The sequence below is a fragment of the Flavisericum labens genome, assembly GCF_045446075.1.
Lineage (GTDB): Bacteria > Bacteroidota > Bacteroidia > Flavobacteriales > Flavobacteriaceae > Flavisericum > Flavisericum labens.
Map to the genome: position 1 here is coordinate 230,685 of NZ_JBJJBQ010000004.1, position 57,671 is coordinate 288,355.

Below are 57,671 nucleotides of genomic sequence, written 5' to 3' on the forward strand. Positions count from 1 at the left end.
TTAAAGTTTATAAATTGACCCGCAAAATACTATTATGTTACGGCCTCCTTTCTTAAGGTTTTGTTAAATTCGCACCATGAGGGAGCCTTTAGTCAGCATTTTAGTACCGTTCAAGAATACCGAACGGTTTTTGATGGAATGTGTTCAATCTGTAATTGAACAAACCTACCAAAATTGGGAACTTTTAATGGTTGATGACCACTCCTCTGACGGGAGTTACAATTTGGTCAATAAGTTTGCTAAAACCGATTCAAGGATTAAACTTTTTAAAAACACAGGTAGCGGCATTATTGATGCCCTTCAATTGGCTTTTTCAAAAAGTACTGGAGATTTTATTACCCGTATGGATAGCGACGACATTATGATGCCGAACAAAATTGAGGTGCTATCAAATAATCTTTTAGAAAACGGTAAAAACCATGTGGCTGTGGGTTTGGTTAAATATTTTGCCGAAGGTGGCGTAAAACCAGGTTACAAAAGTTATGAAACTTGGCTGAACAAACTCACAATAGTGGGTAGTAACTATAATGATATCTATAAAGAATGTGTTGTGCCGTCGCCATGCTGGATGGTTTATCGCGAAGATTTATTGGTTTGCGATGCTTTCAATCCGAATATATATCCAGAAGATTACGACCTTACTTTCAGGTTTTACAAAAAGGGCTACAGGATTATTCCTTGTAGTGAAGTGTTGCACCAATGGCGCGATTACAGCACGCGTACCTCTAGAACGCACGTACATTATGCTGAAAACCATTTTGCCCAATTAAAAATCAATCATTTTTTAGACATTGATTTCAACCCAAATAAAACCTTGACCATTTGGGGCGCAGGAACTAAGGGTAAAATCATTGCCAAAATTTTAATTGACAAAAACATAAATTTTGAATGGATTTGCGATAACCCAAAAAAAATAGGGAAAGACATTTATGGAATAACCATGCAACCATTTGAAAAGCTAGCAAAAATAAAAGCACCTCAAAGTATCATAACAGTAGCAAACAAAGATGCTCAAAAGGAAATAAGAGCCTTTTTAAAAGATTTAAACTTAAAGCCTGTTGATGATTATATTTTCTTTTGTTGAACCCTAAAACCCCTTAAATAGAAAGTGATTGGCACAAATGTCATAAACATGTCTCAAAAAAGCCGCTATCATAAAGGAGGTTTCACAAGTAAATTTGCCCTAAATTAATTGAGTTAATTATGAACAAAATTGGAAACAAAATTAAAACCTTAAGAAAAACAAAAGGATTGTCTCAAGAAGAATTGGCCGAAGTGGCAAAAGTAAACTTAAGAACCATTCAACGCATAGAAAACAATGAGAACGAACCTAGAGGAAAAACGCTTCATTTAATTTGTGAAGCTTTAGACCTGAAAATTGAAGATCTTGCGGATTATTGTAAACAAACAGACAACAATTTTTTAATATATTTTTACCTTTCAGTACTTGTGTTTTTAATTATTCCTTTGGGAAATATCATTTTACCATTAATTTTATGGTTAACAAAAAAAGATAAGGTAATTGATTTAAAACGTGTAGGAGCCAATCTGTTAAACTTCCAAATTGCTTGGACATTTCTAAGCTATTCTGTCCTAATAATCGGTGTGCTTTTAAAGATTATGCATCTTAATATTGGCTTTAGCATAACACCAATGAGTATTTTGATGATTTGGGGAATATTTTATGTTGTGAACATTATTCTTCCTATTTTATTTGCCATAAAAACCAAGAATGGAAAAACCAGAAACTTTTATCCCAATATTATAAAAATTATAAAGTAAGCAACACTTCTTCATATCAATAAAACAATAATCATTTTGAACATAAATAATAACTCAAAAAAATTATGTACGTTTGCTTAATCTAATAAAATATGCAGTTTAAACACCCCGAACTTCTTTACGCTTTATTTTTACTGCTCATTCCTATTATTGTTCATTTATTTCAGCTTCGAAAGTTTCAAAAAGTAGATTTTACCAATGTGGCCTTTTTAAAAGAAGCCACCATGCAAACGCGCAAAAGCTCGCAGATAAAAAAGTGGCTCGTCCTAATTACAAGGATGTTGCTTTTGGCTGCTTTGGTTTTTGCTTTTGCCCAACCATTTACTGCAAAAAACAATTCGTTTAAAAACGAAAAAGAAACCGTAATATATTTGGACAATTCGTTTAGTATGCAAGCCAAAGGCCAACAAGGCGAATTGCTAAAGCGTGCTGTTCAAGATTTGATTACCAATGCTCCTGAGACTGAAAACATTTCTCTAATAACCAATAATAACAGCTTTAAAAACACTTCGATAAAAGCGATAAAAAACGATTTGTTGCAATTGGATTATTCATCCAATAAACTGACTACCGAAGCAGCTTTATTAAAGAGCCAGAGTGTATTCAGCAAGAAAAGAGGGGTGCTGAAAAACTTGGTTTTCATATCAGATTTTCAAGAAAATAATGGCGACTTAAACACAAAAACCGATTCGTTGACCAATATTAATTTAGTTAAACTTGAGCCGGTAAACACTAACAACATTTCAATTGACAGTGCCTATATTTCAAAAACCACAGCAAATGCCATCGAATTAAATGTTATTCTAAAAAATAGTGGTACTGCTGTTGACAATTTGCCCGTTTCATTATTTGACAACGATAACTTAATTGCCAAAACATCTATGGCTATTAAAGGTACCGCAGAAACTTCGTTTTCAATCCCAGCAAACGAAGTTATCAACGGGAAAATCAGGATCAACGATGCCCATTTGCAATTCGATAATACATTGTTTTTTAACATCAATGAAGTTTCAACAATTAATGTTTTGGTAGTTAATGCCACAGACGATTCGTTTTTAGAACGCATTTACACCAACGATGAATTTAATTATTTGTCCACCACAACAAATCAGTTAAATTACAACCTCATCGATTCGCAACATCTCATTGTTTTAAATGAATTGAAAGACATTCCTGTATCGCTTTCCGCTGCCTTAAAACAATTTACCAATCAAGATGGCATTGTTCTTATCATCCCTTCAAATGAAGCTAATATTGAGTCTTATAATCAGTTTTTGGTAAATTACGAAAACGGATTTGCAAACTTTAATCCAACCGAAAAACGGGTAACCACCATCAACTACGACCATCCGTTGTTCAGCCATGGTGTGTTTGAAAAACAAGTGAAAAATTTTCAATACCCGAAAGCGAATAGTTTTTATAATTTGGTTTCAAACAATATGGCATCAGTTTTACAGTATGAAGATGGAAAGCCGTTCCTTGGTCAAAATCAGAATGTTTACGTGTTTACTTCGGCATTAAACCGAGAAAACTCTAGCTTTCAAAATTCACCGCTTATCGTTCCAACGCTTTATAATATTGGGAAACAAAGTTTAAAAATCCCAGCTTTGTATTACACCATTGGAAACGAAAACACCTTTGATGTTGAAACCCAAATGCAGCAAGATGCGGTTTTATCTTTGGAAAAAAACGGCACAAGCATTATCCCAAAACAACAATATTTCAATAACAAGGTGGTAGTTAACACCTCAGAAACTCCTATAATATCAGGGATTTACGCCATCAAAAACAAAAACGAAACCATCAAAAACGTAAGTTACAACTACAACAGAAACGAAAGTGATTTAAGCTATCGAGGCCTATCGGCTTTAGAAAATATAACTGTAAGCGATTCCATCACCCAAATTTTTGATACTTTAAAAAGTGACTCAAAAGTTAACGCGCTATGGAAATGGTTTGTTATTTTTGCACTAGCTTTACTGCTTATTGAAATGCTCATATTAAAATTCTTTAAATGAACATACTTATAAAATCGGCCACAATTATAGATTCCAAAAGCGAGTTTCATAACACTACTCAAGATATTTTAATTGAAAAAGGCACGATTACCCAAATAGCCAAAAGCATAAAAAACCCGAAAAACCAAAAGGAGATTCATTTTGAAAACCTCCATATTTCGTCAGGTTGGTTTGATAGCAGCGTGAGCTTTGGAGAACCTGGTTTTGAAGAACGCGAGACCATACAAAACGGACTTAAAACTGCAGCTTTTTCTGGGTTTACCTCTGTTGCCGTAAATGCTAATACTAATCCAGTAATTGATTCGAATTCTGATATTACCTTTTTAAAATCGAAAGCCCAAGGCCATGCGGTAAACCTGTTGCCTATTGGTGCTTTAACGGTTAAAAGCCAAGGTGAAGACCTTGCTGAACTTTTTGATATGAATACGGCTGGAGCCAAAGCCTTTTACGATTATAAAAAACCAATTTCTAACCCCAACCTCATGAAAATTGCCCTGCAATACGCCAGTAATTTTGATGGTTTGGTATGCTCTTTTCCGCAGGAAAACAAAATTGCAGGCAAAGGTGTGGTTAATGAAAATGTAAACAGCACAAAACTTGGCTTAAAAGGTATTCCAGCTTTAGCGGAAGAGCTTCAGGTGGCTCGCGACTTATTTTTATTGGAATATACAGGTGGAAAATTACATATCCCAACGATTTCAACTGCAACTTCAGTGGCACTTATTCGGGAAGCCAAAAAGAAAAAATTGGATGTTACGTGTAGCGTTGCTGTTCACAACCTGTATTTTACAGATGATGCTTTAAGCGATTTCAATACGCACTTTAAAGTATTGCCCCCATTGCGCATGCAACCCGACTTAGATGCTTTAATTGAAGGCGTTAAAGACGGTACTATTGATATGGTAACGAGCGACCACAACCCTATTGATATTGAACAAAAGAAAATTGAGTTTGACCATGCCGAATATGGCACGATTGGACTGGAAAGTGCTTTTGGAGCACTTCAAAATATATTTACTCTAAAAAAAACCATCGATATCTTAACAAAAGGAAAAACACGATTCGGATTGGAATCAACGTCCATTTCTATTGGAAGCAAAGCTGATATAACGCTTTTCAATCCTAATGAAAAATCAACTTTTATTAAAAACGATATCGTTTCAAAATCGAAAAATGCCATTTTTGAAAATGAACCTTTAAAAGGAAAAGTTTACGGCATTGTGTCGAATAATAAAGTGGTTTTAAATGCTTAAAGAATATGACGGAACAAGATATTGAGAGAGGACGTACAAACGCTATAATAACTTATATAACCATAATAGGTGTTATTATCGCCTATTTTTTGAATAACGAAGAAAAAAACAAAAGTGCATTTGCCAGTTTTCACATTAGGCAATCGCTAGGCTTATGGCTCACATTTTGGGCTTTGGGTTACCCCGTTGGCAGTTTTGATAGTTGGATGGTCACCTCGGCCTTTTACCTGTTTTTTGCCGTACTTTTTATTTATGGTTTTACTGGAGCTATTGCAAAGAAAACAAATGAAGTGCCGCTGCTTGGTCCCTTTTATCAAAAAATATTTGCAAACATTGGCGTTTAGATATGGCAGAGACTTCATTTTCATTAGAACATATTACCCGAAAATCTTCATTGGCCGAAAATGCGCCATTATTGATTATGTTTCATGGTTATGGCAGCGATGAAAATGATTTATTTTCCTTTGCCTCAGAATTACCCGAAGAGCTTTTTATCATTTCGGCCAAGGCTCCATACGCTATGCAACCTTTTGGAAATGCTTGGTACGCTATTAATTTTGATGCTGAAAAAGGTAAATGGAATGATAACGAACAAGCCAAAAAATCCAGGGATTTAATAGCCAAGTTTATTGACGAAGTGGTAGCTACCTACCCCGTTAACAAAAATAATGTTACCCTTTTAGGCTTTAGTCAAGGGAGTATTTTAAGTTATGCCGTGGCACTGAATTACCCAGAAAAAGTTAAAAACATTGTAGCTTTAAGTGGGTATATTAATAAAGATATTATTCCCGAAGATATAGAAACACAAAATTATTCGCATTTAGATTTTTATTGTTCCCACGGTAGTGCCGACCAAGTTATTCCAGTAAATTGGGCACGATTGACAGCTCCTTTTTTGGATAGCCTAAACATTAAGCATCAGTATTCGGAATTTCCCGTTGGCCACGGTGTGGCTCCGCAAAACTTTTATGAGTTTAGGGAATGGCTGGTCAGTAGGATTTAGATATTAAATATTGAACCATTAATCTTGATGCGGCGCGTCTTGCTTTTTATCAATATTATTATCAGATGATTTCGATTTTTCAACTTCATGTATCATATCATTTTTGCTGATTACCTCCAAAATTAATTTTGCGATTTGGTTTGCGCCAACAGGATTAGGATGCAAGTAATCTGGAAAAAGTTCAACTCTGTCAACAAAGGGTGTATGGAAATCAATTAAAATAGCATTTGTTTTTTCAGATACCGTTTCAATTTTTGGAATAATACTGTTAACCATAATACTATCATTGTGTTTCTTACCCCATGTATCACCTCCGTAGCGGTGCCCCTTCCAAATTGGCGGTGGAGAACCCATAATAAATTTCATGCTCGGGTTACGGGATTTCAAAGTATCAATCATCGATAGATAATCTGTTAGAAACTCATCTCCTAAATCGGCCCATAAATCAGGTGGGCTATCATTTGTTCCAAGTAAAATAAAGCATATGTCGGGAGCCCATTTTAAGGCTTGGTGAAATTTAGGTTCTTTCCATATCGGGTTGGGCCCATTTTTTAACATATTCCGTCCAGATAATCCATAGTTATTAACTACACAAGTATCACCATAAGTTTTAAAAAGCATTTCTCTTAATTGAGTCGGATAACAATCTTCAGCTGGATTTTCTAAGTGAGAACCTTGCGTGATGCTATTTCCTATGCAAGCAATTTTGACTCTGTCTTCTTGAGCATTAGCTGCAATATTTAAAGACAAAAATACTATGATGCAAAAAAACATTCGAAACTTGACTTCGGTTTTTATAAATTTCTTCATAAGTAATATTATAATTTCTGTAGAGAAATACGAAAATAAGGAATTACCATAACTTATTAATGAACTTGCGATGAACAACTGAGATTTCTGTCCTTAAATTAGGTAAAGTGAACAAATCTACATTTTGAATCCTGACATTTAATGGTATTTATTTCACCTATTCTTAGCAGTGTGTATTTAAAACAATCCATTTCTCCCCTCTTATAATTTTCTATCAAACAATTAATTACCAAAAAACACCTTCTTGGATGTTCATAGAAAAATTTTTAAGTGTACAAAACACACTTATTTAATTTAATTTACTATTTTTAAGGACAAACTAAACAAATTGAACCTTTTCTAATTAAACTAAAATGAAAAAAATCAAAGCTTTATTTACAGGTATTTTATGTTTCTCCGTAGTGATGTTCGCATCGGGACAAACTCAAAAAGGCCCCATAGAGGCAGGTGAAAATATTGCTGTCGTTACTACCAAATATGGCAAGGTTAGAGGATATATTGACGATGGCATATTCGCCTTTAAAGGAATTCCTTATGCACAGGCCGAACGCTTTATGCCTCCTAAAGCCCCCGATAACTGGGAAGGCACAAAACTTTGCCAAATTTTTGGCCCACAGGCCATGCAACCCACTGCACAAGATTGGGAGGGTCAAGGAGAATTCAATTTCGGGTTTCTTTTTAATAGAGAACCTATGGATGAGCAAGAGTCGTTCGTTTTAAATGTTTGGAGTAAAGGCATTAATGACGGTAAAAAACGACCTGTTTGGGTTTGGATTCACGGCGGGGGTTACTTTGCGGGATCCGCCAACCAACTTCCTTTTTTCGATGGCCGTCCCTTGGCAGAAAAAGGTGACATTGTAGTCGTCTCAATTAATCACAGACTCAACGCATTGGGCTATGTTGACCTGAGCTTTCTTGGTGACAAATATTCCGATTCAGTAAATCTTGGGATGCAGGATATTGTAGCTGCTCTTGAATGGGTGCGGGACAATATTTCAAATTTTGGAGGAGACCCCAATACAGTTACCATCAACGGACAGTCTGGTGGCGGCGGTAAAGTTTCCACGCTTATGGCCATGCCCTCTGCTGCAGGTCTCTTTAAAAGGGCGATTGTACAAAGTGGGTCTACAGTGAAGCTTCAACCTCAAGAGAACGCTACTGCCTTTGGTAAGGCATATGCGGCGGCACTAGCTGTAACACCAAACAATACAGAAAAACTAGATAATTTTTCATATGAAGAACTGCTTGAAGCAGGAAGCATCGCCACCAGAGTATTAAAATCAACTGAACAAAAATCATCTGGACAAAACTTCAGAATTGGTTACAGTCCAACTGTAGATGGTAAATTTATCGTGCAAAATCCTTTTGATCCAGAACCAGCACCGTTTTCAAAAGATGTTGCCATGCTCATGGGAAGCGACCTCAACGAATTTACCTATTTCAATAGAAACCTAATTACCAAAAAAACATTAAGTGAAGTACGTGATATTATTGCTGAACGCTTTGGAAAAGAAAACGTCGACAAATACATCGAACTTTACAGAAAGGCATACCCCAATTCTACCGAGCCACACGAAATGCTAGGATTTGACATCTTTTTCAGGTCTGGCGTATTAAAACAGGCTGCGGCTAAAAGTAAGCAAGGGGGCGCTCCGGCCTACATGTATTTATTTACTTGGAAATCGCCAGTAAATGATGGTAGCCTTGGCGCTTGCCATGGCATGGAGCTTCCTTTTATGTTCAATAATATCGAAATGGCTCGTACCATGACTGGAGGCACGAAAGAAGCTTATATTTTGGCCGATAAAATTAGTTCGGCTTGGATTAATTTTGTTAAAACCGGTAATCCGAACACTGAAAAATTACCAAAATGGGCACCTTATAACTCAGATGACGGTGACACTATGATTTTTGACAACAATTGCGAAATAATTTACAATCATGATAAAGAACTCATTGAATTTCTGAGCACTTTTCCGTCCACAAGACTATTTTAATAAAAAACTAAACCAACACCATCCTAAAAGCAATGAAGACTAATAAACGATTAAAAATCGCCCTATTATTGATGTTGTGCATACCAGCAACCGCAATAATAATCATGTCAATGACAACCGTGGAAACAAACGATATCCCACCAAGACCTCAGGGGCCTTGTGACATTTACGCGGAAGACGACTGCCCGTGCGTGGCAGCGCATAGTAGTACAAGAGCATTATACGCCGATTATAACGGCCCGCTTTATCAAGTGATGCGTAAGTCGGATGGCAAGACCTTGGATATTGGGGTAGTTCAACCAAGTGAAGGAGATCCTGGAGGATATGCCGATGCAGTAGCTCAAGATGAATTCTGTTCTGACACTTACTGTTGGATTACAAAACTTTATGACCAATCTGGCATGGAAAACCATCTTGAACAAGCACCTCGTGGAGCGTTTATCGGACCAGCTATGGGCGGTTTTAATAATGTACCCATGGCAGATATGGCCCCTGTTACCCTTATGGGGCACAAGGTATATGGTATTTTTATTGCTCCTGATATGGGGCTACGCTGGAATGACCCAAAAGGTACGGCTGTAGATGATCAAGCAGAAGGTCAATATTGGGTAATCAATGGCCACCATTTTAATGATGGTTGCTGTTTTAATTATGGTAATGTAGAAACAGATAGTCGTGATGATGGCGATGGCACCATGGAGTCTACCTATTACGGTAATGCACGTTTTTGGTATTATGGTCAAGGCGGAGGGCCATGGATTATGACCGATCAGGAAAACAATCTGGTAGGTTGTGTTAACCCTGACCCCAATGATAAATATTGTAAAGACCTTCCCAGTATTTCATGGCGCTTCGTAACCGCTACTGCTGATGGAAAACCAGGCCACTGGAGATCCATGGGAGGAGATGCACAAGGAGGTGATTTATATACGATGTACGATGGTGGGCGTATTATTAATGATAAATTTCCGGATGATAAAAGCAGTTACAACCCAATGCGCAAACAAGGAGCCATTGTACTCGGTAATGGTGGTGACAACAACAATTATTCCCAGGGAACATTCTATGAAGCTGCTATGACGGCTGCTGGAACGTATCCATCTGCGGATGCAAATCAAAAAATTCAGGCCAATATTGTTAAAGCTTCTTATGCTGTGGCACAAGTAAGTATTGCGCCTTCATCTGCCGTCAATACACCACCAGGGTTGCAAACTTTTGCACCAAATACTTCCCAAAATACAACGGTTACATTCACAAACACCACTCAAACAGCGGTCAATAATCTTCAAATTAGTATTGATGCTCCTTCTGATTGGAAAACAGTTGTTTTAGGTACTGACAAAGCTGTACAAACATTTACCTCCCAAATTCAACCAGGTCAGACCGTAAGTGCTGTTTTTAATGTAAAATCAGGTTCTAAAACGCTCAATGGTGATATTGTAGGTGTAGCAAAATGGACAAACGCAGCTAATGGTATAACTCAAACCGAGACAGCTATTGAAAAAGTGCGTAATGTAAGCCCTATTAAAATTAATGAATTTGCCATCGGAAGTGGTGAAAATTTGACGAATACATTTATTGAATTATATAATGCAAGCGAAAACGAAGTAGATATTTCAAATTGGTCGCTAACACAACATCAAGCTGAGTTACCCGTTTTTTCATCAATTGAAGTACCTAAAGGCACTAAACTTGGTGCAAACGATTATTATTTGTTGGGTTTATCGACTTCAGGGTTGGAAGTACCTGCAGCTATTGGTGAAACCGAAATATACGTGCGAAACACAATCGGAATGTCGGTAGGTGATGAAATTGTAATCGGTACTGGAGCAAACAAGGAAACCAGAAAGATTAAAGCTATTTCAAATCCCCCTGAAAAAGTAGAACCTGAAACTACAAGAAATTTTTGGGCGACATATGGCTATCGTCGACCACTCGACCCAGGCACACCTACTACCGTTTGGCAACCCTTACCTGAAGGACCGGTAATTACCATTCCCAAAGGCTCAACCAGTATACCAGTTGAAAGTGTTGACAATTTTGAAGTGGGACAAAAAATGGCTATTGGATATGGCGCCACGTATCCTGCAGTGGCTCGTGATATTGAAAAATACGAAGTAGTCACCGTAACTGAAGTAGGAAAACGTGGTACTCAAGCTTGGTTGTCTGTAGACGCCAAAACTGGAGATACTAATATCAAGGTGTCTTCTGTAAAAGACATCTCTGTGGGCGACAAAATAAGACTGGACATTGATAGCGAAGGACATGGAATTGAGTGGGTTACAGTAACAAAAGTTGGAACAGCATCGTCTCGTAACAGTTTTAATGGCCCATTAACTAGAGAAGATGATGATGTAGGAACAGGACTGGATTTGGCAGAGCCATTAAAATTTGACCACTCCTATAATATGCCTTTTAGTGTTTGGGGTACAGGTATCAGCTTTGAACCGGCTACCCGATTTGAACATTCGAGTAACGAACCTGTATTACCGCTTTGCTTTGCAGTTACACTCGACCAGCCTTTGTCTAAAGCTCATGCTATCAATGATGTAGTTATAAATGTAAAAGTTAAAACTTCTGGTTATCAGGGTTCTGTTAAACCAGACCAATATTTTGGTGGTCCAGCACTTTCCTTTGTGGCTGGAAATATGGTTTTGCGCAATGCTGATGGCCATGTTGTTGATGGACTTAACTATGGCGAAATAGTTGACCCATGGGCTTCTGAGGGTTATCATGCCATATCAGGTGCTGGTGAATTGGGTTGCTATACAGAGTCACCTGCCATGGAAGGAGGAACAAGCAGAAGAAACACGACGCCTTCCAGCTTACCGATGAGAAGTGTGGGGCGTTATCCTGATGGAACCGATAACGATAGCAACTGTAATGATTTTAAACTGCATAATACCATATCACTTACACTGCCTTCCAAAGTGGGCAGTAATAATATAAAGGTAAGCAGTGTAGACGGTTTTAGAATAGGACAAAAAGTTGTTGTTGGAATCGATGATTATGAAATAGCCAAAATAACGCTTCTTGGTTCAGCTGGAGGTACATTAATTAATGCGAATGTTAAAGCAGGTGATACTATTATCCCTGTTGAAAGTATCGAGGGCTTTAGTGCTGGTCAGACAATTACATTGGGTAATGGCTCAAATCAAGAAACTGTTGTTATTGAATCAACTACTGACTTACGTAGATTTTGGTGGCGACCTAGAACTGGCGATGGACCACAAACTTTTGTAACAGTCTCCAAACCTGTCTCCAACCAACACAATGTTGGGGAAGAAGCAGTCGGTTCAGGAATTACATTTTCTAGATCTTTATCACGAGTATATAAAAAAGGAGACCAAGTGTCTAGTGGTACACCAACACCCGGCTCACCCAATCAATATGTAATACAGTAATGAATTATTTAAAAACAATCTTATAATCTTAATAATTTAGTCATGAGAAAAATATATAAATCAATATGCCTGACGATGCTTTTGGTATTGTCAATTATGGCTTGCGCACAAAAAGTAGAAAAAGCAGCGGATACAGCCGATGACGAAAGCTTTACTTCCAACTATAAAACCATCACCGTAACAAAGGATATACCGTATCGTGAAGGTGAAAGCGATAGTTGGAAGCTAGATTTAGCCATGCCTGAAAATTTTGGGAGCGAGTTGCGCCCAGCATTAGTTATCGTTCATGGTGGTGGATGGCGTTTTGGTTCGAAATCGGTCGATGTTTATCAGAAAATGATGGTCGCCTACGCACAGAAAGGCTACGTGACCATCAACGTAGAATATAGACTTACTGGCGAAGCGGAGTTTCCAGCATGTATCGAAGATGTAAAATGTGCCGTGCGTTGGCTACGTGCCCACGCCGACGAATTAAATGTTGACCCTGACCGTATAGGCAGCTATGGCCATTCCGCTGGCGCACATCTCTCGCTCATGCTTGCAATGACCAATAAAACTAATGGATTGGAAGGCGATGGTGGCTGGGATGAATACTCTAGTAAAGTAACTGTAGCTGGTGCTGGTTCGCCTCCAACCGAATTGGGACGTGATGTTCCCATGGCAAAAAAAGAATGGTGGCCCATTGGCTATATAGCTGACAATCATCCGCCCATGTTACTTATTCAGGGTACTGAAGACCCTATTGTATTGCCTGAACGGACTCGTGATTTTGTAGAAAAAATGAAAGCCGCTGGTGACACCACTTTGGAGTACCTAGAGATGGAAGGCGATCATGGTATCGCCTACAATGGGCAATTGGAAGTAACCGATCCCGCGCTTGAAAAATTCTTTGATAAATATTTGAAACCATAAAAAACGTATTTAGAATGAAACTAAAGCATACTTTCAGCTTATTATTGACACTATGTAGCGCATTAGCTATCGCACAAACAAACTGGAAACCCGATGATTCAAAAGGATTTACAGCACATGACCCTGTTATGATAAAAGAAGACAATACATTCTATTTATTTACTACAGGTGGAGGCATGGCAAAAAGCACAGACCTTGAGAATTGGACAAGAATTGATCCCGTACCAAGTAAACTGGAATGGGTTACAGAGGATATCATTCCTAACTATCGCAGAGGTTATTGGGCTCCAGACATTCAGTATTTGGATGGTACTTATTATTTGTATTATTCACCCTCAGCATTTGCAAAAAACACTTCGGCCATTGGCGTGATGACCAATAAAACTTTAGACCAAAACAGCCCTGATTATAAATGGACAGACCACGGCATGATTGTTCAGTCCATTCCCGGGCGTGATTTTTGGAATGCCATTGATGCCAATGTTGTTTTCGAAAAAAAATGGGGAGGTAAAGTCACCGGTTGGTTATCATTTGGCTCATTTTGGGGCGGTTTAAAACTAGTAAAATTGGACTCTACCATGACAGCCTTGGCTGAACCTCAGGAATGGTACACTATTGCTAAACAAGAAAGAACTTTTGGTATGCCAGATACAGACCCGGGTGATGGCACAATAGAAGCACCTTTTATTTACAAAAGACATCAATATTATTACCTATTTGTATCAACAGACTACTGCTGTAGAGGATTGGATAGCACTTATAAAACGCTAGTGGGTCGTTCTCGTGACATACGAGGTCCTTATTTTGATAAGGAAGGAAAACCCATGTATGCGGGAGGAGGAACACTTGTGGCCGAAGAAAATGAAGAGTTTGCAGGCATAGGCCATTGTGCCGTTTATGATTTTGATGGTAAAACATATTTTGTCGCACATGGATACGACAAAGATGATAAGGGGCATTCAAAATTAGTGATTAAAGAAATTGAATGGGACAGAGCAGAATGGCCAACCGTTAAATTTTAACACAAAATATCAAATTATGGAGTAATGATAATTCCTTTAAAAACTAAATATTTCCTACAAATAACTATAAATAATTTAGATGAAAACATTTTTTTTAATTGCGCAGACCTTGTTATTCACACTTAATATAAGTTATGCCCAAGCCGTGAAAACCAAAATTATTGATAATGGAAGTAGCGGTAATTATAAAGCCATTGCCATAACCGAAAAATCACTTCCAGATTTTGTGGTGTACCGCCCCAAAAATATAAATGAAGCCGTAAAAAAGGAAGGCAAACTCCCCATATTAGTTTGGGCCAATGGAGGATGTATGAATTCATCCATTCACCACGAACGGCTACTTTCAGAAGTGGCCTCTCACGGCTACATCATAATTGCCATTGGTAAATTACAAATGACTGTTGAGGAACGCATCCATGAGCATACCCCGGATGATGAGTTACTAAAAGCCATTGATTGGGTTACAGAGCAGGCAAAATTCAAAAGCAGTGATTATTACAAGAACGTTGACTTGGATAAAATAGCGGCAGGTGGACAATCTTGTGGAGGAGCTCAAACACTAAGAGTTGCAAACGACATTCGGATTAAAACATACATGATATTTAATGCGGGCATGGGAGACATGACCATGGCTGGGGCAAGTACAAAATCATTAGAAAACCTTCATGGAAAAATCGTCTACATTATTGGGGGCGAATCAGATATTGCTTATGCAAATGCTATTCTTGATTATGATAGAATTGACAAGGTTCCGGTGGCTTTTGCCAATCACGAAACGGCTGGGCACGGCGGTACATTTGCCGAAGAGTTTGGAGGTTCGTTTGCTAATATGGCACTTGATTGGCTCGATTGGCAGTTTAAAGGAAAAGACCATTCCGATGTATTTATAGAAGGTAATCTCCAAAACTATAAGGGCTGGACCATGAAGTCAAAACATTTTAACAAATAAAGTCTTAAAAAATATGTATAGTGCAGTAATGAAATTTAGGTGTGCAATCAACCTATTAGGGTTAACCAAAAAAAAGCTGGTTATTCCTTTATTTACCTTTATGATTGTTGCTCAATGCATATCCCAAGAATTTACGGTACCCGAGCTGGAGTTTGCCTTCGAATTAAAAGTAACTATCGACCAGCCAATAGAATTGGGAGAAACCCCTCATGGAAAACGCATAATAATTCCCATTTCAGGCGGCACTTTTGAAGGTCCCGGTATAAAAGGAAGGGTTCTAAAAGGGGGTGCCGATTACCAATATGTAAGCATGAATGGGCAACGCACCGAACTAAATGCTATTTACACGATTAAAACAGATGACAATGTTTTAATTCAAGTACAGAATACCGGATTGATTTATACACCCAAAGAAGCATTATCTGAAGTATATTTTAGAGCTGCTCCCAAATTTGAAGCACCAATAGACTCAAAATACGCTTGGTTAAACAATGCCATTTTTATTTGCAAACCTGTTGGAATGAATGGTTACATATCCATTCAGGTATGGAAAGTACTTTAATGTTTAAATTTTAAAAGAAAATGAAAATACAAAGAATAGTTATCTCATTTTTATGTTTATGGTTCATAACATCGTGCTCGCAAAAATCCATTGATGTCGTTAACGTTGAAGGCGGTTCGGTTCAAGGAATAAAAGAAAACAATTTGACCGTTTTTAAAGGCATTCCGTTTGCTGCACCTCCGGTTAATGAATTACGATGGAAAGCCCCACAACCAGTCAATACATGGGAAGGCGTAAAAAACACCACCGAATTCGCGGCATCGCCATATCAACTTGGAAATCCACCAGCAGGGAAGAGTGAAGATTGTCTTTACTTGAATGTATGGACTCCAGCACAATCGCCTGACGAAAACTTACCTGTATTGGTTTGGATTTATGGTGGTGGTTTTAGCTTTGGTTCAGCTGCTGAACCCATATGTACCGGCGAGCATTTAGCCAAAAAAGGTGTTGTGGTGGTAAGCATTGCATACAGAGTTGGAAAACTGGGCTTTCTTGCTCATCCCGAATTAAGTGCAGAAAACCCAAACAACGTTTCTGGGAATTATGGGTTACTCGACCAAATTGCCGGCCTGGAATGGGTACAAAACAACATTGCCGCTTTTGGTGGCAATCCTGATAAAGTGACTATTTTTGGTGAATCTGCCGGAGGAATTTCGGTAAGTATGCTATGTGCATCGCCTTTAGCGAAAGGTTTGTTCCGAGGCGCTATTTCTCAAAGTGGCGGCTCATTTGGACCAACCCGACCAACAAATTATCCAGGAGAAAACATGAAAACATTACAACAGGAAGAGATAACCGGTAAGGATTTCTTACAAAAAGCAGGTTTGTCGTCTATCGCTGAATTGCGAAAACTTAAAGTAGAAGAACTACCTATTGAACCAGGAATGGGCGGTGCATGGCCAAATGTTGATGGTTATGTAATACCGGACAATCAATACAAGCTCTACCAAAAAGGTGAATATAACGATGTGGATGTGCTCGTTGGCTATAACTCCGATGAATGTGCATTTTTCTTAACTTCAAAAACACCAGAAGAACATATTACCAGAGTTCATCAACGCTATGGTAAATTCGCGGACACATTACTATCTGCCTATCCTGTGGGAGAAAAAACGGTACCAAAAACGGCACGGGATTTAACAAGTGCCGCTGCTTTTGGCTGGCACTCATGGACATGGGCACGTTTACAGGCTCAAACGGGAAATTCAAATGTTTTTCTCTATTATTTTGATCAACATCCCGATTACCCAAAAGATTCGCCCATGTACAGTTATGGCTCTCCGCACGGTAGTGAAATACCCTATGTGTTCATGACCTTGGATAAGAATAATCCTCAAACCACAGCATCTGATATCTCGCTTTCAGAAACTATGAGTAGTTATTGGACCAATTTCACGAAGTATGGCAACCCCAATGCTGACCATTTACCGCATTGGCCAAAATTCAGTACCGAAAATTCAAAACTCTTGTATCTGGATGCCGAACCGCGCGCCTCACCTGTTCCTAATGAAAAATCACTGCAAGTTTTGGATGCTTATTTTAACTGGAGAATTACACCAGAAGGTCAGGATTGGGCAAAATAACTTTTATGAGTTTATGAAGTTGTTAGAAAATATTTTAAGCCATAGAACTTAAAAAGTAATCGTATGAATTTAATAGTTTATTATGACTCTTATAAAAACAATACCATTGATGATACCTCATATAATCAAGCCTTTGCTATTGATGATTTTGATAAACACTAAAGTTGACTTTGTAAAAAATTTCATCTAACTTCGTTTAACAGCTTATATAAATAATTAAAAAAGTTCATATCATTGCGTTAAACAAAAATCAAAAATTTCTTTATAAAACAAAAAATCCAGCTAAAAAAACTGGATTTTTTTTATAACTGGTTTTGTTTATTCATTTACCACCAACCTAAAGCCTTCGCCATGAATATTAAGTATTTCAACTTTTGGGTCTGGTTTTAAATATTTACGCAATTTGGCGATATACACATCCATACTTCTTGAAGTGAAATAATTATCATCCCTCCAAATTTTAGTTAAAGCCAATTCACGAGGCATTAAATCGTTTTCGTGTAATGCCAGCAAACGCAATAATTCATTTTCTTTTGGCGATAATTTTTCAGGATCACCGTCATCAAAACGCAAGAAACGTAATTTAGAATTTAAATGGAAACGTCCAATTTTAAACTCAAATTGTTTACTATCTGAGATAGTTTCTGTAGCCTTTCTTTGAATAATAGCCTTTATTTTCATCAATAGCACTTCGCTATCAAATGGTTTATTTAGATAATCGTCTGCGCCAACTTTATAGCCTTTTAGCACATCTTCTTTCATGGTTTTGGCAGTCAAAAATATAATGGGCACATCGTTATTCTTTTCCCTAATCTCCTTTGCCAATGTAAACCCATCTTTATAGGGCATCATCACATCAAGAATGCATAAATCAAAGTCGTCTTTCTTAAATTTTTCAAAGCCTTCCATGCCATTTTTGGCGTGGGTAACTTCATAATCGTTCATCATTAAATAATCTTTAAGAACAGTACCAAAATTAGGGTCGTCCTCAACTAATAGTATTCTTTTTTTATGATCTTCCATATGTTAAGATATTAACGGAAGCGAAATAATAAACGTGCTTCCTTTGTCTTTTTCACTTTCTACTGATACGTGACCTTGGTGGTCTTCTACAATTCGTTTAACGTAGGCCAAACCTAAACCATGACCTTTTACGTTATGAATATTTCCAGTGTGCTCTCTATAAAATTTTTCGAACACCCTTTTTGCAGCAGCTTTACTCATACCGCTACCGTGGTCTTTTACTTTTAATATAATATTGTTACCTACATTTTCGGTAGATACCTCAATTTTTGGTGCTTCTGGAGAATACTTTATAGCATTATCCAGGATATTGACTATAACATTGGTAAAGTGTGTTTCGTTTGCCAAAACCGAAGCTTGTTCCGCGTTGAAAAACGTTTTTATATAACCTTGTCGGTCTTCAACAATCAACTCTACATGGGTTATGGCATCTACAATTAGGTCGTGCATCTCTACCCTATCCTTACTAATATTAAGTTCGTTTTTTTCCAGTTTAGATATTCTCAATACATTTTCAACTTGGGCGTGCATGCGTTTATTCTCTTCCTTTATCATTCTCAGGTAACGCATTACTTTTTCTTTATCATCTATTACCTTCGGGTTTCTAATGGCATCTAGAGCCAAATTAATGGTGGCAATGGGCGTTTTAAACTCATGCGTCATATTATTTATAAAATCGGTTTTAATTTCCGAAATCTTACGCTGTTTTACCAACTGGGTCAAAGTACTACCGTAGGCTAAAATAATAATTGAAGTAAATACCACTGAAAGTAAAATCATTCCAATAATTGATGAAAATATAAATTTTCTATCGTCCGGAAAATTAACTAACAGCCTGTAAAGACTCCTATTGTTTTCGTCGTAAAAAATAGGCACACCAAAGGTTGAATTAACATCGTTCTCAAAGTTATCACTTTGCACTTTTGTTGCCAAATCATTACCATATATGGCAAATTCAAAATCTATATTGATGCCGTACTTTTTTAGCCTTTCGGAAAGTAGAGTCCTTACTTCATCTTCAGAAATCCGCTTGTGTACCGGTTTGGTTTTAAAAACTTCTTTAAAACTCTTCTTAAAACTTAATTTTTGGGCTTCGTCAATAGTACCGGTTTCTATTATTTTGGAAATCGGACTTTTTAAATCTTTATCTGAAGCTCCAAGATCTTTGTAAATTTCTGTACTGGAACTACCAATAATATTTTTAATATCAAGGCTATCTAAACCAATGTCAAAGAGCGAAGAAGATAGTTTATAGTTCTCTTCTAAAACATTACTTTTATAAATAAGCGTTTCTTTTGTGCTATTATTTTTTCTATAAATAAGTAACTGAGAAACGGTTTCTTCATCTGCCCTTTTTTCTTTGGGCAAACTCTGGTATTCATTAAAATAATTTTCAAACTCGTTTTCTTCTATGGTGTTAGACACATTGTTTAAAACCGTTAACACATTAGATTTGAAACGTTCCTTTTCATTCTTTACCGAGTCGTTAATATAATAAGCTTGAATGGCAATAATACCAACCAGCGACAAACTCATTAATATTATTAACAGGACGAATAACTTCTTGCTCATTATTCAAAATTAACATTTTAACAATTAAAAACTTACCATTTAACCTTACATTAACAAAAATGTTAAATTTCAGATTTTTTTGAGTAATTGATGGTGTATCTGCAAAACTTGTGCCTGAGTATCTTCTAGTTTTACATTATTGATAACGTAATTGGAAAGTTTGGTCTTTTCGTCGTCAGTCCATTGATTTTTTATAATGGCCTCGATTTTTTTCTTGGTAGTATCATCACGGTGCAACAAACGTTTAATCCTAACCGCTTTCGGTGCCACAACGGTAATTACGTAATCACAAGCTTTATTCCCACCGTTTTCAAATAATATAGCTACTTCTTTGATGACGTATGGTGCATTTTGTTTAAAAATCCATTTATTGAAATGTTTTGCCACCCTTGGATGTACGATGGCATTCATTTTTTCCAAAAAAGATTTATCGTTAAAAATAATATTAGCTATGAATGGTCTGTTAAGTTCTCCATCTGTATAAGCATCTTTACCAAATAGATGAGTAAGCTCGCGCTTAATAACGGGTGAATCGTTCATGAGTCTTTTAGCCTCCTCGTCTGCAATGTAAACCGGAATACCCAATTTCTCGAATTCTTTAGCAACGGTAGTTTTTCCGCTGCCTATTCCACCTGTAAGTCCTACAATCATTATTTTGTTATTATAAACTCTACGTGTTGTTGGTTCACTTTTGCATTTTTGACCTTTTCAGGATATTTCACCAATTCTGGTATTAAAAAAGATTGATTTTCTGTGGCTTTCTCATAATTACAAACTACCTTAAAATCCTTCGCTATAACCGAATCGAAGTTGCTCAAGCTAACGTAATATGAAACACCAACCGTTTTCGGAAAATATTTTATATTTATGCCTACTGGCACATTAACCATAGTAACCGGAATTTTTAAGGTGCCTTCGGTAAATTTATCAACCTGCGCCTTAAGAATAACCTTTGTTTTTGAAAACTTTAAATCTCCTTTATTCTCAGGTAATTTAAGTGAAACTGTAGCATTTAAATCCGAACGCACATCGACCAAATTTAACTGCTCGGTTTCTAAAAAGTCAATTTTCGATACCAGAATATTGGGACCAACAACAGTAACCGAATCGGGTTCTGAAACCACTTGACCTGCTAAGTCATAACCCAAACTAAATTTAATATTGGTATTCGTTTTAACCGGGACTTTTTTTATCAAATTAACACCATACCTAAATCGAAGCGTATCTGGCGATAAATTTAACAACTCCACTTGTTTATCAAATTGTGTATTATTTAAAAATGCTGTGCTTTTGCTCCATTCGAAAACATCATTTTTTCTATAAACATCTTCACTGAAATCTATTTTTACTTTAGGACGATAAAAGGCATATTTAAGCCATTTAAAACCGTGGGTTTTTAACGTAATATCAAGTTTTATCGAATCGTTTAAAATGATATATTTCTGCGGAACGTTATTTTTTTCTATACCAAAGGATACTGTATGGGTATACTCTTTTGAAAGCTTGGTGAACATCAAAATAATGAAGGCCGACAATAAAAAAAGCACAAAAACATTAATGCGTTTACTTTTTATTGAAGATAATATGCCAGTCCTAATTTTTTTAATCATTGCTATTTGAAAAATAATTTAGGGAAGTATGCCTCTGGTTCTTTATTTAAAACCGACACAGCCCAAGTGGATTTTAAAAACCCGTAACCATACCCCCAAAATTGCACCAAAATGGCAGGTAATGACAACAGCGCTACCACTAAATTTCTTGTACCTAATATGGACAAAATAAATGCCAACACAAAATACAATACATAAACTTTAAACAGCCAATTTATTTGAAACAACAAAAGCACCAACGAAAACAACAAACCCAAGATAAAAAACGAGGGAAACCAATAGGTGATTTTTTTTGTTGAGGGGTGCCATGTATTCAAAATAGGCCGCACTAGTCCGAATTTATGCACCTGGTTGTAAAAGGTGTTCCAAGAAATTCGGCGCTTATGAAACACATAAGCCTCAGGAATAAGTTTGGTTTTAAACCCTAAGTTCCAAAGGCGGATGGACAAATCGGGGTCTTCGCCAGGGTGGATGCGGCCAAAACCTTTTGAAGCTTCGAAAGCTTTTTTTGAAAGCCCCATATTAAAACTCCTAGGTTGGAATTTACCTATACTGTTCTTACTTCCTCGAATACCACCAGTTGTGATAAACGACGTCATAGAAAAGTTAATGGCCTTTTGCAAATTAGAAAACGACTCGTGTGCTGCATCTGGACCACCAAAGCAATCAACATAATTTTCTTTTAAGCTTTTTTTTACTTTGTTTAAGTATTGTTTTGGTAAGATGCAATCAGAATCCAAAATGATAAAATAATTGCCCTTGGCTTGTTTCATTCCAAAATTTCTGGAATCACCCGGACCTGAATTTTCTTTAAAAAAATAGGAAATATTCAACTTTTTGGAATAATCCCCAACCACATCTTTTGAAGACTTATCCGAACCATCTTCAACAATAACAATTTCAAAATCTCTATCACCTTCCAACGTATCAAAACTTTGCAAAAGTTCTTTGATTTCATCAGGTCGATTATACACTGGGATTATGAAAGAAAATTGTAAATGCATGTCACAAATGTAATTAATACTCTAACAACTTAAACCTAAAATGCCTATAAAAATAATCTCTGTTATTCGATGTCTCCTTACGTCGACATGACTCAGGTTTACCTAAAATCCCCTGTTATTTCTAACATTGTGATAAATCGCATTAACCAAAAAAAAAGCCATCTTTAAAAGATGGCTTTCACTTTATATTTCAAATAGGTTTATTCGTCTTCTCCCACAAAAGTACTCATTACCGCATCGCTAACGCCCATATTGCTAAAACCACCGTCGTTATATAGGTTTTGCAAAGTTACGCGTTTGGTTAAATCACTAAATAGGCTAACTGTATAATTGGCACAATCCATGGCTGTGGCATTACCAAGTGGCGACATTTTATCGGCATAGGCAATAAAACCATCAAACCCTTTTACACCACTACCAGCTGTGGTTGGCGTTGGAGATTGTGAAATAGTATTTACACGTACTTTTTTATCTCTTCCAAAGAAATACCCAAAGCTACGCGCTATACTTTCTAAATAGGCTTTATTATCGGCCATATCGTTATAATCTGGAAACACACGTTGTGCTGCCATATAAGTTAAAGCAACGATACTTCCCCATTCGTTCATTGCATCTTTTTTATATAAAGTCTGCATCAACTTATGGAAAGACATCGCCGAAACATCGGTACCTTTTTGTGTCCAATCATAATTTTGGTCGGTGTAGTGCTTACCTTTTCTAACGTTAATAGACATCCCGATAGAGTGTAAAACAAAATCAATTTTGCCACCTAAAATCTCAGTCGACTTTTCAATTAAATTTTCTAAATCTTCTAAGGAAGTAGCATCGGCTGGAATAATCTCTGAACCTGTTTTCTCTGCCAATTCGTTAATTTGCCCCATTCGCATCGCAACAGGCGCATTAGTCAAAACAAATTTTCCGCCTTCTTCATGCACGCGCTCTGCCGTTTTCCACGCAATGGAATTAGAATCTAACGCCCCAAAAATAATTCCTCTTTTTCCTTTTAGTAAATTATACATATGTAATGTTTTATATGTTGATTAGTTATTCGAATTTATAAAGTAAATATACTATTAAATTTATGATTTTAACAATTAGGTTTGTCTGTGCATTCTTGCACTTCAATTAAGCAATTCTTTCGCATGTGCAATTGCGGAAGACGTCATATTCTTGCCTCCTAGCATTTGAGCAATTTCAACAATACGCTCGTCGTGATTCAATTTGATTAAATTGGTTTGTGTCACTTCGTTTACATCTTCTTTAAAGACTTTAAAATGTGAATGCCCTTTTGCTGCAATTTGAGGTAAGTGCGTAATGGAAAATACTTGCATGGTTTTACTCATTTCCAACATAATATCGCCCATTTTATTTGAAATCTCGCCAGAAACACCGGTATCAATCTCGTCGAACATAATGGTTGGCAATTGAATGTATTTGGCCAAAACCGATTTTATAGCCAACATAATTCGTGATAATTCCCCGCCCGATGCCGCTTTCTTTAACTCGTTAAAACTGCCGCCTTTGTTTGCCGAAAATAAAAATGACAATGTATCTTTTCCGTTGGCCAAAAATGAATCGGCCAAAACAGCCTCTATTTTAAATTGTGCATTGGGCATGCCTAAACTTGCCAAAATGGATTCCAATTGTGATTTTAACTTTGGAATAACCTCAGTACGTTTAGAATGGAGTTCTTCTGAAATAGCATTTAACTCGCTTGCTTTTGATGCTATCTGCTCTTCCTTTTTTTGAATATTACCATCTAAATTTTCGGTGACCGACACTTTTTCCTCTAACTCCTCCTTTATTTTTACTAACTCTGAAACATTCTCGGCCGAATGCTTTTGCATCAAGTTATGCAACGTTTTCAACTTATAATCAACTGCTTCCAATCGCTGTGGGTCGGCGTCAAGTTCTTCTTGCAAATTGTTAACTTCATCAAAAAGGTCATCTATTTCAATTAGACTACTATTGGCTCGATTGTGCAATTCTTCATACTTTGACGAAAACCCTGATAATTTCTGAAAGGCATTTTTTAAAGTTGTTAAGGACGATAAAATCCCAATTTCATCTTCACTAAGCAACTGATAAGCTTCGCCCAACTTTTCCTTTATACCCTCAATATTGTTTAATGTTTCGTACTCTTCTTCAAGCTGTCCCAATTCCCCCTCTACCAAATTAGCCTCAACCAATTCGTTCAACAAAAACGTATTGTAATCGTGTTCTTTAATGGCTTCTGACTTGAGCGTTAGAAGGTGGTCGAGTTCTTTTTGAAAAGATTTATAATTTTTAAACGCTTCTCTATACTTTGATAATTTAGTGTCATTTTTTGCCAAAGCATCAATAACCTGAAATTGAAATTCGTTGCTGGTAAGCTCTAAAGTTTGGTGTTGAGAATGGATATCGATGAGGCGTTCTCCCAAGAGTTGCAAACCGCTTAAATTTACAGGCGAATCGTTTACGAACGCTCTCGACTTTCCTGAAGGTAAAATTTCACGACGAATGATAGTCTGCTCTTCAAAATCAAAATCCTGATCTTTAAAAAATGCTTTTAAATTATAGTTTGAAATATTGAAAACCGCTTCGATAATGCATTTTTCTGAGCCATCTTTTAGACTGCTCAAATCGGCACGTTTCCCAAGAATTAAGGACAACCCACCCAATAAAATGGATTTTCCTGCACCTGTTTCACCCGTAATTATTGAAAAACCATCGTTAAAATCGATTTGTAAATTATCGATTAAGGCGTAGTTCTTTATAGAAAGTGTGGTTAGCATGTTTTAGTTTGCAGTATTCGGTATTCAGTTCTCAGAGTTCAGATTTTGGTGATTGACTTCCAGTTTTCAGCTTCATACTTAAAACTTCTCCATTCGAGCTTCAACCTAAATCAAAACTTAATATTTTGCCATTTACTATTGTGCATAGGCGCCACTTTTTGAAGTGTTTCCTTAACCTTAGCAATATTCACGTTAGGACCATCCGTAAAAATTTGTTCTATTTCATCAGCTTTAGCATCGAAAAACGTACGTAATAAAAAAGAATTTGGTCGGCGGCTGTTCATAGCTTTAAAACTTTCGATAGCCGAGGCTATTTGGTCTTTTCCGTCTTTCACATTATCGCTCATAGCGTCCAAACCATTTCTATGGTAGTTGTACATTACATCACGATATTCTTTAAAAGTAGGCGACAATACATTATCAATTAGTGCAAAACGGCTTTGCAAACCGTCTTCTAACTTCCATCCTTTAAAATTACCTTGCTGCGAATAATTAGTGATTATTTGCGCTTGTTTGTAATATTCATCACCGCCTTTTTGTTCAAACGTATCAGCATCTAAAGCCAGAATCATATAAACATGAAAGGCTAAAACCGACACTAAATTCGATTCGAACTGCGACGGATTGTAAATTAAGTTCTGATATTCTAAATATTGGAAGTTAAAATCTTTATCATTGAAATTATAAACTGGTGTACTAAAAGACGAGCCATATACCGGACGAGAGGATTGCACCTGAAGTGTCCCTTGAAAGGTTTCACCACTGTAATTGCTGATATTAATTACCATACTGCAATTAATTCGCTCTTGTGGCTTAAAGGTTTTATTGGTCCATTTTCTGTTATTTATAAATTCTGTGAGTTCCTTTTGCAAAGTCTTGAAAATGGGAAAGTTTTCGTTACCCGTTTGCTCGGCGTTAACCACCAAATTACAATTTAGCTCTTGTGAAAACCCGGTAAAGGAGAAGCAAATGATTATGACGAATAGTATGTTACGCATTAATTTCAGATATAATTTTATTCATTAAATCGGTAGCTACTTCGGCTTTCGATTTTAATTTAAACTCAGTGATTTGGTTTTTGTTATCTATAAACGTGACCTTGTTGGTGTCACTTTTAAAACCAGCACCTTTATCGTTAAGCGAATTTAACACAATTAAGTCTAAATTTTTCTTTTTTAGCTTTCCTTTTGCATTTTCAAGCTCATTGTTAGTTTCTAAAGCAAAACCTACTAAATATTGCTGCTTTTTAATTTCTCCTAAAGAAGCTAAAATATCTTTTGTTTTTGTTAGCACTAAAGTTAACGTATCAGTTTTCTTTTTTATTTTCTGACTGGCGACTTCTTTTGGTGAAAAATCGGCCACGGCTGCAGAAAGCACAGCTATGTCAACGGTTTCAAAACGCTCATGAACAACGCCATACATGTCTTGGGCGCTGATAACAGGCACTACTTCTATTAAACTGTGTGACACGTTTTGATGCGTTGGCCCTGAAATCAAAACTACTTTTGCTCCCAGATTGGCAGCCGCTTTGGCTATTTCAAATCCCATTTTACCGCTAGAATGGTTTCCAATGAATCGAACAGGGTCTATGGCTTCGTAAGTCGGCCCAGCAGTAATCAATACTTTTTTATTGCGAAGAGGCAATTTATCTAAAATATTCTGCTCAATAAAACTTACAATTTCCTCTGGTTCTGCCATTCGCCCCTCACCCACTAGCCCACTAGCCAATTCACCGCTAGCCGCAGGTATCATAACATTATTGTAGCTATTCAATATTTTGAAGGAACGTAAAGTACTTTCGTGCTTGTACATATCCAAATCCATGGCTGGAGCAAAATACACCGGGCATTTAGCCGATAAATAGGTTGCCAATAACAAATTGTCACAGACCCCATTGGCCATTTTTGAAAGTGTATTTGCCGTTGCCGGAGCAATGACAAACAAATCGGCCCACAGCCCTAAATCAACGTGGTTGTTCCAAACGGCATTGTCATCTTCTTCGTTTGTAAAAGAAGAATATACCGGATGTTTTGAAAGTGTAGATAAGGTTAAGGGCGTTATAAAATCTTTGGCAGCAGGCGTCATCACGACCTTTACATGGGCTCCAGATTTAACAAACAGCCTAACCAACGAAGCGGTTTTATAAGCGGCAATACCTCCTGTAATGCCCATCAATATGTTTTTTCCGCTTAAAATGCTCATAAAAAAGCTTAATATTATTAACCAAACAAACTCCAAAACCATCTATTAAAACGGTTTTGGAGTTTATTAAATGGTGTTTAAATTTAGAAATAATTATTCGGAATCTTCCTCTGTATTTCTAAAATAAATTTTATCAGTAAGCCATTCTTGAACAGCTAAAGCATGAGGTTTCGGTAATTTTTCGTAAAATTTAGATACCTCTATTTGCTCTTTGTTTTCAAATACTTCCTCTAGGCTATCGTTGTACGTAGCAAATTCTTCCAACTTATCAATCAGTTCTTTTTTGATTTCTGTATTGATTTGTTCTGCACGTCTTGAAATGATAGAAATAGACTCGTAGATGTTCTCTGTTGGCTCATCTATTTGATTTCTGTCATACGTAACCGTATTAACCGGAGCATTGATTTTTTTTAAATCCATTTGTTGTTATATTTAACTTTTTGCACTGTAATTTTTTAATTCTTCGGCAATATCTGCCTGCATTTCACTAACTTCCTCTATATATTCAGAATTGCCATATGACGCTTTGAAGGCTTCAGAAAAATCTTGAGCTTCTTCAAGTCTATTTCGTTTCAAAGGTACTAAACCTTCCTGTACTGTGTTTTTGAACTCTACACTGTTCATAGCCAATTTATAGGCAGAATCTAATCGGTAAAACAGAGCCTCTTCGCGCAATCTAGAACCAGGGAATTCAAAAATAAAATTATTGAAGGATCTCACTGAAGCTGGATAATCTGAAATTTGATTAAATTGCTTAGCAATTTCAAAAGCCTTTTTTTCCAATTTAAAATCTAATTCCTGTACCAGTTTATTAGCTTCTTCCAAATATTGGGATTCCGGAAATAAATTTATAAACTCCTGAAGCTTTTCAATGGCTTCCTTAGTTTCGGTTTGGTCTTTTGAGTAAACCGGAGAGAGCATGTAGTAACTTTTAGCACTAAAAAATGATGCTTCTTCTAATTTTTCACTTTCAGGATAACTAGACGCGAAACGCTCAAACTGATAGCCTGCCACATAGTAATCCTTCATTTGATAATATGAATTGGAATACAGATACATGAGCTTTTCAGCTTGTGGTTTCCCTCTATAATTAGGGACGATTTGAGCAAAAAGCCTATTGGCTTTTGAATAATCTCCATTATTATAGAGCTCCTGACCCATTTTAAACTTTGTCGCTATATCTTCTGCCTTCAAGGCCTTCTGATATTCGCTACAACTCGTTAATAAAGTGATAAATACTACTATGTAAAAAAACTTATTCATTTATTTTTATTACAGCTCGCAAAATTAAGCTATTATTATGGATTTTAAAAATATTATTTTGTCGCTAAAATAATGGCTTAAGGACAGTAATCATTAGGTTTAAGTAATATTTAACACACTAAAAGCCTTTTACAAAACTGGCTATTTTGGTTTTTAAACCAACAGATGCAGGCACCAAGGGCAACCTTACCGAATCTCTGCACAAACCTAAAGCTTCAAAAACACCTTTAATGCCGGCAGGATTATTTTCTTCAAAAATATAACCAATAACATCAATTAATTTAAAATGGAGTTTAAAAGCAGCTTTAGCATCGCCTTTTAACCCTAAACGAATCATTTCCGAAAATTCCTTTGGAAAGCCTTGACCAATTACAGAAATAACTCCCGCTCCACCTGCCAAAACTACTCCCAAGGCTAAATCATCATCACCAGAAATAATCAAGAAATCTTCAGGCTTATTTTTTATGAGTTCATAATATTGAGAGATGCTGTTCCCAGCCTCTTTCACTGCTACGATATTTTTAAAATCGTTGGCCAACCTTATTGTTGTTTCTGGCTCGATGTTCTTTGAAGTCCTACCGGGTACATTATACAGAATAATGTCAATTGGCGAAGCTTCGGAAATGGCCTTAAAATGCTGGTAAATACCTTCTTGTGTTGGCTTGCTATAATAAGGAGTAACCGATAAAATAGCATCAACATTGATAAAATCAGTCAATTTTATTTCATCAATAACGTTGGCCGTATTGTTACCGCCAATTCCCAAAACAATTGGCACACGACCATTATTTACTTTAGAAACCGTTGCCAAAACCTCTTTCTTTTCTTCTTTAGTAAGGGTTGCCGTTTCTCCTGTAGTACCACATACCACAAGATACTCAACGCCATTGTCAATATTATAATTTACAATATTGCCCAAGGCTTGATGGTCTACACTTAAATCTTCGTTAAAAGGTGTAACCAATGCAACTCCTGTTCCTAAAAACTTTCTACTCATTATTCTTTTATTTTTTTTAATATATTTAGGTACTTAAAAATTTCTTCTTTAAAAAGATTAAATTCTTTTAAATTCGTTTTTATAATTAAATCATTCAGCCGTTCATCCGATTGTAAAATGCCGATTTTAAATTTTGCTTTTGAAAGTGCCGTCATCATCTTCAGTTCCAATTCATCTTTTTCGTAATAACTAACAAGTGCATCAAACTCGGTATTTAAAAACTCCTGCAATTCTACATTTTTAATAACACCCTTCCAACCAAAATCTTTGGGATTATAACATTGGTCCCAAGAATTTAAATTTTCTTTTTTGTCTTGAGAATATGCAACAATCCTTAGTCGGTTTGGCCTTACCTTAATATAATCTGCCAATTTTCTGAACCGGTCAAAGTCAGTAATTTCATCAATATTTAAGATAACGCCTAAACTTACAACCTTGTTGTTGGTTACATTTGCTTTCCTTTCAGACAACAATTTGTTCAAGTACTTTTTATTAGATTTTTCCTTAAAACCCTTTAAAATCATTTATCTTTATCATTTCCGCAAAGGTAGCAAAAGTACATTCAAATTATTTATTTATTCATGAGGTTTACACATTTAGCCATTTTGTTAAATATTTTTGTTTTTTTTAGCTGCAGACAATAAAAAACAAACCATTGTAAAACTTAAAATATTAAGCTTTAGGAAATAGAAAAAAGTAAATATGGGTATACAAACAATCAAAACCAAGCTTAAATAAACAGGTTTACTAAAATGTTAAGCACAGAACACTGTGATTAACATTAATAGTGATAGTCCGAAAAGAACCAAACCAGAATTTATCAGGCACCATTTTTTCATAACATGTACACAAGCAAGTTGTGATAAATATACTATGTTACTTTTATTTTACCGATAAAAAGGTTTTTTCATCGAAAAAACTCTAAAATTAAGGTCTTTTATCGAAAAAACACTGGTCTCCCATAAGTTATCTCTCAAAAATGCGTCTAAAAATATAATTAACCAGGTATTATGAAAAAATATCTTTCACTGAGCTTAAGAATTATTGTAGCCTTAATACTCATACAAACCCTACGGTTTAAATTTCTTGCCCATCCGGACAGCGTTTACATTTTTGAAAAAGTAGGCCTTGAGCCTTTCGGCAGAATTGGTATAGGCGTTCTAGAACTCATCGCTGGCATTCTATTACTTTTCCCAAAAACTGTTTGGATGGGTGCTAGCCTAACAATTGGGGTTATTGGAGGTGCGATAATCTTACACTTAACAAAACTAGGGATAGAAATTAAAGGTGATGGTGGCCTGTTATTTGTTGTGGCGATAACTACTTTTTTACTGTCTGTGTTTATTCTATATCTACACAGAAAAGATATGCCTTAAAAGAATAAATAAACCTCATTAATCGACAAATTTAAATTGCTGTTGGGTAGCAATATTCGTCAATTTCGATTGCTGATAATAGAAGTAAAAGGCAAGTAAAGCAAATGTTGTTGACAAAAAATTCAATACACTCATCTCTGTGATATAAATATGTGCGACATCCATGACTTCGGAAAACACAATAAACAATGAGCCTATAAATAAATATAAAGCCTTTTTGTTGTCTTTATAGAAATAGTTCAATAATGATAATGGCAGCAGTAAAATGGTAACAATATTATAAATCAACTCAAAATAGTAGTCGCTTTCCACAATTAAATCACGACTGATGACCTCTTGTAAAACATAAATAAAGTAAACACTAAGTGCCGTTAACGCCAAAATATAAATCTTGAAATTTTTAATAACATGACCAAAGCTAAGTGATTTGCTAATTAATATAACTAAAAATAAATAGGAAAGTATATATAATAAGTTACCAAAATAATATTGAAAATCGTATAACTTTTGGGTACCTTCATATGGCATATTATCAATGGCTAGACCCATTAATTCGGACAACGTATAAGATATCAAGAATAATAAAAACAGTCTGCTCTTTCTTTTTGCGAATAGCACATATATTAATGTGATTAAGGGTACAATTAGCGAATGCAAAAAATATGCAACAGTCTCATAGCCACTAAATTCAAAAATGACGGATAAAACATAACATAATAAAACAAAACCAACTAAAATATTTGACTTGTTCATAAGAGATTATTTAGCTTACAAGTCAAATATAAATAAATAAATTGATTTTAAACGAATAAAAATGCTTTTAATCGATAAAAAATCAATTTTTATCTATTTTTTGTAAGAATTGATACTCATCAATAATAATTATGTCGAGAGATTCCGCCTTTTGTTTTTTACTGGGTCCCATTTTATCCCCGGCAACGATATAGCTCGTTTTTGAAGATATCGAACTACTTACCTTGCCACCGTTATCCTCAATCAGCTTTTTAAGTTCATTTCTGGAAATACTTTCAAAAACTCCTGAAACTACTATAGACTGCCCTTCCAAAATATTTGTTTTACCTTCAAGTTCTTCGGCAGACATTTCCAATTGAACTCCAAATTCCTTCAATCGATTTAGGATTCTTAAGTTTTCCTCTGAAGAAAAAAAGGCATGCACACTTTCGGCTATTTTTGTTCCAATTTCATCCACGTTAATCAAATCGTCATTTGATGCAGCCGATATGGCATCAATACTCTTGTAGTGTTTCGCTAATTTTTTAGCAACTGTTTCCCCAACATAACGGATTCCCAAAGCATATAATACCCGTTCGAATAGTATATTTTTAGATTGGTCTATACCATTTATCATGTTATCGGCACTCTTCTCTGCCATTCGCTCCAGAGGAATAATTTGCTCTCTGGTCAATTCATATAAATCAGAATAGTTACTTATCAGCCCTTCATTCACCAAAAGTCCAACGGTTTCTCCCCCTAATCCTTCAATATCCATGGCTTTTCTCGAAATATAATGTTGAATTCGACCAATTATTTGCGGCTTACAGCCATTATAATTTGGGCAATAATGTTGTGCCTCACCTTCTTGCCTAATAAGTTCTGTGCCGCACTCTGGACAGCTAGTAATGTATTCGGTAGGCTGGGAATCTGATAAGCGCTTTAGCAAATCAACCCCAAGAATTTTAGGGATAATTTCACCGCCTTTTTCAACAAAAACGGTATCACCTACTCTTACATCTAATTTTTCAATTTGATCGGCATTATGTAAAGACGCTCTTTTTACCGTTGTTCCAGCCAACTCAACAGGTTCTAGGTTGGCTACAGGTGTGATTGCTCCCGTACGCCCTACTTGATAACTTATACTGTTAAGCCGTGTTGAAACCTGCTCTGATTTAAACTTGTAAGCCATAGCCCAACGCGGTGCTTTGGCAGTATACCCCAATTCTTCCTGCTGCTGTAAATTGTTAACTTTAACAACAACACCATCGGTTTCATACGGTAAATTATGACGTTCGGTATCCCATTGTTCAATAAACTCTAAAACCTCATCAATGGAATTGCACAGTTTTGCAGCACTGGGCACTTTAAAACCCCATTGTCGAGCTATTTCCAATCCTTCAAACTGTGTATTTATTCCTAAATGATTGCCTGTTAAGTTATAAAGCAAACATTCCAACGGACGTTTAGCCACTTCAGCACTGTCTTGTAATTTCAAACTACCAGATGCCGTATTTCTTGGGTTTCGATAAGGCTCTTCTCCTATTTCAATGCGCTCTTCATTCATTTTATTGAACCCATCAAACGGCAGTACAATTTCCCCTCGAATATCAAATTTTTCAGGATAATCGCCCTTCAATTGTAGTGGTACCGATTTTATGGTTTTGACATTAGCGGTGACATTATCTCCCTGAAAACCATCTCCACGCGTTACCGCCTTATTCAAAATGCCGTTTATATAAGTTAGGCTGATGGAAGCGCCGTCGTATTTTAATTCGCAAGTATATTGAATATCGCCATCCACCAATTTTTTAATACGCTTTTCCCAATCTTGTAAATCTTCCTTTGAATACGAATTGTCCAAGGAATACATTCGGTTTTCGTGGGCTATAGTCTCAAAATTTTTGGTAACAGCACCTCCAACACGTTGTGTGGGTGAATTGGCATCGAAAAACTCGGGATGCTTTTCTTCTAAATCTTGAAGTTCATTTAACTTAAGGTCAAAATCATAATCTGAAATAGTGGCATTATCCAGTACGTAATAATTGTAATTGTGCTCACGTAACTCATTTCGCAAATTTTGTATGCGCTTTTCAATATTGTTCATGGGCTTTTTCAGCTTTAATCATCCTATCTTTTTTAAAGATATCTTGTTTTAATTCTATGTTTTTGAAACTTTTATGTGTTAACAAATCAATCATAGCTTTTCCTAAGTATTCGTTGATTTCAAAAAACAACAATCCGTTTTTCTTTAGGTTTATGTTGGCAAAATCGGTTATAGCCTTGTAAAACAGTAAGGGGTCTTCGTCTTTCACAAAAAGTGCTAAATGTGGTTCGTTATCTACAACATTAGGTTTCATGTGCTGCTTTTCCTTTTCGCGCACATAAGGCGGATTAGAGACTATAATATCGAAATTTTTGTTATTGATGGTATTGCCCAATGCCAAAATATTGGCTTCGTAAAACGATACATCCACCCTATTTGTTTTCGCATTTTCGCGGGCTACTTTTAAGGCTTTAGTACTAATATCCAATGCATGAATATTTGATTTTGGCAAATGCTTAGCCAAAGCTATTGCTATACAACCGCTTCCTGTCCCCATATCCAAAATATTCATCTCCGAATTAACATCCACTTTTTTTAACACCCACTCCACCAACTCTTCAGTTTCAGGTCTAGGAATGAGAACACCTTCATTTACTTGGAAAGGCATACCGTAAAATTCCGTTTCGCCAAGAATATATTGGATGGGCTTTTCTTGCTTTAACTCGTTTAGTGCGTTAAATATTTTACGATCATCTTCAAAAGCCAAATTGGGATTTGTAGCAAGCTGAATACGTTTTACCCCATAATATGTTTCTGCCAACATACCAAAGAAACTATCTACCTCTTCAATAGGATAAAGAGAATCTAGCTCTTCGTGAAACTTATTTTGAATGGCTTTTAACTTCATTGTCAATTATAAATCTTTTGTCATCCAAACACCGCAAGAATAGTGTCCGGTATTTCCCAATGCGCTTTCTAAATGTTTAAACCCATAATTTTCGTAAATATGTATGGCAGCTTTTAATTGAGAGGCAGATTCTAAATAACAGGTTTTGTAGTCCATTTTTTTAGCGGATTCCATACATTTTTCAAATACTTTTTTCCCATAACCCAAACCACGAATTTCGGGCGAAAAGTACATTTTTTGAATCTCGCACACTTCCTTTTCATGGTCTCGTAACGGTTTTACTCCCGCACCACCCATAACAATACCATCATTTTCAACAACATAATAAACGTCATTGTCATTTTGGTATGATTCGAACATCTTTTTCGTTTCAGGGTCTGCATAGGCCGTTCCTTCCAATGGAATTTTAAACTCATGAAAGCACAATTTTATAACGCGTTCAATCTGCTCATTATCCTGCGGTTCAATTTCTCGAATAACTATAGTATCTTTACCCACTGTTATCACCCTTTTAACGAAGTGAAGATACATTAAATCGAAAAAAATGATAGTTAAAAAACTGATAATCTTATCAACAATATGCATGGCAATTCTGTCTTGCACTGTGACTGAAAAACCTCAATTTATTGGTGTTGAGAACATTAAAATTATTGAATCGAACTCTAAATTTGTGACATTTACAGCCGATGCCCTGTTTATAAACCACAATGATATTGGGGGTGAACTGCAAACTGATGAAATAAAAGTGTTGGTTAACGGCAACGAAATGGCTTCGGTTTCAACCAAAAATTTTGAAGTTCCAGCAAAAAAAGAATTTAGCATTCCACTGCGAACCCATATTCCAACCGATAGCATTTTTAGCAATAAAAATATTGGTGGATTAATTGGTAGTTTGTTCAGTAAGAAAGTAAAAGTCCAGTATATAGGTGATATTAAATATAAGGTTTTAGGGTTTTCGCATGCCTATATGGTTGACGTTTCTGAAGACGTAAAAATTAAATTTTAATGGCGATTACTCATGAAACTTATATAAAACGCTGTATAGAAATTGCCGAAAACGGTTTGGGGACAACACGACCAAACCCTATGGTGGGCAGTGTTATTGTTCATGATAATAAAATTATTGGTGAAGGTTTTACAAGCAAATATGGTGGTAACCACGCTGAAGTGAATGCGATAAACTCCGTAAGCAATAAGGAACTACTTAAAGAATCTACTCTTTATGTAACCCTTGAACCTTGTTCACATTTTGGCAAAACCCCACCATGCAGCGACTTTATTATAAATCACAAGATACCTAATGTGGTAATTGGTTGTATTGATGACTACGAACAAGTTTCGGGCAAAGGCATTGCCAAATTAAAACAGGCTGGCTGTGAAGTTATCGTTGGTGTTTTGGAGAAAGAATGCAAAGAACACCACAAACGATTTTTCACATTTCACAATAAAAAGCGTCCTTACATTATTTTAAAATGGGCCGAAACCAATGATGGTTTTATCGCACCACAAACAAGAAACGAACAAAAACCGGTTTGGATAACCAATACTTTTTCAAGACAATTGGTGCATAAATGGCGTGCCGAAGAACAAGCTATTTTAGTTGGCCCCAACACTGTTTTACAAGATAATCCGAGTTTAACGGTACGGGATTGGACGGGCACAAACCCCATTCGGGTAGTTTTGGATAAAAATGAAAAACTCGCGAACCATTTTAATGTTTTTAATGATGAAGCAGAAACGATTATTCTAAAAGAAAATTCGGCTAAATCCATCTGCACAAAGCTTTTTAATAAAAACATAAGCTCCATAATTATTGAAGGTGGCGCCAAAACACTTCAAATGTTTATTGATGAAAATTTATGGGACGAAGCTCGCGTTTTTACTGGAAAAGCTGTTTTTGGCTCAGGAGTGAAATCACCTGAGTTATCCGGAAAACTAATTTCAGAACAAATCATACTGGACGATATTTTAAAGTTTTACACTAATGATTAAAGCACTTATTTTCGATTTTGGTAATGTATTCATCAATTTGGACATTGAAGGTGCTCAAAAATTTGCCTTGGAAAAATTTCAGATTGACAGCTTACCTGAAGATATTTTAGCTTTCAATAGTTTGTATGAACAGGGGTTGATATCAACTGAAGATTTTCTTAATTCTTATTCCGAAAATTTTCCGCAGCTTTCAAAAGAGGAACTCATAGAGATTTGGAATTTTATGCTAAAAGACTTTCCCGAACATCGATTGGATTTCATAAAAAATCTTAAAAAAGAATCGAAATACAAGCTTATTTTACTGAGCAATACCAACGATTTGCACATAAGCTGGATAAATCAAAACGTTCCATTTTACAACGATTTTAAAAATTGTTTTGATGCTTTTTACCTCTCACACGAAATTAACTTGGTTAAACCCAATAACAATATTTTTGAATTCCTTTTAAATGAAAATAACCTAAAACCAGACGAATGCTTTTTTATTGACGATAACCAAAGTAACATTGAGAGCGCCCATAAATTAAAATTCAGCACTTGGCATATTAACCCCAGAGATGAAGACGTTACTACACTTTTTGAAACCAAAAAGAGTTTATTTTAATTTGGAAGAAAAGGATACATACAAAACCATAAATAAACCACCAGAACCTGTTTTATTTAAAGACAAAAACAGTAAATTTTTCGGCTATGCATTTCCAGTTTTAAATGAAGACGCTATTAAAGCGCATTTAGAGAGCATAAAAAAAGAGCACCATTCGGCACGCCATTGGTGCTACGCTTACCAAATAGGGACCGAAACCATATCCTATCGCGCCAATGATGATGGTGAACCCAGCAATTCTGCGGGAATGCCCATTTACGGGCAAATACAATCTTTTGAAGTAACCAACATTTTGATTGTTGTAGTCCGGTATTTTGGTGGTGTAAAACTAGGCGTTGGCGGTCTAATCAATGCCTATAAAACGGCTGCACAAATGACTTTGGAAGCTTCAAAAATTGTTAAAAAAACGGTTAACGTTCACTGTAAAATTGCTTTCGGGTATAAAAATATGAATACCGTGATGCGCGTTATAAAAGAGCATCGGCTAAAAATCATTGACCAAAAAATGGAAATGGATTGTGAGATTACGATTTCAGTCAGAAAAAAAGATTCACAAAAAATATTCGACATTTTTGAAAATCTTTTTGAAATTGAAATAAAGCCTTTTGAAAAATAAAAAAGTCCCGAAAAAACTATAAAATCGGGACTTTTCAAAATAAAATTAACTAAAAATAACCTCTACAATTCTCCTAATTATAGATTTACTGTGTAACGTTTAGAATCTTCAAATAAATTGAAAACCTATCCGTTTATAAGCCTAAATTTAAACATTAGGCAAATTTTACTTTTTTATTTATTTTACTCTCTGTAGCCCGATAAGCGTTATTTACGGTGCGTTTCATAAATAGAGATAACACTAGGGCGACCACAAATAAACCTGCAAAAACTTTTAAGGTAGTATCCAACGAGCCCGTGGAATTCTTAACCACATCGTAAATAGTAGGACCTACAACTCCTGCCAGACCCCATGCTGCCAGCACCATACCATGGATGGCGCCCAACTGTTTGGTGCCAAATAAATCACCCAAGAACGCCGGAAGTGTTGCAAAACCACCACCATACATTGTTATTACTGTAAAGAGTACTACTAAAAACATGATTTCCATTGATATTTTAGGCAGTAATAAAAAGGCTAAAATCTGGAATGCAAAAAATATAATATAGGTATTTGCCCTACCCAGATAATCAGAAAGACTCGACCACATGATTCTTCCGAGACCATTAAACACACCTATTAAACCAACTATGGTAGCTGCCTCCATTGGGGTGTAGTTTAACTTTTCTTGCATCATTGGGCTTGCCGCAGATATTATAGCAATACCGCAGGCAATATTTATAAACATCATAACCCAGATATAATAAAACCGAGTTGTTTTTAATGAAGAGTTGGCATCTATATTAGCCATATCTTTTTTAATAGCTTTTCCTTCGCCTGGTTTAAAACCTTCTGGCATATAACCTTCAGGTGGACGTTCTATATATCTTGCAGACGATAGAATCAATATCATGTAAATTACTCCTAAAATATAAAAGGCATTGGATACGCCAACAGCATCAAAAAGTGATTGCATCACTGGACCGAAAATTAAAGCTGCAAAGCCAAAGCCCATGATGGCCATGCCTGTTGCCAATCCGCGTCTGTCTGGAAACCATTTTACCAAAGTACTTACCGGAGTTATATAACCTAAACCAAGGCCAATACCACCAATAACACCATAACACAAGTAAAATAAGGTTAAAGATTCTAATTGTACCGCCAGCCCTGAACCTAAAATGCCGACTCCATAAAATAATCCTGCTGTTGTTCCACTTACTTTTGGGCCAACTTTTTCTACCCATCGCCCTAAAAATGCAGCCGATAGGCCCAATAATAAAATAGCTATTTTAAACGCCCATTTTATTACACTGCCGTCAACATCAAAAATATCTTTTACTGGGTTGGTCATTACCGAATACGCATAAACTGATCCAATAGAAATATGGATACCAACTGCGGAAGCAGCAATGAGCCAACGGTTTTTTAGTTTTTGGTTTTTCATAATGTGTTTAATTTATGTACTTCTTTAAATAAGTACGCTTTAGTTTATTTTAACTTCTTTAAAGTAACTTTTTAAGATTTCGGCCGCAGCTTCAATCTCTTCCTTCTTATTTTCTCTGGCATCTTTAAGTTTGTAATCCCAACCCAATGCTTCCCATTTATGGATGCCTAATTTATGATAAGGCTGAAGTTCAATTTTTTCGATGGTTTTGTAATCTTTAAAGTAATTGCCTAATTGATGAAGCAACTCTGGTTTATTCGTTATTCCTGGAATGAGTACATAGCGCAACCACATTTTTTTACCTGATGCCTCTCTATGTTTGGCGAAAGTAAAAGTGGTTTCTTTGTTTTTCTGTCCTGTTAAAAACTCATAGCCTTCTTCAGTCATGTGTTTTATATCAAGCATTACCAAATCGGCATAGTTGTCTAATAAATCTTCAGTGAAATGATTCAATATTCTACCATTGGTATCAATGTTGGTATGAATACCTTCTTCCTTTAAACGCTTAAAAAAAGTCACCAATTCTTTAGATTGCAGCAACGGCTCTCCACCAGATACCGTAACGCCTCCTTTCTTTCCGAAATAAGATTTCATTTTAACCGCCTTATCCACCAATTCTTCAATATGAAATTCTTGTCCGCCTGAAGTATCTATAGTGTCTGGATTATGACAATACAAACATTTTAATTTGCAGCCTTGCAAAAAAACCACCATTCTTATCCCAGGACCATCGTGCGTTCCGAACGATTCGATGGAATGAACCCTTAATATGTTTTCTTTTGATTTGATACTATTTCGCTTTAAAAAATGTACCTGAAAAACAAATCATGACAATTCGTTTTTCAGATACATACAAAACATTAAATATAAATTAGATTGATTCGTGGAACGAGCGTGTGATAACTTCCATTTGCTGCTCCTTTGTTAGTCTTACAAAATTAACGGCATAACCTGATACCCTAATGGTTAGCTGTGGGTATTCCTCTGGGTGCTCCATGGCATCAAGTAAAGTTTCTTTATCCAACACATTAACATTAACGTGCTGTGCTTTTCTTAAAAAATAACCATCTAAAATAGTAGCTAAATTTTCTATTCGCTCCTGACTATTGGCTCCTAAAGATTTTGGGACTATAGAGAAGGTATTTGAAATACCATCTTGCGAATCCTCGTAGCTTATTTTTGCAACAGAGTTTAAAGAAGCAATTGCTCCATTCGAATCTCTACCGTGCATTGGATTTGCTCCTGGTGCAAACGGAATTCCTTTTGCTCTACCATCTGGAGTTGCCCCTGTTTTTTTACCGTACACCACATTTGATGTAATGGTTAGTACAGACATGCTAGGTTCCGCATTTTTGTAAACCGGCAGTTTTTTAAGTTCGCTATTAAAATCGGCCACTGCATTTGCCGCTAAAGTATCAACACGATCATCGTCGTTACCATAGCACGGGAATTCACCTTCTATTTTAAAATCAACAGTTAAACCATCTTCATTTCTTATAGGTTTTACTTGGGCATATTTTATTGCCGAAAGCGAATCTGCTACAATAGATAACCCAGCAATTCCATAAGCGATATTAATACTAGGATTAGTATCAATCAACGACATCTGAGCTTTTTCGTAATAGTACTTATCGTGCATGTAGTGGATAATATTCATAGAATCGTTGTACACGCGGGCCACTTCTTTCATGGCTATTTTAAAGTTAGCCATTACCTTATCAAAATCTAGATACTCACAGTCGCATGGCTCAATACCATCTACCATTTGAGTTCCGGAAATTTCGCAACGTCCGCCATTAATAGCCAACAATAAGGTTTTTGCCAAGTTGGTTCTTGCTCCAAAAAACTGAATAGACTTACCTAGTGCTTGGTAAGACACACAACAAGCAATACCATAATCATCATTACCCCTTATAGTTCTCATCAATTCATCATTCTCAAATTGGATTGAAGAAGAATCAATAGCTACTTTTGAACAATAATTTTTAAAGTTCTGTGGCAAGTCTGGAGACCAAAGTATGGTCATATTTGGCTCTGGTGAAGGCCCAAGGTTGTAAAGCGTATTCAAAAATCTAAAAGATGTTTTCGTCACCTTAGTTCGGCCGTCTTCAAACATACCACCAATAGCTTCTGTAACCCAAGTAGGATCTCCAGCAAAAATTTCATCATAAGCACTCATTCTTAAATGACGTACCATACGTAATTTCATAACAAACTGATCGATGTACTCTTGAGCTTCATCTTCAGATATCAAGCCTTCTTGTAAATCATTTTCGATATAAATATCAAGGAAGGTAGATACATTTCCTAATGACATTGCAGCACCGTCCTGTTCTTTTACTGCTGCCAAATATCCCATGTATGTCCATTGTACAGCTTCTCTAGCGTTTTCTGCAGGACGACTTAAATCTAAATCATATATAGCACCAAGCGCAATTATTTCTTTGAGAGCCTTAATTTGGTCTGAAACCTCTTCACGTAAACGGATAACCGCATCACTCATCGGCCCTGTAATTTTGGCTAAATCTGCTTTTTTTGATTCAATTAAAAAGTTGATACCATAAAGTGCTATACGACGGTAATCGCCAATAACCCTACCACGGGCATAATTATCTGGTAATCCTGTTAAAAATCCTAACGAACGGAATTTTTTAATTTCTGCGTTATAGGCCGAAAAAACACCGTCATTATGAGTTTTTACATATTTTGTAAACAGTTCTGTTAAATTGTCATTTGGCTTAACACCGTGCTCAGATAGAGCTTTTTGAACTACTTTAAAACCTCCAAACGGCTTCATGGTACGTTTTAGCAATTCATCAGTTTGTAGACCAACAATCACTTCATTTTCTTTATCAATGTAACCAGCGCTAAATGCACTTATTGTCGAAATTATATCTGTATCTAAAGCCAGGATACCATTATTTTTTCGTTCTTGCTTAGTTGCTTCCTTACATAAGTCCCAAAGTTTTTGGGTCTTTACGCTTGGGCCAACTAAGAAATCGTGCGTTCCATGATAAGGAGTGACGTTTTTACTGACAAAATCTCTAACATCAATCTTGTCAATCCAAGTTCCTGGTCTAAATTGTTTTACTTCCATCTTTTTATTTATTTAATATTTTGTAAAATTCATGTTAACTACGGTTCAAAATTAGTCACATGAAGACTTAAGAATTATGACAATTATCAGTAAACGATTATCGCATAACGATTTAAACACACCTCAATAAAAGAGCTCAAAAACCACCCAAAACACAAAAAAACACACAAAAAACTACCAAGTTGACAAGATTTTCAGTTAAACATCAAAGAAATACCGAAGTATGGTTATCAGGTTAGATGTACTTTTTTCTTAAAAAAGCAATTCTTTCAACTAAAAACAACTGTAAAAACTCAAAATAAATAACCTATATGGACTAGACCTAACATAAATATTGATTATTTGAAAATCACTTTTAATTTCCTATTTTGCACTACTAGACTATCTAAAATTGCATGAAAGATATAACCAGACTTTTTGATTTTCCACATTACCAATTAAACAATTACCCTTTAGAGGCCTGTTTGGTAACTAAATATAATGGTGAGTGGGTAAAAACTTCCACTCAAGAATATATTGATAAGGCGAACGCCATAAGCAGAGCTTTGTTAAAACTCGGAATAAATAAAAATGACAAGATTGCGGTTATTTCATCTACCAACCGAACCGAGTGGAATATTGTAGATATCGGTATTTTGCAAGTTGGGGCTCAAAACATCCCTATTTACCCTACCATAAGTGCTGAGGATTACGAATATATACTGAACCATAGTGAATCTATTTATTGTTTTGTTTCAGACGAAGAAGTTTTGGACAAAATCAATCAGGTAAAAACAAATACAAAACTCATTGAGGTTTATTCGTTCGACCACATTAAAGGTTGTAAACATTATTCTGAATTACTAGAACTTGGCAAGGACGATAGCAATCAAACCGAGGTTGAAAAAAGGAAAAACGATGTAAGGCCCGAAGAATTAGCCACTATTATTTACACATCTGGCACCACTGGAAAACCAAAGGGAGTGATGCTTTCTCACAATAACATTGTTTCCAATGTTTTGGCGGCGCAAAAAAGGTTTCCATTAAAACCTGAAGACAGAGCGTTAAGCTTCCTTCCTATTTGCCACATTTTTGAACGTGTCTTCACCTATCTGTACCAATATGTTAGCATAGAGACCTATTTTGCTGAAGCTCTTGATAAAATTGGCGATAACGCGAAAGAAATAAAACCGCATACCATGACGGTTGTACCAAGATTAATAGAAAAAGTCTACGATAAAATTATTGCCAAGGGGGCAGAACTATCTGGTTTAAAGAAAAAACTTTTCTTTTGGGCCGTTGAAGTTGGAGCACAATACAAACCATACAAACAAAACGGTTTATGGTATGCATTAAAGCTTGGTATTGCCCGCAAACTCATTTTTAGTAAATGGCAAGCAGCATTGGGCGGAAATATTATCTTCTTGGCCTCAGGTAGTGCCGCATTACAGCCTAGGTTGGGCAAAATATTTGGCGCTGCAAATATGCCGATTATGGAATGCTACGGACTTACTGAAACCTCTCCGGGAGTTTCAGCCAGTGATAAAAGAAACCGAAATTGGAAGATTAGCCATGTAGGCAAGGTAATTGACGGTGTAGAAGTAAAGATTGCCGAAGACGGTGAAATTTTAGTAAAGGGCCCTAACGTAATGATGGGTTATTATAAAGAAACTGAAAAAACCGAAAGCGTTATGAGTGGTGATTATTTCCATACAGGAGATAAAGGTGAGTTTGATGCAGACGGCTTTTTGAAAATTACTGGCCGTAAAAAGGAAATGTTTAAAACCTCTGGAGGGAAATACATTATTCCCACGTTACTTGAAAACGAACTGAAACGATCTAGATTTATCGAGCAAATTATGGTAATTGGTGAAGGCGAAAAAATGCCAGCTGCACTTATTCAACCTAATTTTGAATTTATTCAGGAATGGATTGAACATAAAGGACTCAAAATTGGAAAATCTGAAGCTGACATAGCCACCTCAGAAATTATACAAAAAAGAATTCAAGAAGAAATTGACAACTGTAATGCCAAATTCGGTAAATGGGAACAAATCAAAAAGTTTGAATTAACCCCAGAAAACTGGTCTATTGATGCGGGCCACCTCACACCCACCATGAAAATGAAAAGGGATGTTATCAAGAAGAAGTATACAGACTTGGTTGAAAAAATATACCGGTCATAAGAAGGCTTAATTCCATTATTTAAATTATCCTTAAATTTTGCCCCAATTACTATGCGTGCATAGTAATTTTTTTTATATTTGGGCTACAGCAACCAATAATTAAAGTCTAACCGTCAACTTTATATAATAGTTAAAAGTGATAACTAAAATTAATAAATGAAAGATAAAACCATCGACTACATATTACGAACGACTTGGTTAAGTGTTCAAAAAATGTATAATGAAGAAGCCGCAAAATTTGAAAGTACGATGGCAACTGGCTTTACCTTACTAAGTATAGACCCGGAAAAAGGAACACCTTCAACCGCCTTAGGACCAAAAATGGGCATGGAAGCCACAAGCCTATCAAGGATTTTAAAAACTATGGAAAAAAAAGGGCTTATTGAACGCCATCCAAACCCAGAAGATGGTCGTGGTGTAATCATAAGTTTAACAGAATTTGGCCGGGAAAAAAGAAATCAATCTAGAGAAAAAGTACTCACTTTTAACGAAGTCATCAGAGCCAATATTTCAGAGGAAAAAATCAATCATTTTTATGAAGTGGCCGAAGCCATTAACGAAATGGTTTGCAATAAAAAGATATATAATCAAAACGATTAGTCATTAAAAAATGAGCAAAAGAAAAATTAAAAATATAGCCATTATTGGCTCAGGAATTATGGGTAGTGGTATTGCATGTCATTTCGCCAATATTGGTGTGGATGTGTTGCTTCTTGATATTATTCCGCGAGAACTAAATGACAAGGAAAAAGCACTAGGTTTAACTTTAGATGATAAAGTAGTTAGAAACCGATTGGTTAATGATGCTTTGGCTACAGCCTTAAAATCAAAGCCCTCCCCTATTTATCATAAAAAATTCGCTAATAGAATTACAACCGGAAATCTGGAAGACGATATTGTCAAGGTAGCCCATGTAGATTGGATAATGGAAGTTGTGGTTGAAAGGTTGGACATAAAAAAACAAGTCTTTGAAAAACTTGAAAAACACAGAACTCCCGGCACACTTATAACCAGTAACACGTCTGGAATTCCCATAAAATTTATGAGTAAAGGTAGAACCGAAGATTTCCAAAAACATTTCTGCGGAACTCATTTTTTTAATCCGGCGCGTTATTTAAAACTATTTGAAATTATTCCGGGACCAAAAACAGACCAAAACGTTTTAGATTTTTTAAATGGTTACGGTGAACAGTTCTTAGGAAAAACCTCTGTAGTAGCCAAAGACACGCCTGCCTTTATAGGAAACCGAATTGGTATTTTTAGCATCATGAGTTTGTTCCACGCTGTTAAGGAAATGGATTTAACAGTTGAGGAAGTTGATAAACTTACAGGGCCGGTAATAGGCCGTCCAAAATCTGCCACTTTCAGGACAGTTGATGTTGTTGGTTTGGATACACTCGTGCATGTAGCCAACGGTATTGCAGAAAATTGTAAAGATGATGAACGTTTAGAGTTATTTAAACTACCCGATTTCATCAATACCATGATGGAAAACAAATGGTACGGTAGTAAATCAGGACAAGGGTTCTACAAAAAAATTAAAGGAGATGATGGAAAAAGCGAAATCCTGTCGTTAGACCTCAACACCCTTGAATACCGTTCGTCAAAAAAAGCGAAGTTCGCTACCTTAGAATTAACAAAATCGATAGATAACGTAATCGACAGATTTGAAGTTTTGATTTCGGGAAAAGATAAAGCTGGAGAATTTTATCGAAAAACATTCGCTGCTCTTTTCGCTTATGTGTCACACAGACTTCCTGAAATTTCAGATGAATTATATAAAATCGATGATGCTATGAAAGCCGGTTTTGGTTGGGGCCACGGTCCATTCCAAATCTGGGATGCCATTGGTGTTGAAAAAGGTATTGAAATGATAAAAGCTGAAAGCTTAGAACCTGCAAAATGGGTTAACGATATGCTTTTATCAGGAAGTCCTTCATTTTATACTATTAAAGACGGGGCAACCTGTTTTTATGATATTCCTTCAAAAAATCAAGAAAAAGTACCAGGACAAGACGCCTTCATTATATTAGATAACATTAGAAAATCTAACGAAGTTTTCAAAAATGCCGATGTGGTTATTGAAGATTTGGGTGATGGCATTTTAAATTGCGAATTCCAATCAAAAATGAACACCATTGGTGGTGATGTATTGGCGGGTTTAAATAAAGCAGTCGATATCGCAGAAAAAGATTTCGAGGGATTGGTTATCGGCAACCAAGGAGCCAATTTCTCAGTTGGTGCTAATATTGGGATGATTTTCATGATGGCGGTCGAGCAAGAGTACGATGAATTAAACGGCGCCATTAAATATTTTCAGGATACCATGATGCGTATGCGATATTCGGCCATCCCAACAGTTTCTGCCCCTCATGGCATGTCGTTGGGCGGCGCTTGTGAACTTTCCATGCACGCCGATAAAGTAGTAGCCGCTGCCGAAACCTACATGGGCTTGGTAGAATTTGGTGTTGGTGTTATTCCTGGCGGAGCCGGTTCAAAAGAAATGGCCTTGCGAGCATCCGACACGTTTAGAAAAGGTGATGTAGAACTCAACGTTTTACAAGAGTATTTCCTAACCATTGGTATGGCAAAAGTATCAACCTCAGCTTATGAAGCTTTTGATTTGGGTGTTCTTCAAAAAGGAAAAGATATCGTGGTTGTAAACAAAGACAGACAGATTGCTACGGCCAAAGCACACGCCAAACTGCTGGCTGAAGCTGGTTACACCCAACCGATAAAACGAACCGATGTTAAAGTATTAGGGAAACAAGCCCTCGGTATGTTTTTAGTAGGCACTGATTCTATGGAAGCAGCAAACTACATAAGCGAGCACGACCATAAAATTGCAAACAAATTAGCCTATGTTATGGCTGGCGGCGATTTATCTGAACCAACTTTAGTCAGCGAGCAATATTTATTGGACCTAGAACGCGAAGCTTTCTTGAGTTTATGTACAGAACGAAAAACTTTAGAACGCATCCAGCACATGCTAAAAACAGGAAAACCATTACGTAATTAAAATTACTAAGCTATTTGCCGTTAGCTATTGGCAATTGGCTCTTTAAAATTTATTAAGACAAGCTAATAGCAAACCGCTAATAGCTAAAAGCCAAAGAAGATGAAACAAGCATATATAGTCAAAGCATACAGAACCGCTGTAGGTAAAGCTCCAAAGGGCGTTTTTCGATTTAAGAGAACCGACGAATTGGCCGCGGAGACCATTCAGTACATGATGAAACAATTGCCCAATTTAGACAAAACTCGAATAGACGACGTTATTGTTGGAAATGCCATGCCAGAGGGTTCACAAGGTTTAAACATGGCCCGGTTAATCTCATTAATGGGATTAGATATTGTTGAAGTGCCAGGGGTAACGGTTAACCGATTTTGTTCTTCTGGTGTTGAAACTATTGCCATCGCTGCGGCCAAAATTCAAACAGGAATGGCCGATTGTATTATTGCTGGTGGAGCTGAAAGTATGAGTGCCGTGCCTATGACGGGCTTCAAACCAGAATTAAATTACGATATAGTCAAAGCAGGCCACGAAGAATACTATTGGGGAATGGGAAATACTGCTGAAGCCGTAGCCAACCAGTTTAAAGTATCTCGCCAAGACCAAGATGAATTTGCTTATAATTCACATATGAAAGCCTTGAAAGCACAAGCAGAAAATCGCTTTCAAAATCAAATTGTTCCCATCGAAGTCGAGCAAACCTATATCGATACCAACGGAAAAAAAGCAACAAAAACTTATACGGTAACTAAAGATGAAGGTCCACGAAAAGGCACAAGCTTGGAGGCTTTAGCAAAATTAAGACCTGTTTTCGCTCAAGGCGGAAGTGTTACGGCAGGCAATTCTTCGCAAATGAGTGATGGAGCAGCTTTCGTAATGATAATGGGCGAAGATATGGTGAAGGAGCTTAACTTAGAGCCTATTGCTAGATTAGTAAATTATGCAGCAGCCGGTGTAGAACCACGAATTATGGGCATAGGTCCTGTAAAAGCGATTCCAAAAGCACTAAAACTTGCAGGTTTAAAACAAGAGGATTTGGAACTTATAGAACTCAACGAAGCTTTTGCCTCACAGTCTTTAGCTGTAATTCGAGAGCTAGACTTAAACCCAGATATTGTAAATGTAAATGGTGGAGCCATTGCTCTAGGCCACCCATTAGGCTGTACGGGTGCTAAACTTTCCGTTCAATTATTTGACGAAATGCGCCAACGTAACATGAAGGGGAAATATGGCGCAGTTACCATGTGCGTGGGAACAGGCCAAGGAGCATGCGGCATTTTTGAATTTTTAAATTAAAACAACAGTAAACTAATGGAAAAAGATATTTTACGTGGCGGACAATTTTTGGTTAAGGAAATTGATTGCGAAGACATATTTACCCCTGAAGATTTCAACGAAGACCAGCAAATGATGAAAGAAGCTGTAACAGAATTTGTTGATCGGGAAATTTGGGCCAATAAAGCACAGTTTGAAAAGAAAGATTACGCGCTTACTGAATCGTGCATGGAAAAAGCAGGCGAACTTGGTTTTTTGAGTATTTCGGTTCCTGAGGAATATGGTGGTATGGGCATGGGCTTTGTCGATACCGTTTTAGTTTGCGATTTTATATCGGGTGCCACAGGATCTTTCAGTACAGCGTTTGGGGCTCATACAGGTATTGGCACGATGCCAATTACGTTGTATGGAAATGAAGAACAAAAGCAAAAATATGTTCCGAAATTAGCCACGGGCGAATGGTTTGGTTCTTATTGTTTAACCGAACCAAGTGCGGGGAGTGATGCCAATTCTGGAAAAACAAAAGCTGTTCTTTCTGAAGATGGTAAATCATACAAAATTACAGGGCAAAAAATGTGGATTTCAAATGCCGGATTCTGCAGTTTAATGATTGTTTTTGCGCGTATTGAAGACGACAAAAATATTACAGGATTTATTATAGAATACGACCCCGAAAACCCCAATGGTATAACCATGGGTGAAGAAGAACACAAATTAGGGATTCGCGCATCTTCAACCAGACAAGTATTCTTTAACGACACTGTAGTTCCTGCTGAAAATATGCTATCTACAAGAGGAAATGGTTTTAAAATTGCCATGAATGCCTTAAATGTCGGTAGAATAAAATTAGCTGCAGCGTGTTTGGATGCACAAAGGCGCACAATAACAGAATCTGTTAAATACGCCAATGAGCGTATTCAGTTTAAAACTCCCATCTCCAGTTTTGGTGCCATTCGACAAAAAATAGCTGAAATGGCAACCAATTGTTGGGTTGGTGAAGCCGCAACATACCGTGCTTCAAAAAACATTGAAGATCGAATAACCTTAAGAAAAAATAATGGTAAAGACACTGATCAAGAGGCAGAGCTAAAAGGTGTTGAAGAATATGCCATTGAATGTTCTATTCTTAAAGTGGCCGTTTCAGAATTCATCCAGAATTGTACAGACGAAGGTATACAAATTTTTGGTGGTATGGGATTTTCGGAAGAAACCCCAATAGAATCGGCCTGGCGTGATGCCAGAATTGCCAGAATTTATGAAGGCACCAATGAGATTAACAGAATGCTTTCCATTGGTATGCTCATAAAAAAAGCTATGAAAGGCCATGTTGATTTATTAACTCCAGCTCAAGAAGTAGCTGAGGAATTAGTGGGCATTCCCTCATTCGAACCAAAGGATTTCTCTGAATTGTTTTCAGAAGAAAAAAGTATTATCAAAAACCTCAAAAAACTATTCTTGATGGTTGCGGGTGCCGCTCTTAAAAAATATGGAGAAGAAATCGAAAAGCAGCAACAATTAATGCTAGCCGCTTCAGATATTTTAATTCAAATATACTTAGCAGAATCGGCTATACTTCGTGCTGAAAAAATTGCCAAAAAAGAGGGCAAAGACCAAGTAAAAGAACAAATAGCTATGGCCAAGCTCAACTTGTTCCATGCTATTGATGTAATTGAGACTGCCGGAAAACATTCGATAATATCCTTCTCAAAAGGCGACGAACAACGCATGATGCTTATGGGCTTAAAACGGTACATTAAGTATGTAAACATGCCCAATATTGTAGAATTAAGACACATTATTGCCGAAAAAGTGATAAAAGAAAATAAATACTGCTTTTAAACAGTATTAGTGACTAACTCAAATTTGAAAAGCGCTTCAAAACTAAATTTTGAGGCGTTTTTTTTATTTTATTAAATGAGTAAATCGATAAAAATCGGTATCCTCAATTATTAATAACATTAATTTTTAACATATACTTAAGAAGCTTTTTTCTTAATTTACATGAAATTATCAAAATGAATTATCGGTTATATTTAGCACTTTTTTTATCTACAACGTTTTACTTTCCAGGATTATCTCAAGTTTTACTTGCTGAAAAAAACAACTTCACGAGACAAGATACTTTAAGAGGTAGCATCACACCAGAACGAGCTTGGTGGGATTTAACCTATTACAATCTCGATATTAAAGTAGACCCCAATAAAAAATTCATTTCTGGTAAAAACACCGTTCAATACAAAGTTTTAAAAAATGAATCGGTCATGCAAATTGATTTGCAACCTCCTATGAAATTGTTGAAGGCTATTCAAAATGGGGTTAATTTAAATATAAAACATGACGGCAACGCACACTTCATAAAACTTATCGACAGCCAAAAAGTTGGAAACATAAAAAAACTAGAATTATTTTATGAAGGTCATCCAAAAGAGGCCATTCGTCCTCCATGGGATGGTGGTATTTCATGGAAAAAAGATGCTAACGGTAATCATTTCATAGCCTCATCCTGTCAAGGTTTAGGAGCTAGCGTTTGGTGGCCGTGTAAAGACCATATGTACGACGAAGTAGATAGCATGCAAATAAGCGTTAATGTACCTTCAGATTTAACAAACGTCTCAAATGGAAGACTTAGAAGTGTTGATCAATATGGCGATACCAAAAGCTACCGATGGTTTGTGAGCAACCCCATTAACAACTATGGGGTAAGCATAAATATTGGTGACTACACTAATTTTTCAGAAGTATATGATGGTATGGCCGGAAACCTTGATATGGATTATTATGTTTTAAAAGATAATTTAGGAAAAGCCAAAAATCAATTTAAAGATGCCCCTAAAATGATGGAAGCTTTTGAGCATTGGTTTGGGCAATATCCGTTTTATGCCGACAGCTATAAATTGGTTGAGGTCCCTTATCTGGGAATGGAACACCAAAGTTGCGTTACTTATGGCAACCAATATAAAAATGGTTATTTAGGTAACGACCTTTCGGGTACAGGCTGGGGTTTAAAATTCGATTTTATCATCATTCATGAATCTGGCCACGAATGGTTCGCCAATAGCATAACCAACAAAGATGTGGCTGACATGTGGATTCACGAAGGCTTTACCTCCTATTCCGAGAACCTCTTTTTAGATTATTATTACGGTAAACAAGCCGCTTCAGAATATGTAATTGGTACGCGCAAAAACATCAAAAACGATAGACCGTTAATTGGTCCTTACGGAGTAAACACCACGGGCTCTGCAGACATCTACTACAAAGGCTCCAATATGTTGCATACACTCAGGCAACTTATTGAAGACGACGAAAAATGGCGAGGTATTTTGAGAAAGATGAATACCACATTTTATCACCAAACCGTTACAACACGGCAAATAGAAAACTTTCTATCTACTGAAACAGGTATCGATTTAACCGAATTTTTTAATCAATATTTAAGAACTACAAAAATTCCAACTTTAGAATATTCAATTAAAAAGGCTAAATTAAATTACCGATGGACCAATATTATTGAAAATTTCGACATGCCCATTCAAATTAACATAAACAACAAATCGCAATGGTTATTTCCAAAATCAGATTGGCAAACCTTAACTTTTGAAAATAAAATTGATTCTTTTAAAATTGACCCTGATTTTTATGTGGAAAGTAAAAAAAATTAGATTTGACCAAACTACCTGAGCTGTATTTTAAAAACGATACCGAGTGGCGTGAGTGGTTACACGAAAACCATAGCACATCAAAAGGTGTTTACTTAATTTTTTACAAAGTTGACCATGTAAACGACAGCATGCGATGGGAAGAAGCCGTAAAAGTGGCTTTATGTTACGGATGGATAGATTCTACCGTAAAAAGCTTGGGCAATGGAAAACGTAGACAATATTTTTCACCAAGGAATGAAAAGAGTGTTTGGAGTGCATTAAACAAAAAATATATTGAAGAATTATTAGGAGAAAATTTAATGCACGAAAAGGGTTTGCGAAGCGTAGAAATTGCCAAACGGAATGGCTGTTGGAGCGTTTTAGATGATGTGGAGAACGGCATTATCCCTGAGGATTTGCAAATGGAATTTAACAAAAACCAATCAGCTTTTAGAAACTATCAAAATTTTGCGCCTTCCTACAGAAAAAGTTATTTATATTGGTTAAATCATGCCAAGCGGGAAGCCACAAGAAAAAAACGCATAACCGAAATCATTCGATTATGCGCTAATAATATAAAATCTAGAAATAACTGGTAATATTTTAATTCGTGTAAATACTTGATTCCATCGACTGTTGGTTGATGGAACTATTAAATATAGCCAAAATACGTTTAGCAATACCTGTCCACCCAAAATTTCTGCGTGCAAACCGCGCACCTTCAACAGAAAGTTCATTACGTAATTTAGGATATCGCAATGGCATAGCCATCATAGCACCAAATTCCACTGGACGATGGGGGTCTGCAAAAAGTGCTTGATTACCAAAATCAATCAAGTCGTACAACCCACCATGAACGGTAACAACACTTGGTGTACCACAAGCCATAGCCTCGATGGCTACCATTCCAAATGGTTCATACCTTGATGGCATAGCAAAAATATTGGCCGCTCGATATACATTAGCTAAATCTTTATCATCTACATAGTTTTTCCAAGTAATTTTATCTAACACACCCAATTCGCCTGCTAGCTTTTTTAAACCAGCAACGCCTTTATCATCTTGTGCAGACTGGTCGCCACCAATAGCGGCCACTAAGCGGGCTTCTGGACAAAGTTCGAAAACCGTTGGCAATGCCTGTAAGAGTAAATCGTAACCTTTATTGTGAGCCATTCTACCCAATGCCAAAATATCTGTTGGATGAATATCATATTTGGCCCGAATTTTATCATTCTCTTTTGATGGTACAGGATAAAAACGGTTTTCATCTATTCCGGGCGGAATCATACCGCAATTTCTAGGCAACACGTCGTACTGCTGCGTGAGCAAATCAACCTGAGGTAATGTTGTAGCAATGACATAATTACACATTTGAAAAACAAAATACTCTTTTCGTATACGTTCTTTAAAACGGTATTTTTTTTCCATTTCCTTTTCTTCCATATCGCTTCCCATGGTATGCTGTTTCCACCAACCTAGAGAATGGGGTGTATGCACATGGGAGATACCCAATTCTTCAGCTATTTTTTGTCCGGCCCAACCAGCATCCCAATAATGGCTATAAACGATATCGTATTTTTTATTTTCCTTTTTTATGGCTGCCAAAGTGTTGGTAACAAACTTTTTTAAATGATCGTGCATGTCCTCTTTCCTGATGAATTTCTTGCCTCCAAAAGGAATACGCCATACGCTGTAATTTTCATCTACATGGTCATATTCTGGCTGATCTTCAAATTGTCGCGTTACCAAATCCACACGTTTTCCCAACCTGCTAAAACGTTCTGCTAGTTCTAAAACATACACAACCTGCCCTCCTGTATCTGGCTTTCCTAATTCGGCGTTTGCACCTACATATCCATGCAAAGAGATCATCAAAATCGATTTCATAGTTTCTATATTTTGTTAATTAATTATTCCTAAATGATGGCAAGCAGAAATGTATTGCGCTGCCGACCAAGCCTGATATGCTTTTCCCATAGCCTTACCAGTAGTACCATGTGCCCACTCGGTAAATTCCCATTCTTCTGTTAATCCTTCTTTATTGATTAATGCCAATTTATGAAGCTCTGAAACGGCCACATCCTTTAGACCTAATTTGTTAATAAATTTAACCCAGAACCCTCCAACAAATGGCCAAATACCTCCATTATGGTAATGGTTTGGCAGGTTTAACAAATTAACGGTATAATATGGTCTCCAATCAGGATCACCCGGCGTCACTACTGGATACACATTTGAGACTGGGAATGGATCATTTACGCCCACACCCAACATAAATTTAAATGTTTGATGCGCTTTTTCGGCATCTACCGTACCGTGTAAAAAGGCCAGTACATTTCCAAAAACATCACAACGCCAGCTAAAATCAAATGGCGTCGTTTGAGCAATTAAATATGAAGTATCTCCAAGTGTAAATTGACGTTCGGCAAAAGAAACCGATTGAAACAGCTTCTGCTGAGTGGACGGCCAAAAATTTTGTAAAATTTCTTTTTTAATAACTTGAGACCATCTAATATACTCACCAGCTTCTTCATACTGCCCCAACATTTCCAGCATACGCCCAAAACACACGTTGGCGCGGTACCACAGAATCTCGTCATATAGTATGTTGTAGCTTCCACCGAATAGATCCGTCCAATCACCAGCTTCAGGTATTTCCAATAGGGCATCATTATTACTATCGTGCGCTCCTAACCAACGCATAGTTTCCTTTATGTCGGAAATATATTTACGAAGGAATTTCATATCCTTTGTAACATTTACATACTCATAAAACGCAATTACCACCCATATACCACTATCTATGGAACAAATACCGCCAACTCCAGAATAATCAGGTACGTTATCTTTAATTCGAACATTGGAAGGAATTTGCCCATTTCGCGAAATATGCTCAAAAAGCGTAATTAATGTTTGTCTTTGACATTCATGAATCTCTTTATCACGAATAAGCGGAAGCGAACCAATAACGGTAATAGCTCCATCGCGCGCCCAAACACTATGGTAGTTTTCATCTGTACCGCTTGGTACATTATCTTTAATCGAACATGCCGAAAATCCCAACGGCGTAATGTTCTTTTTTAAAGCTTCGATAGCCTTTGTATAACCCTCTCGTATTAGGGCTAATTTTTCATCTTCATCCTCAAGTGCAATATTGCTTAACTCCTGTTTGATTATAAAATCTTCGGAATGGTCTTTCTCCATGGCGGCAAGAGCATCTTTTGAAAGAACTTCGTAATACACCAAACCTTCAATCACACCATTACTATATTCCCCTTCTGCATGGTATATTTGCCTGTATTTTGTAAATTTATAAAGCTCCTCATGAGCATTGGCAACCACTATTCCTTTAATATCTTGGAGATTGAACATAGCAGAATCGTTTCCGCTATCACCAGCCACCAGCACCTCACTGGTTTTTATATTTAATTTAGTAAGTAGCCATTGTAACGCATTACCTTTATTGGCATATTTTGGTAAAATATCCAAAAACTTTTCACCAGAATAAACAACATTAATGTGCATATTAGCATTTGCAAAATCCTGCTCTATCCCATCAATATGATCTGATGTAGCATCATAAAAAAAGTAACTTCTTTTATAGGAATGCTGAAAGCGAGAAGGTTGCTCACTAATTGGATGGTTTATATTTTGAATAATGTCCTCAACTGCCCCTATATCCCAGCCGTCATCAAGAACATCATTAAATTCCTTCACAACACATTGCTTAGGATAATCATAAATGTGCGTACCTACACCTGAAATAATGTAATCAGGTTCGGGTAAGATGCCTTTCTTTATTAGGTTTTTAACATCATCTATAAGACGGCCCGTATTAAAGGTGAGCAGCACATCTGTTTCGTCTTTATATTTATTCCATATTTTGGTGAAATTACCTTTTAGGGTGTGAAATTCAATTAATGTATTATCAATATCGAAAGACAAGAGTTTTACAGGACTCTTTTTTACAAAATCTTTATCCATATATTAAGAATCATCTTTTTACATTTTTTGACGATTTTCGTCCTAAAACCTTCAAAAAACTGCGTTTATTTGCTTAATATAATGAAAAAACAGGTTGAAACCTACATTTTAGAGATTGGAGATTCTTTTTTATTAGAACTGAAAAATAATATGGATTTAAATGCACATTTGAAAATTTAAAGAAGCTAAAGTCTTAATCTGAAAATGGATTAAATGTCACTTATAAAGCTTCCATAGGGATCTTTAAATTGAATACCTTCTGAAAACCTATACTTGCTCAATAGTTTAAACTCGACCAAAGCCCAAAGCACAAATTCTTTAATAAAATAGCTATCTTTCTCAGCTACATTGGGTTGATATTCATTCAACAAAACTGTTAAAGGCGTAATAGAGCTCAATAAACTTTTGTATTCCTTATCCTTTAAATCGTCCATGAGCTCAAATCCTTCCTTAAGGTTGAAAAACCATGACACAACCTCGTCATACGGGCTTTCCCCATTTTGCTTTTGAAGCTTTTCAATTTTAGGGAATAAAATGGGGAATAAACTCTTAACGGCTTCACCTATCAAATTTTGAGCAACAACTGCGGCACCTTCCTGCTCGCCCTCATAAACCAATTCTACTTTACCTGTTATGGACGGAATAATACCAACAAAATCTGATAACCTTACTACTGTTTGTTCATCACCATTTTTAAGAGCGCGCCGTTCTGCCGTGCTTAACAGGTTTTCTAAAGCAGTAATGCTCAAACGTGCGCTTACGCCACTTTTGGCATCAATAAATTCACTTTTTCGAGCTTCAAAAACAACCTGCTCCAACAAATCTCTTGCCAAATCGGGAACCGCTACAACAGATTTCTGACTCTCAACTAACCGTGCCTCTTGATTGGTAATTAATTTCGCTGTTTCAATATTTACCGGGTAGTGTGTTAATATTTGGGAACCTATTCTATCTTTTAAAGGTGTAACAATGCTTCCCCTGTTGGTATAATCTTCTGGATTTGCTGTAAACAAAAATTGTATATCGAGTGGTAATCGTAATTTAAACCCTCTAATTTGG

The 57,671-nt window shown here is 36.4% G+C and carries 49 protein-coding genes (1 of these 49 only partly in view); 25 read left to right on the forward strand and 24 right to left on the reverse strand.

The genetic code is table 11. The annotated features are described in order from the left end of the window. The first annotated feature begins 76 nt into the window (after positions 1 to 76). The 6 genes from ACIEHO_RS09185 to ACIEHO_RS09210 all read left to right on the forward strand — a co-directional run bounded on the left by ACIEHO_RS09185 (position 77) and on the right by ACIEHO_RS09210 (position 6,056). Positions 77 to 1,084 (forward strand): glycosyltransferase family 2 protein, encoded by a 1,008-nt coding sequence (locus ACIEHO_RS09185; protein WP_406970910.1) that lies wholly within the window; start codon positions 77 to 79, stop codon positions 1,082 to 1,084. A gap of 119 nt (positions 1,085 to 1,203) precedes the next feature. Continuing rightward, entirely contained in the window at positions 1,204 to 1,782 is a 579-nt protein-coding gene (locus tag ACIEHO_RS09190; RefSeq protein WP_406970912.1) for a DUF4870 domain-containing protein, read from the forward strand. A gap of 92 nt (positions 1,783 to 1,874) precedes the next feature. Next, positions 1,875 to 3,800, forward strand: coding sequence for a vWA domain-containing protein (locus ACIEHO_RS09195; protein ID WP_406970914.1), 1,926 nt, complete (start codon positions 1,875 to 1,877; stop codon positions 3,798 to 3,800). Then, the gene (locus tag ACIEHO_RS09200; RefSeq protein WP_406970916.1) at positions 3,797 to 5,053 is read left to right on the forward strand and encodes a dihydroorotase; all 1,257 of its coding nucleotides are present in this window, start codon (positions 3,797 to 3,799) and stop codon (positions 5,051 to 5,053) included. The genes ACIEHO_RS09195 and ACIEHO_RS09200 overlap by 4 nt, the downstream gene beginning before the upstream one ends. Before the next feature lie 5 nt (positions 5,054 to 5,058). After that, a complete protein-coding gene (locus ACIEHO_RS09205) occupies positions 5,059 to 5,397 on the forward strand; it encodes a hypothetical protein (RefSeq protein ID WP_406970918.1) in 339 nt (112 codons plus the stop codon). Positions 5,398 to 5,399: 2 nt separating this feature from the next. Further along, positions 5,400 to 6,056, forward strand: coding sequence for an alpha/beta hydrolase (locus ACIEHO_RS09210; protein ID WP_406970920.1), 657 nt, complete (start codon positions 5,400 to 5,402; stop codon positions 6,054 to 6,056). Positions 6,057 to 6,074: 18 nt separating this feature from the next. Here ACIEHO_RS09210 and ACIEHO_RS09215 read toward each other — a convergent pair whose 3' ends face one another. Beyond that, positions 6,075 to 6,866 (reverse strand): GDSL-type esterase/lipase family protein, encoded by a 792-nt coding sequence (locus ACIEHO_RS09215; protein ID WP_406970922.1) that lies wholly within the window; start codon positions 6,864 to 6,866, stop codon positions 6,075 to 6,077. 353 nt (positions 6,867 to 7,219) lie between these two features. On the opposite strand from ACIEHO_RS09215, the gene ACIEHO_RS09220 reads away from it, so the two are divergent. The 7 genes from ACIEHO_RS09220 to ACIEHO_RS09250 all read left to right on the forward strand — a co-directional run bounded on the left by ACIEHO_RS09220 (position 7,220) and on the right by ACIEHO_RS09250 (position 17,295). After that, complete coding sequence (locus ACIEHO_RS09220; protein WP_406970924.1) at positions 7,220 to 8,863, forward strand: carboxylesterase/lipase family protein; 1,644 nt, start codon at positions 7,220 to 7,222, stop codon at positions 8,861 to 8,863. A 32-nt stretch (positions 8,864 to 8,895) separates the two neighbouring features. Then, a complete protein-coding gene (locus ACIEHO_RS09225) occupies positions 8,896 to 12,267 on the forward strand; it encodes an arabinofuranosidase catalytic domain-containing protein (RefSeq protein ID WP_406970926.1) in 3,372 nt (1,123 codons plus the stop codon). 42 nt (positions 12,268 to 12,309) lie between these two features. Further along, positions 12,310 to 13,179, forward strand: coding sequence for an alpha/beta hydrolase fold domain-containing protein (locus ACIEHO_RS09230; protein ID WP_406970928.1), 870 nt, complete (start codon positions 12,310 to 12,312; stop codon positions 13,177 to 13,179). A gap of 14 nt (positions 13,180 to 13,193) precedes the next feature. After that, on the forward strand, positions 13,194 to 14,201 hold the full coding sequence (locus ACIEHO_RS09235; protein ID WP_406970930.1) for an arabinan endo-1,5-alpha-L-arabinosidase: 1,008 nt from the start codon (positions 13,194 to 13,196) through the stop codon (positions 14,199 to 14,201). A 79-nt stretch (positions 14,202 to 14,280) separates the two neighbouring features. After that, positions 14,281 to 15,150: an alpha/beta hydrolase family protein gene (locus tag ACIEHO_RS09240; protein ID WP_406970932.1), complete on the forward strand. Its 870-nt coding sequence runs from the start codon at positions 14,281 to 14,283 to the stop codon at positions 15,148 to 15,150. 13 nt (positions 15,151 to 15,163) lie between these two features. Then, positions 15,164 to 15,712: a DUF3237 domain-containing protein gene (locus ACIEHO_RS09245; protein WP_406970934.1), complete on the forward strand. Its 549-nt coding sequence runs from the start codon at positions 15,164 to 15,166 to the stop codon at positions 15,710 to 15,712. 20 nt (positions 15,713 to 15,732) lie between these two features. Next, entirely contained in the window at positions 15,733 to 17,295 is a 1,563-nt protein-coding gene (locus ACIEHO_RS09250) for a carboxylesterase/lipase family protein (protein ID WP_406970936.1), read from the forward strand. A 318-nt stretch (positions 17,296 to 17,613) separates the two neighbouring features. Here the strand turns inward: ACIEHO_RS09250 and ACIEHO_RS09255 are convergent, their stop codons facing one another. The 13 genes from ACIEHO_RS09255 to ACIEHO_RS09315 form a co-directional block, all read right to left on the reverse strand. After that, complete coding sequence (locus ACIEHO_RS09255; protein WP_406970938.1) at positions 17,614 to 18,318, reverse strand: response regulator transcription factor; 705 nt, start codon at positions 18,316 to 18,318, stop codon at positions 17,614 to 17,616. A gap of 3 nt (positions 18,319 to 18,321) precedes the next feature. Further along, positions 18,322 to 19,890, reverse strand: a complete 1,569-nt coding sequence (locus ACIEHO_RS09260) for a sensor histidine kinase (RefSeq protein WP_406970940.1) — start codon at positions 19,888 to 19,890, stop codon at positions 18,322 to 18,324. Positions 19,891 to 19,959: 69 nt separating this feature from the next. Then, on the reverse strand, positions 19,960 to 20,541 hold the full coding sequence (gene coaE / locus ACIEHO_RS09265; RefSeq protein WP_406970942.1) for a dephospho-CoA kinase: 582 nt from the start codon (positions 20,539 to 20,541) through the stop codon (positions 19,960 to 19,962). Beyond that, a complete protein-coding gene (locus ACIEHO_RS09270) occupies positions 20,541 to 21,500 on the reverse strand; it encodes a CdaR family protein (protein ID WP_406970944.1) in 960 nt (319 codons plus the stop codon). The genes coaE and ACIEHO_RS09270 overlap by 1 nt, the downstream gene beginning before the upstream one ends. A 2-nt stretch (positions 21,501 to 21,502) precedes the next feature. Further along, the gene (locus tag ACIEHO_RS09275) at positions 21,503 to 22,504 is read right to left on the reverse strand and encodes a glycosyltransferase (protein ID WP_406970946.1); all 1,002 of its coding nucleotides are present in this window, start codon (positions 22,502 to 22,504) and stop codon (positions 21,503 to 21,505) included. 200 nt (positions 22,505 to 22,704) lie between these two features. Next, entirely contained in the window at positions 22,705 to 23,523 is an 819-nt protein-coding gene (locus tag ACIEHO_RS09280; RefSeq protein WP_406970948.1) for an enoyl-ACP reductase FabI, read from the reverse strand. Positions 23,524 to 23,625: 102 nt separating this feature from the next. Then, the gene (recN, locus tag ACIEHO_RS09285) at positions 23,626 to 25,278 is read right to left on the reverse strand and encodes a DNA repair protein RecN (RefSeq protein ID WP_406970950.1); all 1,653 of its coding nucleotides are present in this window, start codon (positions 25,276 to 25,278) and stop codon (positions 23,626 to 23,628) included. 110 nt (positions 25,279 to 25,388) lie between these two features. Continuing rightward, a complete protein-coding gene (gene porD / locus ACIEHO_RS09290) occupies positions 25,389 to 26,276 on the reverse strand; it encodes a type IX secretion system protein PorD (RefSeq protein ID WP_406970952.1) in 888 nt (295 codons plus the stop codon). Continuing rightward, positions 26,269 to 27,480 (reverse strand): bifunctional phosphopantothenoylcysteine decarboxylase/phosphopantothenate--cysteine ligase CoaBC, encoded by a 1,212-nt coding sequence (gene coaBC / locus ACIEHO_RS09295; protein WP_406970954.1) that lies wholly within the window; start codon positions 27,478 to 27,480, stop codon positions 26,269 to 26,271. The genes porD and coaBC overlap by 8 nt, the downstream gene beginning before the upstream one ends. A gap of 93 nt (positions 27,481 to 27,573) precedes the next feature. Beyond that, on the reverse strand, positions 27,574 to 27,900 hold the full coding sequence (locus ACIEHO_RS09300) for a DNA-directed RNA polymerase subunit omega (RefSeq protein ID WP_406970956.1): 327 nt from the start codon (positions 27,898 to 27,900) through the stop codon (positions 27,574 to 27,576). 12 nt (positions 27,901 to 27,912) lie between these two features. After that, complete coding sequence (locus ACIEHO_RS09305) at positions 27,913 to 28,743, reverse strand: outer membrane protein assembly factor BamD (RefSeq protein WP_406970958.1); 831 nt, start codon at positions 28,741 to 28,743, stop codon at positions 27,913 to 27,915. 118 nt (positions 28,744 to 28,861) lie between these two features. Next, entirely contained in the window at positions 28,862 to 29,740 is an 879-nt protein-coding gene (gene dapA, locus ACIEHO_RS09310) for a 4-hydroxy-tetrahydrodipicolinate synthase (RefSeq protein ID WP_406970960.1), read from the reverse strand. Then, the gene (locus tag ACIEHO_RS09315; RefSeq protein WP_406970962.1) at positions 29,740 to 30,264 is read right to left on the reverse strand and encodes a DUF6913 domain-containing protein; all 525 of its coding nucleotides are present in this window, start codon (positions 30,262 to 30,264) and stop codon (positions 29,740 to 29,742) included. Before ACIEHO_RS09315 ends, dapA begins: the two co-directional genes overlap by 1 nt. 486 nt (positions 30,265 to 30,750) lie before the next feature. Here ACIEHO_RS09315 and ACIEHO_RS09320 point away from each other — a divergent pair, with 486 nt between their 5' ends. Then, positions 30,751 to 31,116, forward strand: coding sequence for a DoxX family membrane protein (locus tag ACIEHO_RS09320; RefSeq protein ID WP_406970964.1), 366 nt, complete (start codon positions 30,751 to 30,753; stop codon positions 31,114 to 31,116). An 18-nt stretch (positions 31,117 to 31,134) separates the two neighbouring features. Here the strand turns inward: ACIEHO_RS09320 and ACIEHO_RS09325 are convergent, their stop codons facing one another. The 4 genes from ACIEHO_RS09325 to ACIEHO_RS09340 all read right to left on the reverse strand — a co-directional run bounded on the left by ACIEHO_RS09325 (position 31,135) and on the right by ACIEHO_RS09340 (position 35,300). Beyond that, positions 31,135 to 31,869 (reverse strand): hypothetical protein, encoded by a 735-nt coding sequence (locus tag ACIEHO_RS09325; protein ID WP_406970966.1) that lies wholly within the window; start codon positions 31,867 to 31,869, stop codon positions 31,135 to 31,137. 82 nt (positions 31,870 to 31,951) lie between these two features. Then, positions 31,952 to 33,955 (reverse strand): NAD-dependent DNA ligase LigA, encoded by a 2,004-nt coding sequence (gene ligA / locus ACIEHO_RS09330; RefSeq protein ID WP_406970968.1) that lies wholly within the window; start codon positions 33,953 to 33,955, stop codon positions 31,952 to 31,954. Next, on the reverse strand, positions 33,942 to 34,802 hold the full coding sequence (prmC, locus tag ACIEHO_RS09335) for a peptide chain release factor N(5)-glutamine methyltransferase (protein WP_406970970.1): 861 nt from the start codon (positions 34,800 to 34,802) through the stop codon (positions 33,942 to 33,944). The genes ligA and prmC overlap by 14 nt, the downstream gene beginning before the upstream one ends. A 6-nt stretch (positions 34,803 to 34,808) precedes the next feature. Then, complete coding sequence (locus ACIEHO_RS09340) at positions 34,809 to 35,300, reverse strand: GNAT family N-acetyltransferase (RefSeq protein ID WP_406970972.1); 492 nt, start codon at positions 35,298 to 35,300, stop codon at positions 34,809 to 34,811. Between the two features lie 46 nt (positions 35,301 to 35,346). On the opposite strand from ACIEHO_RS09340, the gene ACIEHO_RS09345 reads away from it, so the two are divergent. Genes ACIEHO_RS09345 through ACIEHO_RS09360 form a run of 4 tightly spaced genes read left to right on the forward strand, consistent with a single transcriptional unit; the run spans position 35,347 to position 38,014 of the window. Further along, entirely contained in the window at positions 35,347 to 35,808 is a 462-nt protein-coding gene (locus tag ACIEHO_RS09345; protein ID WP_406970974.1) for a hypothetical protein, read from the forward strand. After that, entirely contained in the window at positions 35,808 to 36,794 is a 987-nt protein-coding gene (ribD, locus tag ACIEHO_RS09350; RefSeq protein WP_406970976.1) for a bifunctional diaminohydroxyphosphoribosylaminopyrimidine deaminase/5-amino-6-(5-phosphoribosylamino)uracil reductase RibD, read from the forward strand. Before ACIEHO_RS09345 ends, ribD begins: the two co-directional genes overlap by 1 nt. Beyond that, positions 36,787 to 37,398 carry an HAD family hydrolase gene (locus tag ACIEHO_RS09355; protein WP_406970978.1) on the forward strand — a complete coding sequence of 204 codons (612 nt, stop codon included), beginning with the start codon at positions 36,787 to 36,789 and terminating at the stop codon, positions 37,396 to 37,398. Before ribD ends, ACIEHO_RS09355 begins: the two co-directional genes overlap by 8 nt. Further along, entirely contained in the window at positions 37,352 to 38,014 is a 663-nt protein-coding gene (locus ACIEHO_RS09360) for an IMPACT family protein (protein ID WP_406970980.1), read from the forward strand. Before ACIEHO_RS09355 ends, ACIEHO_RS09360 begins: the two co-directional genes overlap by 47 nt. 154 nt (positions 38,015 to 38,168) lie before the next feature. On the opposite strand, the gene ACIEHO_RS09365 is transcribed toward ACIEHO_RS09360, so the two are convergent. The 3 genes from ACIEHO_RS09365 to pflB all read right to left on the reverse strand — a co-directional run bounded on the left by ACIEHO_RS09365 (position 38,169) and on the right by pflB (position 42,534). Next, positions 38,169 to 39,437, reverse strand: coding sequence for an L-lactate MFS transporter (locus tag ACIEHO_RS09365; protein ID WP_406970982.1), 1,269 nt, complete (start codon positions 39,435 to 39,437; stop codon positions 38,169 to 38,171). A gap of 39 nt (positions 39,438 to 39,476) precedes the next feature. Beyond that, positions 39,477 to 40,226 (reverse strand): pyruvate formate-lyase-activating protein, encoded by a 750-nt coding sequence (gene pflA / locus ACIEHO_RS09370; protein WP_406971086.1) that lies wholly within the window; start codon positions 40,224 to 40,226, stop codon positions 39,477 to 39,479. Between the two features lie 82 nt (positions 40,227 to 40,308). After that, on the reverse strand, positions 40,309 to 42,534 hold the full coding sequence (gene pflB, locus ACIEHO_RS09375) for a formate C-acetyltransferase (RefSeq protein ID WP_406970984.1): 2,226 nt from the start codon (positions 42,532 to 42,534) through the stop codon (positions 40,309 to 40,311). Positions 42,535 to 42,929: 395 nt separating this feature from the next. Here pflB and ACIEHO_RS09380 point away from each other — a divergent pair, with 395 nt between their 5' ends. The 7 genes from ACIEHO_RS09380 to ACIEHO_RS09410 all read left to right on the forward strand — a co-directional run bounded on the left by ACIEHO_RS09380 (position 42,930) and on the right by ACIEHO_RS09410 (position 53,227). Further along, complete coding sequence (locus tag ACIEHO_RS09380; RefSeq protein WP_406970986.1) at positions 42,930 to 44,699, forward strand: AMP-dependent synthetase/ligase; 1,770 nt, start codon at positions 42,930 to 42,932, stop codon at positions 44,697 to 44,699. Between the two features lie 156 nt (positions 44,700 to 44,855). Then, positions 44,856 to 45,299, forward strand: coding sequence for a MarR family winged helix-turn-helix transcriptional regulator (locus ACIEHO_RS09385; RefSeq protein ID WP_406970988.1), 444 nt, complete (start codon positions 44,856 to 44,858; stop codon positions 45,297 to 45,299). 10 nt (positions 45,300 to 45,309) lie between these two features. Continuing rightward, a complete protein-coding gene (locus ACIEHO_RS09390) occupies positions 45,310 to 47,718 on the forward strand; it encodes a 3-hydroxyacyl-CoA dehydrogenase/enoyl-CoA hydratase family protein (protein ID WP_406970990.1) in 2,409 nt (802 codons plus the stop codon). Positions 47,719 to 47,817: 99 nt separating this feature from the next. Beyond that, positions 47,818 to 49,008, forward strand: a complete 1,191-nt coding sequence (locus ACIEHO_RS09395) for an acetyl-CoA C-acyltransferase (protein WP_406970992.1) — start codon at positions 47,818 to 47,820, stop codon at positions 49,006 to 49,008. Between the two features lie 15 nt (positions 49,009 to 49,023). Further along, positions 49,024 to 50,826, forward strand: a complete 1,803-nt coding sequence (locus ACIEHO_RS09400; protein ID WP_406970995.1) for an acyl-CoA dehydrogenase family protein — start codon at positions 49,024 to 49,026, stop codon at positions 50,824 to 50,826. A gap of 176 nt (positions 50,827 to 51,002) precedes the next feature. After that, positions 51,003 to 52,649 carry a M1 family metallopeptidase gene (locus tag ACIEHO_RS09405; RefSeq protein WP_406970997.1) on the forward strand — a complete coding sequence of 549 codons (1,647 nt, stop codon included), beginning with the start codon at positions 51,003 to 51,005 and terminating at the stop codon, positions 52,647 to 52,649. 2 nt (positions 52,650 to 52,651) lie between these two features. Then, positions 52,652 to 53,227, forward strand: a complete 576-nt coding sequence (locus tag ACIEHO_RS09410; protein WP_406970999.1) for a YdeI/OmpD-associated family protein — start codon at positions 52,652 to 52,654, stop codon at positions 53,225 to 53,227. A gap of 4 nt (positions 53,228 to 53,231) precedes the next feature. On the opposite strand, the gene ACIEHO_RS09415 is transcribed toward ACIEHO_RS09410, so the two are convergent. From ACIEHO_RS09415 to ACIEHO_RS09425, 3 genes are all read right to left on the reverse strand, one after another. Then, entirely contained in the window at positions 53,232 to 54,515 is a 1,284-nt protein-coding gene (locus tag ACIEHO_RS09415) for a glycosyltransferase (protein WP_406971001.1), read from the reverse strand. Positions 54,516 to 54,530: 15 nt separating this feature from the next. Next, positions 54,531 to 56,612 carry an HAD-IIB family hydrolase gene (locus ACIEHO_RS09420; protein ID WP_406971003.1) on the reverse strand — a complete coding sequence of 694 codons (2,082 nt, stop codon included), beginning with the start codon at positions 56,610 to 56,612 and terminating at the stop codon, positions 54,531 to 54,533. 209 nt (positions 56,613 to 56,821) lie between these two features. Next, positions 56,822 to 57,671, reverse strand: the 3' portion of a protein-coding gene (locus tag ACIEHO_RS09425; protein ID WP_406971006.1) for a magnesium chelatase. It continues 611 nt past the right edge of the window; 850 of the gene's 1,461 nt are visible here — the last part of the coding sequence; its start codon lies beyond the right edge, outside the window; it ends in the stop codon at positions 56,822 to 56,824.

Bases quoted from the DNA above. Each gene is read 5' to 3' on its own strand.
- ACIEHO_RS09185 (WP_406970910.1), top strand. From the start codon at position 77: ATGAGGGAGCCTTTAGTCAGCATTTTAGTACCGTTCAAGAATACCGAA.
- ACIEHO_RS09190 (WP_406970912.1), top strand. From the start codon at position 1,204: ATGAACAAAATTGGAAACAAAATTAAAACCTTAAGAAAAACAAAAGGA.
- ACIEHO_RS09195 (WP_406970914.1), top strand. From the start codon at position 1,875: ATGCAGTTTAAACACCCCGAACTTCTTTACGCTTTATTTTTACTGCTC.
- ACIEHO_RS09200 (WP_406970916.1), top strand. From the start codon at position 3,797: ATGAACATACTTATAAAATCGGCCACAATTATAGATTCCAAAAGCGAG.
- ACIEHO_RS09205 (WP_406970918.1), top strand. From the start codon at position 5,059: ATGACGGAACAAGATATTGAGAGAGGACGTACAAACGCTATAATAACT.
- ACIEHO_RS09210 (WP_406970920.1), top strand. From the start codon at position 5,400: ATGGCAGAGACTTCATTTTCATTAGAACATATTACCCGAAAATCTTCA.
- ACIEHO_RS09215 (WP_406970922.1), bottom strand. From the start codon at position 6,866: ATGAAGAAATTTATAAAAACCGAAGTCAAGTTTCGAATGTTTTTTTGC.
- ACIEHO_RS09220 (WP_406970924.1), top strand. From the start codon at position 7,220: ATGAAAAAAATCAAAGCTTTATTTACAGGTATTTTATGTTTCTCCGTA.
- ACIEHO_RS09225 (WP_406970926.1), top strand. From the start codon at position 8,896: ATGAAGACTAATAAACGATTAAAAATCGCCCTATTATTGATGTTGTGC.
- ACIEHO_RS09230 (WP_406970928.1), top strand. From the start codon at position 12,310: ATGAGAAAAATATATAAATCAATATGCCTGACGATGCTTTTGGTATTG.
- ACIEHO_RS09235 (WP_406970930.1), top strand. From the start codon at position 13,194: ATGAAACTAAAGCATACTTTCAGCTTATTATTGACACTATGTAGCGCA.
- ACIEHO_RS09240 (WP_406970932.1), top strand. From the start codon at position 14,281: ATGAAAACATTTTTTTTAATTGCGCAGACCTTGTTATTCACACTTAAT.
- ACIEHO_RS09245 (WP_406970934.1), top strand. From the start codon at position 15,164: ATGTATAGTGCAGTAATGAAATTTAGGTGTGCAATCAACCTATTAGGG.
- ACIEHO_RS09250 (WP_406970936.1), top strand. From the start codon at position 15,733: ATGAAAATACAAAGAATAGTTATCTCATTTTTATGTTTATGGTTCATA.
- ACIEHO_RS09255 (WP_406970938.1), bottom strand. From the start codon at position 18,318: ATGGAAGATCATAAAAAAAGAATACTATTAGTTGAGGACGACCCTAAT.
- ACIEHO_RS09260 (WP_406970940.1), bottom strand. From the start codon at position 19,890: ATGAGCAAGAAGTTATTCGTCCTGTTAATAATATTAATGAGTTTGTCG.
- coaE (WP_406970942.1), bottom strand. From the start codon at position 20,541: ATGATTGTAGGACTTACAGGTGGAATAGGCAGCGGAAAAACTACCGTT.
- ACIEHO_RS09270 (WP_406970944.1), bottom strand. From the start codon at position 21,500: ATGATTAAAAAAATTAGGACTGGCATATTATCTTCAATAAAAAGTAAA.
- ACIEHO_RS09275 (WP_406970946.1), bottom strand. From the start codon at position 22,504: ATGCATTTACAATTTTCTTTCATAATCCCAGTGTATAATCGACCTGAT.
- ACIEHO_RS09280 (WP_406970948.1), bottom strand. From the start codon at position 23,523: ATGTATAATTTACTAAAAGGAAAAAGAGGAATTATTTTTGGGGCGTTA.
- recN (WP_406970950.1), bottom strand. From the start codon at position 25,278: ATGCTAACCACACTTTCTATAAAGAACTACGCCTTAATCGATAATTTA.
- porD (WP_406970952.1), bottom strand. From the start codon at position 26,276: ATGCGTAACATACTATTCGTCATAATCATTTGCTTCTCCTTTACCGGG.
- coaBC (WP_406970954.1), bottom strand. From the start codon at position 27,480: ATGAGCATTTTAAGCGGAAAAAACATATTGATGGGCATTACAGGAGGT.
- ACIEHO_RS09300 (WP_406970956.1), bottom strand. From the start codon at position 27,900: ATGGATTTAAAAAAAATCAATGCTCCGGTTAATACGGTTACGTATGAC.
- ACIEHO_RS09305 (WP_406970958.1), bottom strand. From the start codon at position 28,743: ATGAATAAGTTTTTTTACATAGTAGTATTTATCACTTTATTAACGAGT.
- dapA (WP_406970960.1), bottom strand. From the start codon at position 29,740: ATGAGTAGAAAGTTTTTAGGAACAGGAGTTGCATTGGTTACACCTTTT.
- ACIEHO_RS09315 (WP_406970962.1), bottom strand. From the start codon at position 30,264: ATGATTTTAAAGGGTTTTAAGGAAAAATCTAATAAAAAGTACTTGAAC.
- ACIEHO_RS09320 (WP_406970964.1), top strand. From the start codon at position 30,751: ATGAAAAAATATCTTTCACTGAGCTTAAGAATTATTGTAGCCTTAATA.
- ACIEHO_RS09325 (WP_406970966.1), bottom strand. From the start codon at position 31,869: ATGAACAAGTCAAATATTTTAGTTGGTTTTGTTTTATTATGTTATGTT.
- ligA (WP_406970968.1), bottom strand. From the start codon at position 33,955: ATGAACAATATTGAAAAGCGCATACAAAATTTGCGAAATGAGTTACGT.
- prmC (WP_406970970.1), bottom strand. From the start codon at position 34,802: ATGAAGTTAAAAGCCATTCAAAATAAGTTTCACGAAGAGCTAGATTCT.
- ACIEHO_RS09345 (WP_406970974.1), top strand. From the start codon at position 35,347: ATGATAGTTAAAAAACTGATAATCTTATCAACAATATGCATGGCAATT.
- ribD (WP_406970976.1), top strand. From the start codon at position 35,808: ATGGCGATTACTCATGAAACTTATATAAAACGCTGTATAGAAATTGCC.
- ACIEHO_RS09355 (WP_406970978.1), top strand. From the start codon at position 36,787: ATGATTAAAGCACTTATTTTCGATTTTGGTAATGTATTCATCAATTTG.
- ACIEHO_RS09360 (WP_406970980.1), top strand. From the start codon at position 37,352: ATGAAGACGTTACTACACTTTTTGAAACCAAAAAGAGTTTATTTTAAT.
- ACIEHO_RS09365 (WP_406970982.1), bottom strand. From the start codon at position 39,437: ATGAAAAACCAAAAACTAAAAAACCGTTGGCTCATTGCTGCTTCCGCA.
- pflB (WP_406970984.1), bottom strand. From the start codon at position 42,534: ATGGAAGTAAAACAATTTAGACCAGGAACTTGGATTGACAAGATTGAT.
- ACIEHO_RS09380 (WP_406970986.1), top strand. From the start codon at position 42,930: ATGAAAGATATAACCAGACTTTTTGATTTTCCACATTACCAATTAAAC.
- ACIEHO_RS09385 (WP_406970988.1), top strand. From the start codon at position 44,856: ATGAAAGATAAAACCATCGACTACATATTACGAACGACTTGGTTAAGT.
- ACIEHO_RS09390 (WP_406970990.1), top strand. From the start codon at position 45,310: ATGAGCAAAAGAAAAATTAAAAATATAGCCATTATTGGCTCAGGAATT.
- ACIEHO_RS09395 (WP_406970992.1), top strand. From the start codon at position 47,818: ATGAAACAAGCATATATAGTCAAAGCATACAGAACCGCTGTAGGTAAA.
- ACIEHO_RS09400 (WP_406970995.1), top strand. From the start codon at position 49,024: ATGGAAAAAGATATTTTACGTGGCGGACAATTTTTGGTTAAGGAAATT.
- ACIEHO_RS09405 (WP_406970997.1), top strand. From the start codon at position 51,003: ATGAATTATCGGTTATATTTAGCACTTTTTTTATCTACAACGTTTTAC.
- ACIEHO_RS09415 (WP_406971001.1), bottom strand. From the start codon at position 54,515: ATGAAATCGATTTTGATGATCTCTTTGCATGGATATGTAGGTGCAAAC.
- ACIEHO_RS09420 (WP_406971003.1), bottom strand. From the start codon at position 56,612: ATGGATAAAGATTTTGTAAAAAAGAGTCCTGTAAAACTCTTGTCTTTC.